The organism is Micromonospora sp. BRA006-A (genome assembly GCF_033433935.1).
Lineage (GTDB): Bacteria > Actinomycetota > Actinomycetes > Mycobacteriales > Micromonosporaceae > Micromonospora > Micromonospora aurantiaca.
Genome location: NZ_JANCLW010000001.1, coordinates 4,367,014 through 4,424,684 on the forward strand (window position 1 = coordinate 4,367,014; position 57,671 = coordinate 4,424,684).

General features: G+C 73.7%; 46 protein-coding genes, 1 tRNA gene and 1 pseudogene (1 of these 48 running past the window's edge). 25 read left to right on the plus strand and 23 right to left on the minus strand.

Translation table 11 applies throughout. The features are described from left to right. Positions 1-849: condensation domain-containing protein (locus NMK34_RS19715; protein WP_318334689.1), on the plus strand; the 849-nt coding region annotated here is incomplete at its 5' end. A 63-nt stretch (positions 850-912) separates the two neighbouring features. On the opposite strand, the gene NMK34_RS19720 is transcribed toward NMK34_RS19715, so the two are convergent. The 3 genes from NMK34_RS19720 to NMK34_RS19730 are packed head-to-tail and all read right to left on the minus strand — an operon-like array spanning position 913 to position 3,936. Next, positions 913-1,608: an HAD-IA family hydrolase gene (locus NMK34_RS19720; protein WP_013477291.1), complete on the minus strand. Its 696-nt coding sequence runs from the start codon at positions 1,606-1,608 to the stop codon at positions 913-915. A gap of 37 nt (positions 1,609-1,645) precedes the next feature. Continuing rightward, a complete protein-coding gene (locus NMK34_RS19725) occupies positions 1,646-2,776 on the minus strand; it encodes a Gfo/Idh/MocA family oxidoreductase (protein WP_318334690.1) in 1,131 nt (376 codons plus the stop codon). Next, positions 2,773-3,936 carry a DegT/DnrJ/EryC1/StrS family aminotransferase gene (locus NMK34_RS19730; protein ID WP_318334691.1) on the minus strand — a complete coding sequence of 388 codons (1,164 nt, stop codon included), beginning with the start codon at positions 3,934-3,936 and terminating at the stop codon, positions 2,773-2,775. Before NMK34_RS19730 ends, NMK34_RS19725 begins: the two co-directional genes overlap by 4 nt. A gap of 333 nt (positions 3,937-4,269) precedes the next feature. Between NMK34_RS19730 and NMK34_RS19735 the strand changes: the two genes are divergently transcribed. From NMK34_RS19735 to NMK34_RS19760, 6 genes are all read left to right on the plus strand, one after another. Further along, positions 4,270-4,701, plus strand: coding sequence for a type II 3-dehydroquinate dehydratase (locus NMK34_RS19735; RefSeq protein ID WP_318334692.1), 432 nt, complete (start codon positions 4,270-4,272; stop codon positions 4,699-4,701). Positions 4,702-4,792: 91 nt separating this feature from the next. Continuing rightward, the gene (locus NMK34_RS19740; protein WP_216935526.1) at positions 4,793-5,146 is read left to right on the plus strand and encodes a DoxX family protein; all 354 of its coding nucleotides are present in this window, start codon (positions 4,793-4,795) and stop codon (positions 5,144-5,146) included. An 8-nt stretch (positions 5,147-5,154) separates the two neighbouring features. Then, positions 5,155-6,093, plus strand: coding sequence for an ROK family protein (locus NMK34_RS19745; RefSeq protein WP_318334693.1), 939 nt, complete (start codon positions 5,155-5,157; stop codon positions 6,091-6,093). Positions 6,094-6,104: 11 nt separating this feature from the next. Then, positions 6,105-6,665 carry an NADPH-dependent FMN reductase gene (locus tag NMK34_RS19750; RefSeq protein ID WP_013285613.1) on the plus strand — a complete coding sequence of 187 codons (561 nt, stop codon included), beginning with the start codon at positions 6,105-6,107 and terminating at the stop codon, positions 6,663-6,665. A 308-nt stretch (positions 6,666-6,973) separates the two neighbouring features. Beyond that, a complete protein-coding gene (locus NMK34_RS19755; RefSeq protein ID WP_318334694.1) occupies positions 6,974-8,260 on the plus strand; it encodes a serine/threonine-protein kinase in 1,287 nt (428 codons plus the stop codon). A gap of 83 nt (positions 8,261-8,343) precedes the next feature. Further along, complete coding sequence (locus NMK34_RS19760; RefSeq protein WP_318334695.1) at positions 8,344-10,134, plus strand: substrate-binding and VWA domain-containing protein; 1,791 nt, start codon at positions 8,344-8,346, stop codon at positions 10,132-10,134. 255 nt (positions 10,135-10,389) lie between these two features. Here the strand turns inward: NMK34_RS19760 and NMK34_RS19765 are convergent, their stop codons facing one another. The 5 genes from NMK34_RS19765 to NMK34_RS19785 form a co-directional block, all read right to left on the minus strand. Next, complete coding sequence (locus tag NMK34_RS19765; protein WP_318334696.1) at positions 10,390-11,613, minus strand: glycosyltransferase; 1,224 nt, start codon at positions 11,611-11,613, stop codon at positions 10,390-10,392. A 90-nt stretch (positions 11,614-11,703) separates the two neighbouring features. Then, entirely contained in the window at positions 11,704-13,116 is a 1,413-nt protein-coding gene (locus NMK34_RS19770) for a glycosyltransferase family 2 protein (RefSeq protein ID WP_318334697.1), read from the minus strand. A gap of 544 nt (positions 13,117-13,660) precedes the next feature. Then, positions 13,661-14,542: an NAD(P)H-binding protein gene (locus NMK34_RS19775; protein ID WP_318334698.1), complete on the minus strand. Its 882-nt coding sequence runs from the start codon at positions 14,540-14,542 to the stop codon at positions 13,661-13,663. Between the two features lie 64 nt (positions 14,543-14,606). Continuing rightward, positions 14,607-15,209 carry a response regulator transcription factor gene (locus tag NMK34_RS19780; RefSeq protein ID WP_318334699.1) on the minus strand — a complete coding sequence of 201 codons (603 nt, stop codon included), beginning with the start codon at positions 15,207-15,209 and terminating at the stop codon, positions 14,607-14,609. Further along, on the minus strand, positions 15,206-16,360 hold the full coding sequence (locus tag NMK34_RS19785) for a sensor histidine kinase (protein ID WP_318334700.1): 1,155 nt from the start codon (positions 16,358-16,360) through the stop codon (positions 15,206-15,208). The genes NMK34_RS19780 and NMK34_RS19785 overlap by 4 nt, the downstream gene beginning before the upstream one ends. 107 nt (positions 16,361-16,467) lie before the next feature. Here NMK34_RS19785 and NMK34_RS19790 point away from each other — a divergent pair, with 107 nt between their 5' ends. Genes NMK34_RS19790 through NMK34_RS19805 form a run of 4 tightly spaced genes read left to right on the plus strand, consistent with a single transcriptional unit; the run spans position 16,468 to position 19,202 of the window. Continuing rightward, positions 16,468-17,349: an ABC transporter ATP-binding protein gene (locus NMK34_RS19790; RefSeq protein ID WP_318334701.1), complete on the plus strand. Its 882-nt coding sequence runs from the start codon at positions 16,468-16,470 to the stop codon at positions 17,347-17,349. Positions 17,350-17,375: 26 nt separating this feature from the next. Next, positions 17,376-18,095 (plus strand): ABC transporter permease, encoded by a 720-nt coding sequence (locus NMK34_RS19795; RefSeq protein WP_318334702.1) that lies wholly within the window; start codon positions 17,376-17,378, stop codon positions 18,093-18,095. A gap of 38 nt (positions 18,096-18,133) precedes the next feature. Then, on the plus strand, positions 18,134-18,775 hold the full coding sequence (locus NMK34_RS19800) for a GOLPH3/VPS74 family protein (protein ID WP_318334703.1): 642 nt from the start codon (positions 18,134-18,136) through the stop codon (positions 18,773-18,775). 19 nt (positions 18,776-18,794) lie between these two features. After that, on the plus strand, positions 18,795-19,202 hold the full coding sequence (locus NMK34_RS19805; RefSeq protein ID WP_318334704.1) for a RidA family protein: 408 nt from the start codon (positions 18,795-18,797) through the stop codon (positions 19,200-19,202). 248 nt (positions 19,203-19,450) lie between these two features. On the opposite strand, the gene NMK34_RS19810 is transcribed toward NMK34_RS19805, so the two are convergent. Further along, positions 19,451-20,290: a L,D-transpeptidase family protein gene (locus tag NMK34_RS19810; RefSeq protein WP_318334705.1), complete on the minus strand. Its 840-nt coding sequence runs from the start codon at positions 20,288-20,290 to the stop codon at positions 19,451-19,453. Between the two features lie 83 nt (positions 20,291-20,373). On the opposite strand from NMK34_RS19810, the gene NMK34_RS19815 reads away from it, so the two are divergent. Beyond that, positions 20,374-21,615, plus strand: coding sequence for a DUF2254 domain-containing protein (locus NMK34_RS19815; RefSeq protein ID WP_318334706.1), 1,242 nt, complete (start codon positions 20,374-20,376; stop codon positions 21,613-21,615). A 131-nt stretch (positions 21,616-21,746) separates the two neighbouring features. On the opposite strand, the gene NMK34_RS19820 is transcribed toward NMK34_RS19815, so the two are convergent. Both NMK34_RS19820 and NMK34_RS19825 read right to left on the minus strand, forming a co-directional pair. Next, positions 21,747-22,034, minus strand: a complete 288-nt coding sequence (locus tag NMK34_RS19820) for a hypothetical protein (RefSeq protein ID WP_318334707.1) — start codon at positions 22,032-22,034, stop codon at positions 21,747-21,749. 46 nt (positions 22,035-22,080) lie between these two features. Beyond that, a tRNA-Leu gene (locus NMK34_RS19825) sits at positions 22,081-22,164 on the minus strand. Positions 22,165-22,364: 200 nt separating this feature from the next. On the opposite strand from NMK34_RS19825, the pseudogene NMK34_RS19830 reads away from it, so the two are divergent. The 6 genes and pseudogenes from NMK34_RS19830 to NMK34_RS19855 all read left to right on the plus strand — a co-directional run. Then, positions 22,365-22,538 (plus strand): annotated as a pseudogene (locus NMK34_RS19830) (hypothetical protein); the annotation flags it as partial. 2,775 nt (positions 22,539-25,313) lie between these two features. Next, a complete protein-coding gene (locus NMK34_RS30930; protein WP_412098957.1) occupies positions 25,314-26,156 on the plus strand; it encodes a hypothetical protein in 843 nt (280 codons plus the stop codon). Between the two features lie 206 nt (positions 26,157-26,362). Further along, the gene (locus tag NMK34_RS19840; RefSeq protein ID WP_318336378.1) at positions 26,363-28,930 is read left to right on the plus strand and encodes a fibronectin type III domain-containing protein; all 2,568 of its coding nucleotides are present in this window, start codon (positions 26,363-26,365) and stop codon (positions 28,928-28,930) included. A 21-nt stretch (positions 28,931-28,951) separates the two neighbouring features. Further along, entirely contained in the window at positions 28,952-29,947 is a 996-nt protein-coding gene (locus tag NMK34_RS19845) for a MoxR family ATPase (protein WP_318334708.1), read from the plus strand. 2 nt (positions 29,948-29,949) lie between these two features. Next, a complete protein-coding gene (locus NMK34_RS19850; RefSeq protein WP_318334709.1) occupies positions 29,950-31,104 on the plus strand; it encodes a DUF58 domain-containing protein in 1,155 nt (384 codons plus the stop codon). Continuing rightward, a complete protein-coding gene (locus NMK34_RS19855; protein ID WP_412098901.1) occupies positions 31,080-33,437 on the plus strand; it encodes a transglutaminaseTgpA domain-containing protein in 2,358 nt (785 codons plus the stop codon). The genes NMK34_RS19850 and NMK34_RS19855 overlap by 25 nt, the downstream gene beginning before the upstream one ends. Positions 33,438-33,508: 71 nt before the next feature. Here NMK34_RS19855 and NMK34_RS19860 read toward each other — a convergent pair whose 3' ends face one another. Together NMK34_RS19860 and NMK34_RS19865 are read right to left on the minus strand one after the other, a co-directional pair. Continuing rightward, positions 33,509-34,309, minus strand: a complete 801-nt coding sequence (locus NMK34_RS19860) for an SDR family oxidoreductase (RefSeq protein ID WP_318334711.1) — start codon at positions 34,307-34,309, stop codon at positions 33,509-33,511. A gap of 1 nt (position 34,310) precedes the next feature. Continuing rightward, positions 34,311-35,285 carry an LLM class F420-dependent oxidoreductase gene (locus NMK34_RS19865; protein WP_318336379.1) on the minus strand — a complete coding sequence of 325 codons (975 nt, stop codon included), beginning with the start codon at positions 35,283-35,285 and terminating at the stop codon, positions 34,311-34,313. A gap of 144 nt (positions 35,286-35,429) precedes the next feature. Between NMK34_RS19865 and NMK34_RS19870 the strand changes: the two genes are divergently transcribed. Both NMK34_RS19870 and NMK34_RS19875 read left to right on the plus strand, forming a co-directional pair. Further along, positions 35,430-36,641 (plus strand): low temperature requirement protein A, encoded by a 1,212-nt coding sequence (locus NMK34_RS19870; protein WP_318334712.1) that lies wholly within the window; start codon positions 35,430-35,432, stop codon positions 36,639-36,641. Positions 36,642-36,686: 45 nt separating this feature from the next. Next, a complete protein-coding gene (locus NMK34_RS19875; RefSeq protein WP_318334713.1) occupies positions 36,687-37,526 on the plus strand; it encodes a DUF1028 domain-containing protein in 840 nt (279 codons plus the stop codon). A 2-nt stretch (positions 37,527-37,528) separates the two neighbouring features. Here the strand turns inward: NMK34_RS19875 and NMK34_RS19880 are convergent, their stop codons facing one another. Together NMK34_RS19880 and NMK34_RS19885 are read right to left on the minus strand one after the other, a co-directional pair. After that, entirely contained in the window at positions 37,529-38,200 is a 672-nt protein-coding gene (locus tag NMK34_RS19880) for a maleylpyruvate isomerase N-terminal domain-containing protein (protein WP_318334714.1), read from the minus strand. A 5-nt stretch (positions 38,201-38,205) separates the two neighbouring features. Then, entirely contained in the window at positions 38,206-39,087 is an 882-nt protein-coding gene (locus NMK34_RS19885) for a phosphatase PAP2 family protein (protein ID WP_318334715.1), read from the minus strand. Between the two features lie 93 nt (positions 39,088-39,180). On the opposite strand from NMK34_RS19885, the gene NMK34_RS19890 reads away from it, so the two are divergent. Further along, entirely contained in the window at positions 39,181-39,870 is a 690-nt protein-coding gene (locus NMK34_RS19890) for a DUF3159 domain-containing protein (RefSeq protein WP_318334716.1), read from the plus strand. A 288-nt stretch (positions 39,871-40,158) separates the two neighbouring features. Here the strand turns inward: NMK34_RS19890 and NMK34_RS19895 are convergent, their stop codons facing one another. Further along, positions 40,159-43,056: a glycoside hydrolase family 48 protein gene (locus tag NMK34_RS19895; RefSeq protein WP_318336380.1), complete on the minus strand. Its 2,898-nt coding sequence runs from the start codon at positions 43,054-43,056 to the stop codon at positions 40,159-40,161. A gap of 855 nt (positions 43,057-43,911) precedes the next feature. Here NMK34_RS19895 and NMK34_RS19900 point away from each other — a divergent pair. Beyond that, entirely contained in the window at positions 43,912-45,405 is a 1,494-nt protein-coding gene (locus tag NMK34_RS19900) for a GH1 family beta-glucosidase (RefSeq protein ID WP_318334717.1), read from the plus strand. 77 nt (positions 45,406-45,482) lie between these two features. On the opposite strand, the gene NMK34_RS19905 is transcribed toward NMK34_RS19900, so the two are convergent. The 3 genes from NMK34_RS19905 to NMK34_RS19915 all read right to left on the minus strand — a co-directional run bounded on the left by NMK34_RS19905 (position 45,483) and on the right by NMK34_RS19915 (position 49,964). After that, positions 45,483-45,896, minus strand: coding sequence for a roadblock/LC7 domain-containing protein (locus NMK34_RS19905; RefSeq protein WP_196806755.1), 414 nt, complete (start codon positions 45,894-45,896; stop codon positions 45,483-45,485). A 5-nt stretch (positions 45,897-45,901) separates the two neighbouring features. Continuing rightward, the gene (locus NMK34_RS19910) at positions 45,902-48,472 is read right to left on the minus strand and encodes a nitrate- and nitrite sensing domain-containing protein (protein WP_318334718.1); all 2,571 of its coding nucleotides are present in this window, start codon (positions 48,470-48,472) and stop codon (positions 45,902-45,904) included. A gap of 121 nt (positions 48,473-48,593) precedes the next feature. Next, positions 48,594-49,964: an FGGY family carbohydrate kinase gene (locus NMK34_RS19915; protein WP_318334719.1), complete on the minus strand. Its 1,371-nt coding sequence runs from the start codon at positions 49,962-49,964 to the stop codon at positions 48,594-48,596. Between the two features lie 259 nt (positions 49,965-50,223). Here NMK34_RS19915 and NMK34_RS19920 point away from each other — a divergent pair, with 259 nt between their 5' ends. Beyond that, a complete protein-coding gene (locus NMK34_RS19920) occupies positions 50,224-52,143 on the plus strand; it encodes a chorismate-binding protein (RefSeq protein ID WP_318334720.1) in 1,920 nt (639 codons plus the stop codon). A gap of 66 nt (positions 52,144-52,209) precedes the next feature. Here NMK34_RS19920 and wrbA read toward each other — a convergent pair whose 3' ends face one another. After that, the gene (gene wrbA, locus NMK34_RS19925; RefSeq protein ID WP_120569050.1) at positions 52,210-52,827 is read right to left on the minus strand and encodes an NAD(P)H:quinone oxidoreductase; all 618 of its coding nucleotides are present in this window, start codon (positions 52,825-52,827) and stop codon (positions 52,210-52,212) included. An 85-nt stretch (positions 52,828-52,912) separates the two neighbouring features. Between wrbA and NMK34_RS19930 the strand changes: the two genes are divergently transcribed. Together NMK34_RS19930 and NMK34_RS19935 are read left to right on the plus strand one after the other, a co-directional pair. Continuing rightward, the gene (locus tag NMK34_RS19930) at positions 52,913-53,404 is read left to right on the plus strand and encodes a GNAT family N-acetyltransferase (protein ID WP_318334721.1); all 492 of its coding nucleotides are present in this window, start codon (positions 52,913-52,915) and stop codon (positions 53,402-53,404) included. Positions 53,405-53,607: 203 nt separating this feature from the next. Then, positions 53,608-54,711 carry a winged helix DNA-binding domain-containing protein gene (locus NMK34_RS19935; RefSeq protein ID WP_318334722.1) on the plus strand — a complete coding sequence of 368 codons (1,104 nt, stop codon included), beginning with the start codon at positions 53,608-53,610 and terminating at the stop codon, positions 54,709-54,711. 84 nt (positions 54,712-54,795) lie between these two features. Here NMK34_RS19935 and NMK34_RS19940 read toward each other — a convergent pair whose 3' ends face one another. The 3 genes in view from NMK34_RS19940 to NMK34_RS19950 are tightly spaced (at most 9 nt apart) and all read right to left on the minus strand, a layout consistent with a single transcriptional unit that may run on beyond the window. Further along, positions 54,796-56,004 (minus strand): sn-glycerol-3-phosphate ABC transporter ATP-binding protein UgpC, encoded by a 1,209-nt coding sequence (locus tag NMK34_RS19940; protein ID WP_318334723.1) that lies wholly within the window; start codon positions 56,002-56,004, stop codon positions 54,796-54,798. A 9-nt stretch (positions 56,005-56,013) separates the two neighbouring features. Beyond that, entirely contained in the window at positions 56,014-56,850 is an 837-nt protein-coding gene (locus NMK34_RS19945) for a carbohydrate ABC transporter permease (RefSeq protein WP_318334724.1), read from the minus strand. A gap of 1 nt (position 56,851) precedes the next feature. Further along, positions 56,852-57,671, minus strand: the 3' portion of a protein-coding gene (locus tag NMK34_RS19950; RefSeq protein ID WP_318334725.1) for a sugar ABC transporter permease. It continues 182 nt past the right edge of the window; 820 of the gene's 1,002 nt are visible here — the last part of the coding sequence; its start codon lies off the right edge, out of view; its stop codon occupies positions 56,852-56,854.

Below are 57,671 nucleotides of genomic sequence, written 5' to 3' on the forward strand. Positions count from 1 at the left end.
CCGGTACGGCTGGTACTACGGCGGCTACCCGTTCAACAACCCACCTGGACCCACCCCGCACCCACACTGCACCAGTCCTACGACGAACACACCCGCCTCCGCAACGCCGCCGACCTGCAAACCCAACGAACCTACTGGCGCGAACAACTACGCGACCTACCCCGCCAAGGCGAAGGCCGGCCGCAGGAGATCCTGGAACAGACCCCGACCTGGGGCCCCAAGACCGGGCACATCGTCGCCGTCTCGCCCGAGCTGGTGCGGCGCTGGGACCGGGCCGCCGTCGAACACCGCTTCAGCCGGTCCACCTACTTCGCCGCCGCCTACGCCTCGGCGCTGCGCGCCATCCACGGGCAGGACGACATCGCCCTGCTGATGATCGTCGCCCAGCGCGGCAGCCGCGTCCTCGACTCCGCGTTCACGAGCAGGATCAGCAGCAACTGTCTCCGGGTCCGGTTCGGCGGCCCGGAGAAGGATCTGATGCGCGCCCTCCAGCAGACCGCGGACGAGCTGATGGCCGCCCAGGACGTCTCCTTCCTGGAGATGGTCACCGACGACCCGGTCCTCGACCTGCCCCGCGAGGTGATCAACAGCCTGCCCTCGTTCGCCTACCAGGACAACCTCGTCCTCCCGCTGGACCTGCCCGGCTGCCGGACCGAGGAGGTCGTCGAGCCGTACGCCCGGGAGTGGTCCGGTGCCTGCGTCGCCGAGGTGCTGCCCGGCGACGAGAGTGTCCTCCTGCGGGTCACCATCCGTACCGACCTGGTCCCGGCCCCCGCCGCCGAGATCCTGGCCACCGGCATGCTGCGCTTCCTGGAAGCCGGCCCCGAGGTGGTCAGCGACACGCGCTGACCACCGCTCGGCGGCAGCACGCCGGGCTGCTCGCGCGAGCAGCCCGGCGCGCTCCGGTCCGGGTCAGTGGACGAGGGCCGCCGGGCAGTGCGCCAGCAACTCCGCCGGGGCGTGCACGACCAGGTCGGGACCGGCCGCGAGCAGCGCCGCGATGTCCCCGCCGTGCCACGTCGTGGCGACGGCCGTCGCCCCGGCGTCCCGGCCGCTGAGCAGGTCGATCACCGCGTCGCCCACCATCATGGCCTCGTGCGGCGGCACGTCGAGGTTGCCCAGTGCCTGGAGCACGATGTCCGGGGCAGGCTTGGGACGGGCCACCTCGTCGGAGCCGATGACCTGGCCGAAGAGGCCCAGCACGCCGAGTTGGTCGAGCAGGGAGCGGGCCCTCGGGCCGGCCTTGCCGGTGGCGATCCCCATTCGGATGCCACGCGAGTGCAGGGTCTCCAGGGTCTCCCGGACGCCGGGGAAGAGCGGCACGAGGTGGGCCATCCGGTAACTCTCGCGGACGAACGGCTCCTCCATCTCCAGGGGCAGCCCCATCAGGCGCATGATGTCCGGGAAGTACCGGCCCATGTGCCGGTTGTACTCCTCGAACGGTGCCGGCCCGTCGCCCACCACCTCGGCGTACGCGATGCTGAACGCCTCACGCATGACTGCCGAACTGTCGACGATGACGCCGTCGAGGTCGAACACGACCGCGCGGATCGGGCCGCGCGCCGGCGACGGCGGGGTAACCTCGACTGTGGACGATGGACGGCTCATGGCTGCTCCCGGAAGGGGTTGGGGCCGGCGGTGGTTCTCACCCGGCGCGATGGCCCACCAGTGCGTGCTGGCGCTCCGGCCGGGTGGGCCGGGCGCACTGGTAGATCCGTTCGATGATGTCGATGGTCCGGCGGGCCTCGACGACGGCCGCGCCCCGGGCAGCCGGGTCGGCGAGCAGCCCGGGCAGGGCGTCGAGCTGGTGGTCGTACTCCGCGCCGATCGGCTCCCCGGGCAGCGGCAGCCGCACGGTCCGGCCGTCGCGGGTACGCGTCAGCACCGGCGTGGGCTCTCGGTTGGGACTGAAGCCGAAGGTGCAGCGCAGCGTCGCCGACCCGGCGGCGCCGTGCACGGTGACGGTGGTGCGGTCCAGCGACTCGTGCGAGGCCCAGCAGGCGTGCAGGGCGACGGAGGCGCCGGTGTCGGTGAGCAGGAACCCCCGGGCGGTGTCCTCGACGTCGCCGGGAACGTGGCCTGCGGTGTCGGCCCCGCCGCGCCAGGCGGCATGGGCGGCGCTGTCGTTGACGAAGTCGTCCGAGACGCTGCCGATCGCGTGAGTGACCCGGGCCGGGCCGAGCAGCGGCAGCACCGTGTCGAGCAGGTGCCAGCCGAGGTCCACCAGCGCGCCCCCGCCGGACTGGTCGCGGCGGGTGAACCAGCCGCCCGCGTCGGGCACCCCTCGGGCGCGAACCCAGGCCACATCGACGTGCCGGATCGGGCCCAGCCCGCCGGCCACGTCGGCCAGCGCCCGGATGTCGGCCCGGTAACGGGCGGCGCTGCCGGCCAGCAGCACCGCGCCGCCGTCGCGCTCCGCGTCGGCCAGGATGCCCGCCTCGGCGGAGGTCAGGCAGACCGGCTTCTCCAGGAACACCGGTACGCCCCGGCGCAGCAGCCGGACGGCGACGACCGCGTGCAGGTGGTTCGGTACGGCGACCACCGCCAGGTCGACCGTTCCGGCGGGCAGGTCCTCGACGTCGGCGTACGCGGACGCGACGGCGTGGGTGTCGTGGGCCTGATCGCGCACCACGGGCTGCGGGTCGACCACGGCGACCACCTCGAAGCCGGGGTGTGCGGCGAGCCGGGGCAGCCAGATCTCCCGCCCGGCCCAGCCGAGGCCGACCACCGCGACCCGCACCGGCCGGCCGGCCGCGGCCGGGGGCCGGGCCGTCATCCGGCGAGGACGTCGGCGAGCACGGCGGCGATCTCGTGCATCTGCTGCTCCGTGCCGAGCAGGGTGCGGTGGTGCAGCCAGACGCAGTCGGAGTGGATCTGCTCGGTGTTGGGGCAGCGGGCCGCGATCACCTCTGCCGACTCGTCGGGCGCGGCGGACATCCAGAAGCCCTCGCACCGGTAGATCGCCCGGAACGCCACGAACGCCGGGACGCCCCGGGCGATGAGCGCGTCCACCACGGCACGGCGGCGCTCGATGCCGATCCCGGGGATACGGAACATCGCCATGTAGTGCGGGTTGCGGTCGGTGCGGGGGTCGGTCGCCTGCGGGACGACGCCCGGGATCTCGGCGAGCAGGCTCGACAGCAGCGGCCAGCGCTGCTCGCGCAGCGCGATCTGCTCGTCGAGGCGGGTCAGCTGGGCGCGTAGCACAGCGGCGGTGAACTCGCTCATCCGGTAGTTCGAGCCGGTGGTGCTGTGCAGGTACTCGCGGTCGGTGCGGGGCCGGCCGCAGCTGTGCACGAGGAATGCCCGCTCGCGCAGTTCCTCGTCGGGGAAGACGACCGCTCCGCCCTCGCCGGCGGTCATGAGCTTGCCGTTCTGGAAGCTGAAGGCGGCCACCGAGCCGAGCGCACCGGCCCGCCGGCCGCGCCACTGCGCACCGTGGGCGTGTGCCGCGTCCTGCAGCAGTGCCACCCCGGCGTCGGCGGCGAGCTTGTCGAGCGCGTCCATGTCGGCGAACTGCCCGGCCATGTGCACCGGCATGATCACCTTGGTACGCGGGGTCATCGCGGCCTCGACGGCGGCGGGGTCGACGCAGTACGTGTCCAGGTCGACGTCGACCGGCACGGCGACCGCGCCGAGACGCTGCGCGGCCAGCGAGGACGAGATGAACGTGAACGCCGGGACGATCACCTCCGTACCGGGGCCGACGCCGAGCACCTCCAGCGCGACTTCCAGCGCGTGGGTGCCGTTGGTGACGGCAAGCGCGTGGGGGCTGCCGTGGTAGTCACCGAACTCCCGCTCGAAGGAGTCGACCTCACTGCCGCCCATCCGCCACCACTGACCCTGTTCGAGGGCGCGGATCAGTCCGGTTCGCTCTTCGTCGCCGTACTGCGGCCACTCGGGGAACTCGGACACCGTCGAGGGCTGACCACTCATGACTTCCCACTTCCCAACTCGGGCAGACCAGGGGCTTGGGCGGACCATCGGGCGGGACGACCCGAGACCGCCGGTGCGCGGTCCGGGCGCAGCGGCGCACCGGATGGCCGCGCGGTGCGTGACGCCTCCGTCTGGAGCCGGCGGCGTCGCTTCAGCAGGGAGGACGGTAACCGACGCGGATACGCGGTCACCGCCCCTAACAGCCCCTAGCCACCCCTTAGTCCGCCCGCACGTCGGGCGCCGCCGGTTCGCCGGGAGCCGTCGGCGTAGTAAGACTGCGGTGACCAGTCATCAGGCTCTGCGGGACCAGGGCCGGGCCCCACGAGGTGAAGCGTGTCGGACGTACTGCTGCTGAACGGCCCGAACCTGGGCATTCTCGGCCGGCGGGAACCGGAGATCTACGGCACCGACACCCTCGAGGACATCGAACGTGCCGTCGGCGAGGAGGTCGCCGCCCGGGGCTGGGGTGTGGTCGCCGAGCAGCACGACTGCGAGGGTGCGCTGATCCGTACGATCCAGAACAGCTACGACACGGTGGGCGCGATCGTCAACCCGGGTGCCCTGATGATCGCGGGCTGGAGCCTGCGCGACGCGCTGGCCAACTACCCCCGGCCCTTCGTCGAGGTGCATCTGTCCAACGTGTGGGCGCGGGAGAGCTTCCGGCACGACTCGGTGATCGCCCCGCTGGCCAGCGGGGTGATCGTCGGGCTCGGAGCGCTGGGCTACCGGCTGGCCGCGCGCGCCCTCACCGCGACCGTCCGATGACGACCGGGCACCCCGCCGTCCGGTGCCGTGGGCGCCGGCGTGCCGGCGGTACGGTCGTCCGCACGTCCCGACTCTTCCCGAAGGACCTCACGTGGAGATTCCCGTCCTCGTCCTGACCCTCGTCCTCGCGGCCGTGTTCGTGGGCACCGCCGTGCCGAAGCTCACCGGGCAGGCACAGATGCGCGAGCGGATGGACCACCTCGGCGTCTCGCCGGGGCTGACCCGCGTGCTGGGGGTGCTGGAACTCGCCGCGGTCGCCGGGCTGCTGCTCGGCCTGCTCTGGCCGCCCCTCGGCATCGCGGCGGCGATCGGTCTCGCCCTGCAGATGACGGGCGCGGTCGTCTACCACGCCCGGGCGAAGGACCCGGCCGCGACGATCCTGACGCCGGTGATCTTTGCCGTGGCCGCCCTGGCGCTCGTCTACCTGCACGTGCGGCTGGGCTGAGGCCGGCCGTGTCCGGTCCGCAGCGCCACGGCGGCGTCCTCGGCATCGACGTCGGCGGCACCAAGGTCGCGTTGCACGCGGAGGCACCCGGGCGGCCGGCGTACGACCGGACCTTCCGCTGGCCCCGTGGGGCCGCCGACCCGGCCGACGACCTGACGGTGCTGGCCGTCGAGGTGGACCGGCTGCTCGACCGGTGGGGACCGGTGGACGCGGTCGGGGTGGCCATGCCGGCGACCACTGACACCGGGGGCACCGTCACCACCTGGCCTGGGCGCCCCGGTTGGGCGGGCCTCGACCTCACCGGCGCGCTGCGCCGCCTCTTTCCCGACGCGGCGACCGCCGTCGCCGACGACGGTGATCTCGCCGCCCTGGCCGAGGCGCGCTGCGCCGGCGCGGACGACGTGGTCTACCTGGGCGTCGGCACCGGGATCGGCGGCGGCGTCGTGCTGGCCGGCCGGCCGGTGCCGGGCCGGTCCTCCGCCGAGATCGGCCACATGGTCGTCGCCCTCGACGGTGAGCGCTGCGACTGCGGCCGGCACGGCTGCCTCCAGTCCGTCGCGTCCGGCCCCGCCACCCTGCGCCGCGCCGCCGCCCGCCGGGGCGGCGAGGTGGGCTTCGATGACCTACGGGCCGGACTCGACGGGCGCGAGCCCTGGGCGGTGGCGGCGGTCGAGGAGAGCTGCCGGGCGCTGGCGGCGGCGGTGGTGAGCCTCGGCGAGATCCTCGATCCGGCGCTGGCAATCGTGGGCGGCGGGTTCGCCGCCGGACTGCCCGGCTTCGTGCCGCTCGTCGCGCAACGGGCACGCCGCGCCGGCCGGCCCGGGCGCCCGGCGCCACCGGTGCAGCCCGCCGCCCTCGGCGGGCTGTCGTCCCTGCACGGCGCGGTGGAGCTGGCTCGTGACCTGACCGGCACGCCGGCTCCCGCGCGCCCCGTCCCCATCGCGTAGAGGAGAGCAGCATGGTCAGGATCGGTGTCATCGTCGGCAGCACGCGACCCGGCCGCAAGGCCGACGCCGTGGCCCGCTGGGTGCGCGACGTCGCCGCCAAGCGGGGCGACGCCACTGTCGAGCTGGTCGACATCGCCGACTACGCCCTGCCACACTTCGACGAGGTGCTGCCGCCGTCGATGGCGCCGTCGCGACGCCCGGCCGTGCGCCGCTGGGCGACGACCGTGGCCGGGTTCGACGGCTTCGTCTTCGTCACGCCGGAGTACAACCACTCCATCCCGGGCGCGCTGAAGGATTCCCTCGACTTCCTCTACCAGGAGTGGCAGCACGCCGCCGCCGGCCTCGTCAGCTACGGCGTGCACGGCGGCACCCGGGCGGCGGAGCACCTGCGGCTGGTGCTCGGGCAGCTCGGCGTCGCCGACGTCCGCTCCCAGGTCGCGCTCTCGCTGACGACCGACTTCGTCAACTTCCGCGACTTCCGGCCGGCCGCGCACCACGAGCAGGCCCTCGGCACCATGCTCGACGAGGTGGTCGCCTGGGCCGGCACACTGCGGACGCTGCGCCGGGCCTGACGCCGCTGCGGCTGCGCGGGCCGGCGACCGGGCTCGGGCACCGGCGTCGACCCGCCCGGCCCCGGCACGGCACGGCACGGCGGGAAACGAGCCCGCATCGGCCACGGCGGAGGACGAAGGGACACCCTGGAGCGACGCCCGCCGTCGTAGGCCGGGCCGACCCCGCGTAGTGCGGCGACCGCCACCGCGAGACCACCGGCGGTGGTGGCCTCCACCCATGATCGGCTGTCCTCTGTCACCGCTGCGGCATGGCACGATGGCCGTGTCCTGCGCCGCCGGTGGCCGGGCACGACACTGATGGAGTCGGGATGTCAGAACCGGCCGGCACGCCGGTGCCAGGATTGGCGAAGCTGTGGACGTACGACCCGGTCACCGCCGGCCGGTATCGGCTGCTCGGCCGGCTGGGCGCGGGTGGGCAGGGGGTCGTCTACCTCGGTGAGGACGACGCTGGTGACCGCGTCGCGGTCAAGATGGTCAACGTCGATCTGACTGATGCACGGGCGCGGTCGCAGTTCGTGAAGGAGATCGCCGCCGCGCGCCGGGTCGCTCCGTTCTGCACCGCGCAGGTGCTCTTCGCCGAGGTCGACGGCGAGCGTCCCTACGTGGTCAGTGAGTTCATCGAAGGCCCGACCCTGCACCGGCACGTCCGCGAACACGGCCCGGTGACCGGCAACGCCCTGCACCGGCTCGCGGTCGGCACTGTCACCGCGCTCGCCGCGATCCACAGTGCCGGCGTGGTGCACTGCGATCTGAAGCCGGACAACGTGGTGCTGGGCAAGGACGGCCCCAGGGTGATCGACTTCGGCATCGCTCGCGCGCTGGGCGTGACCGAGACGGCGTCCAGCCGGGTCATGGGGACCACCGCGTACATGGCACCCGAGCGGTTCCGCAACGACGCGGTCGGTCCGCCCTGCGACGTCTTCGCCTGGGCGGCCACGATCGCGTTCGCTGCCGGTGGCCGGCCACCCTTCGGCAATGATTCGCTCTTCGCCGTGATGCACCGGGTGCTGCACGATCCGCCCGACCTGCCGGCGTTGCCTCCCGTGCTGGACGAGCTGATCCGGGAGTGCCTGGCGAAGGATCCGGCGGATCGGCCGGGTGCCGAGCAGGTGCTGGTGCGGCTGCTGCGGCAGGACGCCACGGCCACCGTGCCGCTACGTCGGGAGAGCCTGCTCGAGGTCGGCAACGAGACCGCGGGCACACCGACGCCGAACCATCCCCTTCCCCGGATCACGCCGACGGCACCGCAGCCGCGCCCGACGCAGCCACAGCCACAGCCGACGGTGCCGACCCAGGCCCGGCCGACGCAGCCGGCACACCCACAGATGACGACCCAGCCGGCGTACCTGCCGGCGACGGAGCCCGGCGTCGGCAACGGGTCCGGCGGCGCGTTGCGGCGACTGCGTCGTGAGGCCCTCGACGCTTGGGGCATCTCGACAGCGCTCTTCCTCGGCTCGGCCGGCGCCGCCGCCGGCTACGTCGCGTCGAGCGCGATCGGCCCGGCCGCCGCAGCCGGGGCGGTCGCCTTCGTCGTGGTCTACCTGGTCCGGCTGCTGGTCGCTACGGCGGTCGGGGGACGGTCCGACCGCCCGTGACGCCGCGGCAGGGGTCCGGGCCGCCGGCTGGCGCCGGATCGATAGGTTGACGGCCATCAGCCCCCGCCGAGGAGGACGCCCCGATGACCCCATCCGTTACCCGCACGCGGCAGTGGTTGCCCTACACCGCCGCCGTCACCGCCGGGCTGGTGGCCATCGCCGGGGCCTTCGTGTTCGTCCAGCAGCGCGATGCGGGCAGCGAGGTGCCCCGCACCGACTGCGCCACCACCCTCCAGGTCAACTCGTCGACGGAGAAGGCGGCGCTGCTGGTCGACCTGGCCGAGCGCTACAACCGCAGCAGCCGGTCGATCGACGGCGGTGGCTGCGCCCAGGTGCACGTCAGCGCGCTCAACTCGGGCCAGGCCACCGAGGCGCTGGCCACCGGCTGGACCCGCACCGGCCTGCCGCAACCACAGGTCTGGCTGCCGACGTCGAGCCTGTGGACCGGCCAGCTCCGGCTGCTCGACCAAGCCGCCGGGCGAGCACCGCAGACCCCGGACCGCTACCCGTCGATCGCCAACAGCCCACTGGTGATCGCGATGCCGCAGCCCAAGGCCGAACTGATACGCCGGCGCGGGCCGCTGGGCTGGGGCGAGATCCTGGGCCTGTCCGGGCGGGACGGGTGGGCGGGCTTCGGCAAGCCGGAGTGGGGCCGCTTCACCTTCGGCAAGGACAACCCCAACCTGTCCACCTCCGGGCTGGCGGCGACCATCGCCACCTACTACGCGGCGGTGCAACGGTCCAGCGACCTGACCCGGTCCGACCTTGCCGACCCCGCGGTCACCCAGTTCGTCCGCCGGATCGAGGCCAATGTGTCGCACTACAGCGACGATTCGGTGGACCTGCTGCGCAGCCTCGCCGAGGCGGACCTGGCGGGCGGCGCGGGCAGTACGGACGACATGAGCGCCATCGTCCTCCAGGAGGAACTCGTAGACCTCTACAACACGGGTGCGCTGAGCCCTCGGCAGGACGGGCAGGAGCGGGGCCGCAGGCCGAACGTCCCGCTGGTCGCCGTCCACCCCGAGGAGGGCACGTTCAACCTGGACCACCCGTTCGTGGTGCTGCCCTCCGCCGACGAGCGGCAGCGGGCGGCGGCGACCGACTTCCTGGCCTTCCTGACCGAGGACGCCCAGCAGGAGAGCTTCGCCCGCCTCGGCTTCCGGGACCACGAGCGCCGAGCCTCGGCGGAGCTGCTCGCCAACGTCGGCGCCGAGCCCACCGGCGGGCTGAGCTACTTCGAGCCCCCGGACCCGCAGGTGGTCGGCGCGATGCTGGACGGCTGGCGGACGCTCCGCAAGAAGGCCAACATCCTGATAGCCCTGGACACGTCCGGGTCCATGCAGGCGATGGTCGGCACCCGCACCCGCTTCCAGGTCGCCTCAGCAGCGGCGGGCAAGGGCCTCGCGCTGCTCAACACCGAGGACCGGGTGGGTCTCTGGTCGTTCTCCTCGGAGACCCCGAAGCGGCCGAAGAGCCCCTACCGAGAGGAGATCCCTCTCGGCGAGTTCGACCAGAAGCGGATCAACAGCAAGATCGCCGGCCTGCACGTCGACGGCGGCACCGCGCTCTACGCGACGGTCCGGGCCGCACACCGAGAGCTGCTCGACCGGTACGACCCACAGCGGATCAACGCGATCGTCGTGCTGACCGACGGCAAGAACGAGTACCGGCAGGACAACGACCTGGCCCGCCTGCTCACCGAGGTCGCCCTGGACCCGCGGCGTCCGGTGAAGGTGTTCTGCATCGCCTTCGACCGGGAGTCGGACTTCGCCACCCTGGACCGGATCGCCAAGGCATCATCGGGCAAGGCCTTCGACGCGACCGATCCCGCCAAGATCGACGAAGCGTTCGTGAAGCTGGTCAGCAGCTTCTGACGCCGTCGCGCCCCGCTCGCCACGAGCCCGCGGCGCGACCGACGGTCTCCGCAGCCGCGGCGGTAAGCAGCGCCGGTCGGAGTAGGGAGCACCCCGACACCGGACCGGTCCGCCGACGCCCTGACCTCGGCGTACAACGGGTGCCGGGCCTGGTGCCGGGAGTCGGGGCGTGCCCGGCCGCCGCGAGAGGCACCGGTCGCCTGGGGCGTGGCCGGGCCCCGCCCGGTCGTGAGCCAGCGGGGCGGGGCTGCCCGCTCAGGCTCCCGGTGCGACGACCAACCGCTCCGCGGCGACCTGCGCCGCGTCGGTGCGTACGACGCCGGCGAACTCGCGGGCGCGGGCGGCCACCTCCGGCCGCAGCGCGGCGCCCAGAGCCTCGGTCAGCGACTCGACGGTCGGCACGGAGCCGGGGTGTGCGGTGCCGATGCCGAGCGCGGACACCCGGCGCGCGAAGTAGTGCTGGTCGTACACCTGCGGTACGACGACCTGCGGCGTCCCGGCCCGCGCGGCCGTGGTCGTGGTGCCCGCGCCGCCATGGTGGACAACCACGGCCACCTCCCGGAACAGGTCCTGCTGGTTCACTTCGCCGACCACCAGGCAGTCGGGTGACCGGTCGACCGGCGAGAGCGGTGCCCAGCCCCGGGAGACGACCAGCCGGCAACCGACCGCGCGCACGGCCCGCACGGCCGTCTCCAGCAGACCCGGGGGTGCGGCGACGCTGCCGAATCCGACGTAGACGCACGGCCCGCCGGCGTCCAGGAAGGCCGTCAGCTCGGCGGGCAGGGCCCGCTTGTCGGGCAGGAGCCAGGCGCCCGGTTGGTAGACGGCCGGATCGGCGACGTCCGGCCAGGGTGCCAGGGTCGGGTCGGTGGCCAGCCACGGCCGGTCGGTGTGGATGTGGTCGCTGACGTCGTCGACCGTGCCCAACCCCACCGCCGACCGCAGCGCGTTGAGGGGCGCGGCGAAGGTGTCGTTGACGTGCCGCAGGTTGGCGGCCCACAGGTCGCTGTTGTCGGCCGACGCGGGCGCCGGGACCTCCCCGAGCACCGGCAGCGGCAGCGGGGGGTGGTGGGGTGAGGGAAGGGCCGCCGGGCAGAGCGCCGCGAAGACGTACGGGATGCCGCGCTTCTCCGCCACGGTGCGGGCGGCGATCTGGAGGCCCGTCGACGCGACGAGGACGTCACAGTCCCGGGCCGCGGCCGACAGCACCTCGAACTGGATGCCGATGGAGGACTCGGCGAGCTTGCGTACCTGCGCGGGCGAGGGTCTTGGCACGGCGGCCCGCGACCTGGGCGCCGCCGACCTGCGCCAGGGCGGGCCGACGGGCACGAAGGGAATCCTGAAGCTGGCCACCCAGCGGGCGAAGTCGGGCGGGGCGCAGAGGCGGACCTGATGGCCGAGGGCCGTCAACCGCGACGCGAGCGCCACCAGTGGTTGGACATCGCCGCGCGACCCGAGAGTCGACAGCAGTACGCGCATGATACTCGCCTTTCCGTCTGTTGCGCCGGATCCGGGCGTGGTTGGGCCAGGCCCGACAGCGTTGTCGGGCCTGGCCGCACCGTCGATCTGCTATCCCCGCGTCGTGGAGCGCCCCGGTACCAGGGCAGCGGGTCGCGCCCTGGCGGCGGTCTGAGCGGGTACCCGGCGCGCGGTGCCGGGCGCGGGTCGGAGGGGCCGCAGGATCAGTACGTGGCCGAGCCCCTCGACCGCGCGCAGCTCGGCCGTGCAGGCCGCGGCCTGCGCCTGGCGCAGGTAGTCCAGCGTCTGCGGGTCGGCGGCGCACATCCCCGGCGTCGAGTCGGCGGTGGCGACCAGGTGGACCTCGCCGGCCAGCAGCAGCGAGGCCGAGATGAACTGGCAGAGTTCCGGCCACAGCAGGTACCGCCAGAAGTCCACGCTGATCACCGCGTCCAGGCTGCCCGGCGGCATGGGCGGGGCGACGCCGAGCAGGTGGAAGTTGGTCCGCCCGATGGGTGCGGCGTAGTCGAAGGTCAACGCCGAGGTGGGCAACCCGGAATCGGCGCGGCCGGTGCCGATCCAGAGCGTGCGGTGCCCCCGCACCTGGCCGGCGAGGCGCGCGGCGGCGGGCCCGATGGCGCAGGCCGACCGCTCGACGCACTCGTCGATGAGCGCGCGATAGTGCAGGATGCGCCGGATCGCCTCGTACCCCATGACGGCGGTGAGGAACTCCCACTCCAGGCACGGATAGAGCCGGGCCGCCTGCTGGAAGTTGGCCTTCATCTCCATCCAGTTGCGGGTGATGTTCTTGTGGTGCGGCAGGTGGACGACCCGGGCGTCGTCGTCGTAGCCGAAGTTGACGCCGTCGGGGAGGCTGCGGTCGACGCGGTAGAACAACTCGACGTCCTCCACGCCGTAGCTCAGACCGAACGCCTCGCGGTAACCACCGACCCGCGCGAAGTGCGCGCTGGACAGCGAGATGTTGTGCGTGTAGGCGATGACCCAGCCGGCCCGGAGCCACTCGCCCCCGTCGTCGGGAAGCCCCGTGGCGAACCGCAGGTCGCCGCCGTGCGGGAAGGCGCGTGCGACCGCGTGCGGCTCCCCGGCCAGCACTGCCGGCAGGTCAGCGAGGCCGATCTCGTCCCGCCGGCCGATCAGCACCGCCGCGTTGCCGGGCACGCTGTGCCAGGCCAGGTGCCGCTCCAGCAGGTCGGGCACCGCCCACGAGTCGGCGTCGAGGAAGACCAGCAGAGGTGCACAGGCACGGCGCGCCCCCTCGTTGCGGGCGACGGAGCGGCCCTTGCGCTCGGCGAGTTCCAGCACGTGCAGGCGAAGACCGGCGCCCTCGGCGAGCGCCTCGGCGTACCCGTCGGACGAGCCACCGTCCCGGACCACGATCACCTCGAAGCGTTCCGGCGGCAGCGTCTGCCGGGTCAGCGCCCGGAGAGTCAGCGCGAGGCACTGCGGATCCTGGTAGGTCGGCATCACCACGCTCAGCGCCGGAGGGTTGGTGGGCAGCGACATGGCGATCCTCTCCGTCAGACGATCTTGCCGTCGGGGGCGGCGACATCGTCAGACGATAACGCTCCGCGACGGCATCATCACGCATCAATAGGGGTCTATAGGGGTGCACTGTCCCACCACGACAGTCGCCGCCTGACCGGAACCTACCCACGCGCAGGAGCAGCAGCCGCGACAGGAAGCAGAGGGTTGGATCAACCCGATTCGGCTGGCGCACTCAGGTACGCCGGGCAGGTTGCGGCTGTCGCGGCTGAGGAGTTCGGTGGTGAGTTGCTGCGCCCATGGCCGGCAGCGAACCTGCTGCGGGGCGTCTCGCTCGGCAGCAAGCAGCGCCTGGAATGTCGCCTGCGGACGTGTAGTGCCAGCGCTGCGTCTTCCCAGTAGCGGGCTCGGCGCTCCGGCATGACGATCCGGGCTGGGTCGACCTGCCGTGCGTAGCGCTGCGTGCAGTGCCACCGCGTCACCATCCGGTCGTGACATCTCGACGTACGGCGCCCGCACCTCGACGCCCCCGCCGGAGCCTGCCCCGCGGGTGCGAAGTACCGCGTCAGCGGCTCGTGCGTCGCAAGGCCGGTCCGCTGGCGGAGAGGAAGTCCTCCAGCGTCCTCGGCGCCGCGCCGGTGACGCGGGCGACGGTATCGGTCACCACCGCGAACCCGCCGGCGCGTACGCGCTCGAACGTCAGCCTGTTGAGGTCTCGTTCGAAGCCCTCGGTCCCGGCCACGGCCTCGTCAACGGTCAGGTCCCGGTGGACCACCGGGTGTCCCGCCGCGTCGGAGAGCAACTCCGCGGTACGCGGCAACGACAGGCTCACCGGACCGGAGAGCTCGTACGTCCGTCCGGCGTGTCCGTCCTCGATCAGTGCCCGCCCGGCGACCGCGGCGATGTCGCGGGCGTCGATCCAGGCCATCTCGGCGCCACCGCTGGGGAACGGCAACTCCCCCGAGTCGGCGATCTGGTGCCGGTAGAAGCGTGGGTCGGTGAAGACCTGCATGAACCAGCCCGGCCGCAGGATCGTCCAAGGGCGGCCACTACCGCGTACCGCGCGCTCGACGCTCGGCGCCCAGCCGGCCGGGTAGTCGGAGCCCGGGTGACCGCCGTCCTTGTCGGACAGCAGGACCACCCGCGTCGAGGGCGAGGTCTGCGCCACGAGCGCCCCGACGAGTTCGGGTGCGTCCGGGCGGTCCGGTCGGACCACGTACACGGCGTCGACGCCGTCGGTCGCCGTCGCCCACCCGGCGGGCTCGTCCCAGGAGAAGGCGACGGGGTGGACGCCGTCGATGCCGACGGTGGACGGATCACCACTGCCGCCGAGCACCTCGACGCCCTGCCGTGCCGCGAGCGACTCCGCCAGCGGAAGCCCCGTCTTGCCTCGGACCCCGGTCACCAGCACCCGGGTCACGTCGTTTCCGGTCGATTTCCGCTGCATCGTGAGCTCCTCTGGTTCGCTACCCGGGTGACACTGCGGACGGCCTCGACCGGTCGAGCGCCGGTCACAACCAGTCGTGTTCGCGGGCGTAACGCGCTGCTTCGTGGCGGGTCCGGGTCTGGGTCTTACGCATGGCGTTGGACAGGTAGTTGCGCACGGTGCCCGGCGCGAGGTGGAGCCGGGTGGCGATGTCGGCCACCGAGTAGCCCTCGCCGGTGACCCGCAGCACGTCGATCTCACGGTCGGTCAGCGGGCAGTCCTCGGTGACCGCGAGCGCTGACACATCCGGGTCGATCCAGCGTTTACCCGCGTGCAGGGTGGCGATGACCGAGGTGATGTGGGCCGGTTCGGCGGACTTGCTGACGAAGCCCTGGATGCCGAGGCGTAACGCCTTGCGCAGCACGCCGGGGCGGGCGTGCCGGGTCAGCATGAGGATCACCTGCTCCGGCCGCGCGCGACGGATCTCGGCGACCGCCTCGAGCCCGTCCATGCCCGGCATCTCCAGGTCGATGACAAGCACGTCGGGCCGTTGCCTCAGAGTGGCCTCGACGGCCGTCCGCCCGTCCTCGGCCTCGGCGAGGACGGTGATCTCGCCCTCCATCGGCAGCAGCGCGGCCAGGGCGGTGCGCAGCAGGACCTCGTCGTCGGCGAGCACGATGGTGGTCATCGGCTGTCCCCCTCCGATGCTGCCGGGGACGCATCGAGGAGAACCGGCGGGAAGACCGCGGCTGTCAGGAACCGCCCGTCGGCCAGTTCGACGGTCAGCTCGCCTCCGTCGTCCGCCACCCGTTGCCGCAGCGCGGAGAGCCCTCTGAGCTTCGGCGGGGAGTCGGCGTTCACCCCGTCGTTCACGATGGTGATGCCCGACTCGGCGAGGGTGATCTGCACCCGGGTGGCCTGCGCGTGCCGCAGGATGTTCGTGGTCGTCTCGCGCAGCACCTGCCCGAGCAGTTCGCTGACGCGGGCGTCGACCTCGGCCTCCCGGGTCACCCGGACGCGGATACCCGCCGCCTCGAACAGGTTCTTCGCGTTCTCGATCTCCGCGGTGAGGTTGAGCCGCCGTTGGCCGTTGGCGAGTTCCTTGGTCTGCGTGATGGTGTCGCTGACCAGCGCGTACGTCTCCCGCAGTTCCTTCTCCGCCCGATCGGTGTCCCGGAGCAGCAGCTTCTGGGCCAGCGCGATCTTCAGCTTGACCACGTGCAGGGTGTGGCCCTGGATGTCGTGCAGGTCGCTGGCGAACCGGACGCGTTCCCGGACCACGGCGAGTTCGGCCTCGCGCTCCCGGGTCTGTTCGAGTTCGCGGATGAGGTCGTAGAACCGCTCCCCCAGCACCGTGAGGAACGTCACCACCACGGTGAGGCCCGTCGGGACGAGGACGTAGGCGACCAGGACGCCCACGGTGTCGTCGCGCTGCACCAGCAGCCGCGCCGCCCCGACGGCGGCGACGTAGGCGAACAGCGCGGCCATCGCCCGGGACCGATGCCGCCCGACCTGGCGCATGGCGAGCGAGCCGACGGCGCAGATGCCCCAGTACGCGTTGGGACTGCCGGTCACCAGCACTCCCAGTGGCCACACCGCTCCGGCGACGACCACGCAGGGCAGGGCGAACCGGGCCAGGTCGTTGGCCGCCCACCGTTCGAAGGCCACCAGGGCCGCCACCGCCCCCGGCGCCAGGACGAGGACGTGCCACCAGGCACGCGCGTCCATGTAGAGCAGAATCACGGCGGCGAAGACCACCGGCGGCAGTGAGGTGACGAGGTTGAGCCGGCGCAGCCTTCTCTGCGTCGAGGCGGTGAAGCGCGGCGCCGGTGCGGTCACCCTCCCAGTATCCGGCGACCGCCGGCCTCGACCAGTGACATCACGTCACATCCGGTCGTGACACCACGCCACTGACCGTCCGGCCGGCTCCGCGCTGTCATAGGTGCATGTCCACCACACCCGTGATCGACGTCGACCGTCTGAACCTGACCTACGGTGACTTCCACGCCGTCAAGGACCTGTCCTTCCAGGTGCGCCCCGGTGAGCTCTACGCGCTCCTGGGCACCAACGGAGCCGGCAAGACCTCGACCCTGGAGGTCGTCGAGGGCCACCGGAGGCAGACCTCCGGCACCGTACGCGTCTTCGGGCACCGCCCCGGTGATCGGCGAGCGGTCCGGCCCCGGATGGGCGTCATGCTCCAGGAGAGCGGCTTCTCCCCGGACCTCACGGTTCGTGAGTCCGTCGGCCTGATCGGTCGGCTCAGCGGACGCACCGACGACGTCGACCGGGTACTCGACCTGGTCGACCTCACCGACCGGGCCGGCCGACGGGTGGCACAGCTGTCCGGCGGGGAGAAGCGGCGGCTGGACTTCGCCACCGCCGCCTACGGCACCCCGGAGCTGATCGTCCTGGACGAGCCGACCACCGGCCTGGACATCTCCTCCCGCGACGCCGTCTGGACGACTGTGGACCGGCTACGCGAGAACGGCGCCACCATCGTGCTCACCACGCACTACCTGGAGGAGGCACAGCAGCGCGCCGACCGCATCGGGCTCATGCACCAGGGCACCCTGCACCGCGAGGGCAGCGTCTCCGAGCTGACCCGAAGCCTGCCGGCCGTCATCAACTTCTCGCTGCCGGCGGCGGTGCCGACGCTGCCGCTGCCGGCCGCGGTCGACGGCGCCGGGAAGGTCCGGGTCGAGACCTTCGCCCTGCAGAAGGATCTGCACGTCCTGCTCCGGTGGGCCCAGGACCACGCCGTCGAGCTGCAGGGACTGGAGGCCGGGCCGACCCGCCTCGACGACGTCTTCCGCGCACTCAACAACTGACCCTCCGGCCCGACAGGAGCACCACCGTGTTGTCCATCGCCGCCAGCGAACTGATCCAGATCCTCCGCAACCGGCTGGTACTGGTCACCAGCCTCATCATCCCGTTCGCCGTCTCCGTCCTCTTCGTCCGCCGGCACGAGACGTTCGCCGCCATCGGCAGCCTCGGCTACATCGCGGCGATCGTCCTGTTCACCGTCGCCGCTTTCGGGCTCTACGCCACCGCCGTCACCACTCTGGCCTCCCGGCGCCAGAACCTGTTCCTCAAACGACTGCGCTCCACCGCGGTCGCCGACTCCACCATCCTGGCCGGCCTGCTGCTGCCGCCCACCACGATCGCGGTAGTGCAGGTGGCCGCGATCCTGACCGCGCTGGCCGTCGTCGCCGGCGGGCCGGCCAACGCCGCCCTGGTCGTGCTCGCGGTCCTCGCGACCCTGGCGATGATGATCGGCCTGGCCCTGGCCACCGCAGGCCTGACCAATTCCCCCGAACACGCCCAGGTCACCACCCTGCCCGTTACCCTCGGCGTGATCGCCGTGGCGACCTGGGTGGGCATCAGCGGCACCGCGGACCTCGCCTGGCTCAAACGGCTGCTGCCCGGCGGCGCAGCCACCGAACTGACCAGGAACGCCTGGAACGGCGGCGTCGCCGTGGCCGACTCCCTGCTCCTGCTCGCGCCCACCCTGGGCTGGGTCGCCGTCGCCGTCGTCCTCGCCACCCGACTCTTCCGCTGGGAGCCCCGCCGATGACCACCGCCCCCTCGGAGCGCCCGGACCCTCCGACCCTGGTGGAGGACCTCCTCCTGCTGCTGTTCCAGCCCGCGTCCGGGACCGTCGCGGGTGAGAACACGCTCTTCTACGTCCTCGGCGGCGCCGTCCTCGCCGACCTCACCCTCGGCGACCATCTGACCACGGCGCCCCGGAGCCGGATCAGCGTGGTCGGTAGTCCACCGAAGGACGGTCTCCTCCGTCCGGCGTGGGACTACCTCGCGGAGAAACCGAGGGGAGTGCAGACGGTTCTCGCGGCGATCGGCCCCACCCTGCGCGAGCCGGTGTTGCAGCGGCTCATCGCGCGAGGCGACATCGACCGGCAGCCGCACAAGGTGCTCGGCCTGTTCCGGTCCACGGCCCTGCGGGAAGGACGGACCGAACGCCGGGCGCGGCTCCTCGCCGACGTCCGGCAGGCGCTCGTCGACGGTGTGCAGCCGACGGCCCGGGTCGCCGCGCTCGCGGCCCTGCTCTCGGCGAGCGGAACCCTCCCGCAGTTCCACCGCGAGATCCCCTGGACCTCGTCGGTGATCACGCGGGCGAAGGAACTCAAACGCGGCGACTGGGGCGCCGACGCGACGGCGCAGGCCGTGACCCGCACCGTGACGGCCACTGTCGTCAACAGCGTCATCGTGGCCATCACCGTGCTTCCGCGAAGCTAGTTACGAGAGAGAGACCCAGATGACCGTGGAACTCATGCACCCGGACGGACTGCTCAGGCAGACCGACTACTCGCCGGTCGCCGTCGCGACCGGATCCCGGCTGGTTCTGCTGGCCGGGCAGGCCGGCGTAACCCCGGACTTCAAGCCCGCCGCACCGGATCTGGCCGGTCAGACCCACGCCGCGTTGCGCAACATCATCGTCGGTGTCAGAGGCGCGGGCGGGGACACCGGTGACCTTGCCCGACTGACCTTCTATGTCGTGGACTGGGCCCCGGAGAAGTGGGACGAGTTGCTCGCCGGCATCGCGCGGGCGCAACAGGACGAGGGTCTGCCCGCGCCGGCTCCGCCCATCACCGTCATCGGCGTGCAGGCTCTCTTCACGCCCGAGTTCGTCGTGGAGATCGAAGCGACAGCGGTCCTCGGCTGAGTGCCGCGTCCTCGTCAGGTGGTCCGGCTCGCGACGGACAGGGGCCGGACCACCCGGGTAGCTCCACGGAATGGTGTGGAAGAACCCCGCTGACCTGCTACGTCTGCTCGTCGTTGCGCTGCTCGTCTACCCGGCCCTGGTGGTGATCCTGCGGGTGCCCGGAAAGCGGACGCTGTCCAAGCTCAACGCTTTCAACGTCCCAGCCCGGGCCGACCGGGGCACCTCGCGACGGTTCACCGGGTGTGCGCTCAGTACACCCAGACCCGGGTCTTCTTCGGCAGCACGTCCTGCGCCCACAGCCAGTCCATCGCCGGCAGCGTCACCCGCACGCAACCGTGCGACGCCGGATACGGCGGGACGCTGGTGTATCCGTGGATCGCGATCCCCTGCTCCTGGAAGTACTTCGGCCGGTACAGGCGGCCGAGCGGGCCGTCGCGCCAGCCGTCGACCTGCCAGTCGATGGTCCACCTGCCGCGTGGGGTGTCCGCCAGGTAGGTCTCCCCCTGGTGGGTGTAACGCTCGAACGTGCCGGTCGAGGTGTTGAAGATCCGGCTAACCTCGCCGTCGTCGACGATCATCAGCAGTTGGCGGTCCAGGTCCACCTCGGCGAGGTGGCCGTCGGTGCTGCGGGCGTCCGGGCGTTTGCCGTCGTCGAGCGCGGCTCGGGTCTTCGCGCCGACGATCCCGTCGGGACGCAGGCCGGCGGCCTTCTGGAGCGCGTACACCGCCTGCTCGGTGAGCAGGCCGAAGGTGCCGTCGGTCTCGCCGACCCAGTATCCGAGCCGGTCCAGCCGCTCCTGCAGCGCCCGGACCCGGTCGCCGGTGTCACCGCGCCGCATGGCGTCCTGTACGTCGGCGTCGGTGGTGCTCGACGGCGACGGGGTCGCCGAGGGCGCCGCCGTGGCCGGCGCGGCGGTGGAGCCCTCGCCGGTCGCCGGAGCCGTCGGCGTTCCCGGTGGCGAGGCCGAGGGCACCGTGTGACTCGGGCCGGACGAGGTCGGCTCCGGTTCCCCGCCGTCGCCGCAGCCGGCCGCGAGCACCAGCAGGGCGGCGCAGGTGACGGATGCCGTGATGTGTCGGCTCTTCATGATCAGCGCGCCGGGGCCCCGGCCCACCTCCTTCGTGCGTCCGGTCGAGGTCTGCCTCCAGGTAAACAGACCCGTCGGCAGGCATGCAAAAGGCACGTACCGGGGACTACGGCGGGATGAGCCGCGCTCCGCGTACCCTCCGGTCCCGCCTGGCGGCGGCGTGGTCGGGATTCTGGCTGGTGCCGGCGGCGTTCGCCGCCGGGGCCGTAGTGCTGGCCCTCGGCCTGTCGGTGGCCGAGCTGCGACTGGGCCTGCCGACCGGCGGGTTCCTGCCCAGCAGCGTGGCGGGCGCCCGGTCGCTGCTGTCGTCGATCATCACCGCGATGATCTCGTTCACCGCACTGGTCTTCTCCATCACCGTGGTGGCCGTGCAGCTCGCCAGCAGCCAGTACTCCCCCCGCGTGCTGCGGACCTTCCTGCAGGACCGGATCACCCAGGTCGCACTGGGCACCTTCCTGGCGACCGCGCTGTTCGCCATGGTGGTGCTGGCGGCGCTGCCGGCCGGCGCCGACGCCCGGCTGCCCGACCTCTCGCTCGCCGTGACGATGACGCTCGTGCTCGCCAGCAGCGGGCTGTTCGTCTACTACCTGCACCACGTCACCACGGTCATGCGGGTCTCGCACATCATCGCGGCGGTCGGCGCCCAGTGCCGCCGGGTGATCGAGGAACAGTATCCGGCCGGCCCGGCTGCCAGGCCCGTCACGCCGCTGCCACCGCCGGTGCAGGTGATCGCCGCGGCCCAGCCCGGCATGGTCGAGCACGTCGAACTCGACCGGCTCGCCGCGCTGGCCCGCGAACACGACTGCACGCTGTCGGTCCTGCCCGCGCCGGGCGACTTCGTGGTCGCCGGGCAACCGTTGATCGCGGTCCACCCGCTGGCCGGCGGTCCCTTCCCGACGACCGTGCCGGAGGCGCGGGCGTGTGTCGCGGTGAACCTCGGCGTCGAACGGACCCTCGGCCAGGACGTCGGGTTCGGGTTCCGGCAGCTGACCGACATCGCCGAGCGGGCCCTGTCACCCGGGATCAACGACACCACCACCGCGGTCCGCAGCGTCCAGGAGATGCACGACCTGCTGCGCCGCCTGGCCGGCCGGCCCGGTCACCGAATGCTCGTCGACGATCCCGACGGCACCCCACGCGTACGGGCGCGGACGCAGGACTTCGACGGCTTCCTCGCGGTCGCGGTCGACGACGTCCGGCGGGCCGGACGCGACCAGCCGCGGATCACCCGACTCCTGGACGACGTACTGGCGGACCTGCGTGCCGTGGCGTTGCCGGAACATCTGCCCGGCATCGCCCGCAGGACCGTGCACCGGGAGGCATGAGCCGCCGGTCACCGCCATCCTCGCCCGGATCGGGCGTGGTGCTCGCCATCGTCGGCGTCGTCCTGGGCATCGTGGGACGCTCCAGCAGCAGGTCGACGACCTGCGTGACCGGCTCGACAGCTAGCCGGCGGTCAGTCCCACACGGTCACGTCCTCGGCTATGAGCGCGCGCCCGCCCTCGAAGTCGCGATACGCATCGGAGGGCCCGAGCTCGTAGCGGCCGGACAGGTCGCGGTACGAGAAGTCGACGACGGTGCCGACCACGGTCACCAGCTGCGGAGGTTCCGCGGTGGTCTTGGCGGCGGACAGCACCAGCAGCGTCCCGTCGGTGAAGTCGACGTCGCGCACCACGAAGGCGGTGCCGGTGACGATGCGGTCGACAGTGGCGGTAACAGAGAGTGAAAAAAGGTGGTCAAGCATGCTTGACCACCTTTACGTCCAACGTCGCACGGATGCTACGCGGGAGTGTCCGAGGGGGGACTTGAACCCCCACGCCCTATACGGGCACTAGCACCTCAAGCTAGCGCGTCTGCCATTCCGCCACCCGGACCTGCACGTGCCAGCCTACCCGGTCGACCAATGTGAGCTACTCACCGCATCGGTCGGCCTGGCGGGCCGCACGGGGCATTACTGTACACGGCCCAGAACGATCATGCACATCAGCTCCCACGAGGCACGTTTGCGCAGGTCAGCGGCCACATAGATCGGGTGGGTAGCGCGCAACAGGCGATTCCGGGCAGCATTGCTCCCGTGTCCCACCCCTCCCCGTTGATCGCCACTCAACACCAGGCCCTCGCGCTACGCGCCGCGGGTGATCTGACAAGCGCCCGCCGCCTGCTCCATGACGCGATCGTCGCGGCCCGCCCGGCGTACGGCGAGGACCACCAGGACATCCTGGCCACCGGGCACCTGCTGGCTCGGCTGCACCGCGAGGCCGACGACCCGGCCGCCGCCCGGCGCGTACTCGAAGAGGCCTATGCGGCCGGCGAGCGCCGCCGCGGCGAGGCCGACCCGCTGATGCTCGCGCTCAGCTTCGACCTCGCCGGGGTGTCCGAGGAGCTGGGCAACCGGCACGAGGCCCGCCGCAACTACAGCCGCGTGGCGACCGCCGGGTCCGCCGTGCTCGGTCCGGACCACCCCGCGGTACGCGCAGCCCGCCAGTACCTCGGCGGCTCCGCCGCCGCTCCCGCGGGCCATGGCCCCTCCCCCGGCGGCTCCGCCGCCGCTGCCGGTCCGCACCCCGCTCCACTCCTGCCCGGCTACCCGAATCCGGGCCGCCCCGGGCACCCCCATCCGTCAGTGCCCGGACATGTCGATCCGGCATCGCCGGGGAACCTCGGCCCGGTCCGGCCCGGCCAACCCGGTCCCGCCTCCGCCGGGTACCCCGGGCACGGACTGTCCGAGCCCACCGTCTCGCTGCGGCCTGTCCCACCGCCGCACCCGCACGCCCCGGCACCGCCCCGGCCCGTCGCCCCGGGTGCGCCCGCAGCGAATCCGCCGGTACCCGGCTCACAGTGGGCTCCCCACCCGGGCCCGGCACCGCACGCGCCCCACTCCGGGCAGCCACCTCAGTCCGCGCCGATCACTCCGCCGCCCCCGGTGGCGCCTGCCTCGCCGCACCAGCCTCCCGGCGCCGGACCGAGCGGACCCGCGAGTCCGTGGGCGCCGCCCTCGCCGGCTGCCTCGGAGGCGACGACCCGGTTCGCGCCGATCACGGAGGAGGCCACCTCCCGGTTCCCGGTAGTGCCCGTCGAACCCACCGCACCAGCGACACCGCCGTCTGCCGGGGCCGCCTCGCAGACTCCCGGCGTCCGCCCGATGCCCCCGGCCCACGGTGTCACCCCGGTTCCGCCGGCTCAGGGCGTGACCGCGGTTCCACCGGCTCCAGGTGCCACCCCGCTTCCGCCGGGAACCTACGGTCGACCGGCCGTCGCTCCCGGCGTGACGCCGGTGCCGCCCCGCGTCGCGGCTGGCGGACCCCCGCACCCGGCGACCTCCGGCACGTCCGTGCCCTCGCCGCCCCCCGGAGCCCCGACGGCGACGCCGGGAGCACCGCGAACGCCGGGAACGCCGGGAACGCCGGGAACGCCGACGACGGCACCCACGGCCGGCGCGCCGGTGCCCGCGAGGCCGGCGGTGCCTCCGATGCCGGGCCCGGCGTCCTCGGCCGCCGGAGCGCATGTCGCGCCCGTCTCAGCGCCGTCCGCCCCCGCACGTCCGGTCCCGCCGCCGCCGAGCGTGGCCGGCACGCCTCCAGTCCCGCCACCGCAGGTGCCGGGCACCGCCGGGAGACCGCTACCGTCCCCGCAGACACCCGGCACTGCCGGCACCCCGCCGCAGACACCCGGCACTGTCGGCGTCCCGCCGCACACGCCGGGCAAGGCGAGTAGGCCGCTGCCGCCCTCACAGATGCCCGGGACAGTCGGCGCGTCCCCGCTACCGCCTCCGCCGGTCATCCCGCCCCCGCCCGCGACGCCGGTCGTCGAGACGCCGCCCTCCACCGGAGGCATCCCGCCGGCGTCACGGATGCCGGCGGCGGGAGTCCTACCACCACCGCCTCCTCCGGCCGTCCTCCCGCCGGCGCGCGTCCCGTCGCCGGAGCGCGATGTCCTGCCACCGCCGCCGGCCGCTCCGGTCGTCCCGCCGGTCACCGCACCGGGGTCGACCCCGGCCACCCCGCCACCGGCCACCACTGCGGGCTCGACGGTGCTCCCAACGCCGGCTTCCCGGCCGGTGGCGGAATCCGCAGCGGCCACTGCCACCCCAGCGGCACCCACCTCGGCCCCCATGATGCCCGGATCGGCGCCGACCCAGCGGGCGACGCCGACGACCGAGGCCGTCCCTGCTCCACCACCACGCCCCGATACGAACCGGGCGGCGGATACGGACCGGGCCGCCGATACGGACCCGGCCGATACCGAAACGGGCGGGCCCAGCGCCCCTACCGTGCCGCCCGTCCCCGGTGGACCGGGCTGGGACAAGCCGACGATCCAGGTGCAGCAGATCGGCCCGCTGCTGGAAGAGGAGGCGGAACGCACCGCCGCAAAGGCAGCGCGCGACGCTTCGGCGAAGTCCGCAGCGACCACCACCGCCGGCGAACCCCCGGTCAGCGCACCACCGGCCAGCGCACCTCCGGCCAGCGAATCCCCTGCCGACAGGCCCTCGGCCGGCCCGTCCCCGGCCGGCTCATCGGGGATGATCGCGCCCGCAGCGAGCGCACCGCCGGTGAGCACGTCCCCGGTCAGCGGACCGCCGGCGAGCACGTCGGGTACGAGTGGAGGCGGCTCGGGTGGTGCACCGGCCACCGACGCCACCGCAAGTGTGAAGCAGCCGGGCACCACGTCGGCAGGTGCGTCGGGCACCCTCGGCACGCCCGGCGCCGGTGCGCCTCCGGCAGGCGGAACACCGCTGCCCGCCGCACCCCACATCAGCCCACCGCCCACCAGCCCCGCTCCCGTCTACCCAGCACCCGTCAGCGCACCGCCGGTCAGCGCACCGCCCGTCGGATCGCCCTCGACGTCGCCGGTCGGCACGCCGCCCACGCACCCGGTCGGTGGCCCTCCCGGACAGCCGGTCAGCGGACCGGCCGGCTACCCGGTCAGCGGGGTTCCGGTAAGCGGTTACCCGCCACCGGTCAGCGCACCGCCCGGCCCCGGCTACCCACCGCCGATCAGCGCGCCGCCCGCCGGACACCCACCGGTGAGCGCGCCCCCCGGCACCTATCCACCGCCGGTCAGCGGACCACCCGCGGCACCGGTCAGCGCGGCACCCGTCAGCGGTTCCTCCGTACCGCCGTGGGGCATGGTCGCGCCGCCGTGGAGCAGCGCCGCCCCGTCCCAGCCGGTCGACCGGCCCAGCCGGCCCGAGCCGGACGAGGACGAGCCGGCGCCCGTCGACGCGGCAGGCGAACCGGAGCAGGACGCGCCGGAGCCGAACCGGCAGATGACGATCTATGAGGATCTGCTGGACTTCCCCGAGTCCACGCGACCGGAGCCGCCGGCCCAGCCGGAGCAGAGCGCCTGGCCGGCGACCCCGCCGATGTTCCACCAGCCGCCGCCGGTCCAGCCGCAGGACGCGTACCCGATGGAGCCGGAGCGGCCGGGCCGCAACCGGACGGTGCTGGCCCTTGTGGTCGGGGGTGCGGTGCTCGCGGTGGTGGCGGCGGTCGGCGCCGGCGTGGTGTTGCTGAACCGGGAGGCGGCGCCGCCGCCGGCTCCCGTGCCCGCGTCCGGCGCCGCATCGCCGAAGGTGGCCGGGCCGCCGCCGGGGGACCTGAAGCTGCGCGACGACACGACCACAGTGACGGTGACCTGGACCGATCCGACGAACGGCGGGGTGCCGTTCGTGGTGGCGGGTGGCCGGGCCGGGCAGAAGCTCGGGGTGTTGGCGACTGTGGACGCCGGGCAGACCCGCTACACGGTGAACGGGCTGAGCGCGAAGCTGGACTACTGCTTCACGGTGCTGGCGGTCTACTCGACCGATTCGTACGCCACCTCGGGGCAGGTCTGCACGGACCGGGAGGGCGGCCCCACGCCGAACTGAGCGTCCACGGACGACACGCTCGGTGTCCACAGGAGGACGGTGCGGGTTTCACCGACTCCGGGCGGCACCTATGATGGCTCCCGGCTCTGGGGAGGGTCGGCCGTGCTCGGCGTCTCTCCCCCACCGACACGGGGAGGCAGCCGGCAGTGACCACCATCGAGGACGTCACGGGCACCGGGCCGGAGCAGGCTCGTCCACGGTCGCGGATGCGGGGCGGGCTGGTCACCATCGGCACGGTGGCCGCGCTGCTGGCCGCGATGGGCCTGACGGTGCTCGGGCTGGGCGCGGCCGACAACGCGGTGGCGAGCATCGACGCGTCGTCCTGGTTGTGGAGCACCACCCGCAGCGAGCTGGCCCGGGTCAACGGCGTCACCGCGCGGGTGGACACCCGGATGGAGGTGCCGGGTGGGCGGCGGCACCAGATGCAGGTGGCGCAGACCGACCGGCTGCTGATCCTGCGCGACCTCAACACCGGGCAGGTCAGCTCGCTGGACCTGGCGACGTTGCAGATCACCGCGACCACGCCGACCGCGCCGGGGTTCGGGGTGAGCGTGGCGCTGCACGAGGACGCGGCGTTCGTGGTGGACGCGGTACAGGGCATCGTCCGGCAGCTCGACCCGCGGGCGCTGACGCCGGTGGGTGAGCCGGTGCGCTACCCGCCGGGCATCACCGGTGGCACGTTCGACGGCGCCGGCAAGCTGTGGGTCGCGGTGCCGAGCGAGGGCACCGTCTCGGCGGTGACCGCCGCCGAGCTGCCGGAGACGCCGGGTGACGCGCCGTCCGCGGGGCTCAGCCCGAAGCGGGTCGAGACGTACGACGTGGCCGAGCCGGCGCACGAGCTGGTCGTGTCCACGCTGGACGAGGGTGTCGCGGTGCTGGACCGGACCTCGGCGTCGCTGGTCACAGTGGTCGGCGGGCAGACGCAGCGGGCGGAGCTGAGCATGAGCGCGCCGGGGAACCTGCCGACGCGTACCAGCGGGCCGCAGGTGCCGGTCACGGTCCCCGGTGACCGGTCGGTGCACGTGGTGCGGGACAGCCGCGAGGTGAAGCGGTTCACGGTGCCCGGCACCGGCGCCCGGCTGAGCCCGGCGGTGGCGTGGGCGGGCCGGTTCTACTGCGCCGACGAGACCACCGGCACGGTGTACGCCTTCGACGGCGAGGGGCAGCTCGTGCAGACCGTCAAGGGCTCCGGCCGGCCCGGCCCGGTCGAGCTGGAGGTACGCGAGAACCACCTGTTCATCAACCCGCCGGACTCGTCCACCGCACAGGTGGTCGACGACCGCAACCAGGTGCGTGAGGTCGACAAGTACGCGAACGACGTGCTGGGCGGCGACCCGCCGCCGGTGGCTCCGCCGCCGCCCCCGCCGAAGAAGCCGAAGGTGTCCAAGCCGGGTGCGCCGAAGTCGGTCACCGCCGCCGTCGGTGACGCCTCGGCGCGGGTGAGCTGGCAGGCCGCCGCGTCGAACGGCGCCGAGATCACCCGGTACGTGGTGGAGGGCGCCGGTCAGACCCACCAGGTCGGCGCGAACCAGCGCGCCCTGGAGATCACCGGTCTGACAAACGGTGAGACGTACACGTTCTCGGTGCACGCGGTGAACGCCAAGGGTGAGGGGCCGGCGCGGCGCAGCAACCCGGTGGTGCCGACCGCGGAGGTGCCGGACCCGCCTGCGTCGGTGACCGCCGAGGCGCGGCCGGACGGCACGGTGCGGGTGAGCTGGCCCGAGGCCGACGGTCAGGGCAACACGATCGCGAGGTACGCGGTGACGGCGACCTCGGCGGGTGCGAGTGCCCCGGCCGGTGAGTCGGCGAAGACGGAGCTGGTGGTGCCGGCCGGGCAACTGGAGTACGGCACCCAGTACGCGTTCACGGTGACCGCGGTGAGCGAGAAGGGCGCCGGGTCGAAGGCGTCGCCGGTGAGCAACACGGTGGTGCCGTTCACCGTGCCGAAGGCGCCGACGGAGCTGCGCGCCTCGACTGTCGCCGACCAGCCGGGCACGATCGCGGTGCAGTGGTCCCCGGCGGTGGACAACGGCCGGCCGGTGACGAAGTACGTGGTGGAGGCGGCTGGGAAGTCGGTCGAGGTGACCGACGTGCAGGCTACCGTGGGCGGCCTGGGCAACGGGCAGAACGTGACGGTGAAGGTCAAGGCGGTCAACGAGGCCGGGCCGGGACCGGAGGCGAGCACCACCGCGCGGACGGTCGCCGAGCCCCGGATCACGGTGACCGGCTCGTCGGCGGACGCCACGTCGGTGACTGTGACGTTCACTGTGGACGCGGGCGGCGGACGGGCCACGTGCACGGCGGCGACCGGCGGGAAGACGGCGAGCGGAAGCTGTTCCAGCCTGCGGGTGACCGGGCTGACGCCGGGTACCGCGTACACGGTGACGCTGACCGCGTCCAACGCCGCCGGCAAGGGCACCGCTTCGCGCGCGCAGACCACCGACCCGGTGTACGGCGTCGCCACCTGCAAGAACGGTCCGGACGGCGACCAGCGGACGTACTGCGATCGGGAGATCCCCGGCGAGCGCAACGGCAACGAGATCTTCGAGGTGCCGAGGCAGGACAACGACCGGCAGGCGGGCTGGGTGCGCGACGGCACGCGGCTACGCACGTACTGCAAGGTGAAGGGCGAGGACGTGGACGCCTGGATCTACAACAACAACAAGCAGAGCACCTGGTGGGTCCAGGTGGACTACAAGGGCAAGACGTACATCCCGTGGGCCTGGCTCAACCTGGAGGGCGGCGACGACCTCGGCGTCCTGCCCACCTGCTGACCGCACCCGAGAGGCGCATCCGTGAACACGCACGAACCGCTGAGCCAGCCGGAGGTGCAGGGCTTCGCCGCCCTGGCCGCCCGGCTGGCCGACAACGTCAACGCGGTCGTGCTGGGCAAGCCGCAGGTGGTGCGGCTGGCGCTGACCGCCCTGTTCGCGCAGGGGCACGTGCTGCTGGAGGACGTACCGGGCGTCGGCAAGACGACGCTGGCGCGGGCGATCGCGGCGACGGTGAAGGGGCAGTGGCGGCGCATCCAGTTCACGCCGGACCTGCTCCCCTCCGACGTGTCAGGGGTGACCATCTTCAACCAGGCCAGCCGGGGCTTCGAGTTCCACCCGGGGCCGGTGTTCGCCAACATCGTCATCGCCGACGAGATCAACCGGGCGTCGCCGAAGACCCAGTCGGCGCTGCTGGAGGTGATGGAGGAGCGGACCGTCACCGTGGACGGCGTACGGCATCCGGTGCCGCAGCCGTTCCTGGTGGTGGCGACGCAGAACCCGGTGGAGATGGACGGCACGTACCGGCTCCCAGAGGCCCAGCTCGACCGGTTCCTGGTGAAGCTGTCGGTCGGCTACCCGGACGAGGCGGTCGAGGTGGAGGTGCTGCGCGGCGCCACGGTCCGCTCCCCCGACTCGCTGACCGCCGTCACCGACACCGCCACCGTGGGCGAGATGGTGAAGATGGCCCGGCGGGTGCACATCGCCGAGCCGCTCTACGCGTACGCGGTGCGGCTCGCAGCGGCGACGCGTACGCATCCGCAGGTGCGGGTCGGGGTGAGCCCGCGTGGGGTGATCGCGCTGACCCGGGCGGCGTGCGCGTACGCGCTCATCGACGGCCGGGGCTGGATCATGCCGGAGGACCTGAAGGCGCTCGTCGAGCCGGTGTTCGCGCACCGGCTGCTGCTCACCCCTGATGCGCAGGTGCGGGGTGTCACGCCCGCCGAGGTGCTGCGCCAGGCGGTCGCGTCGGTGCCGGTGCCGCTGCCGTCGGGCCAGGCCACGCCGGTGCACGGCTGAGCGTGGGGATCACCGCCCGTGGCATCGGGCTGCTCGTCGCCGCCCTGGTGCTGCTCGGCGTGGGGTTCCGGTACGCGTACCCGGAACTTGCGGTGCTCGGCGCGGCGGCGGCGGTGGCGGTCGGCTACGCGGTGGTGAACGCGGCCTGGCGGCCCCGGCTGAGCGTGGCGCGGCGGGCCGACCCGGACCGGGTGGCCCGGGGTGAGCTGGCGGCGATGGAGCTGACGGTGCGCAACACCGGCCGGTTGCGGGCGGCGAACCTGGTGGCCGAGGACCGCTGCGCGGGCGCGTTGGTGCCGGTGCCGCTGCTGCGGTTGCGTCCGGGCCGGGACACTGTGGTGCGGTACGACGTGCCGACGCACCGGCGTGGGGTGGTGCCGGTGGGGCCGCTGCGGGTGGTGCGCCGGGATCCGCTGGGGCTGGTGGCGTTGGCGCGCGGCTACGGCGGCACGGTGCCGGTGTGGGTGCATCCGCGCATCCACCCGCTCTCCGCGGTGCCCACCGGTGCCGGGCGCAGCCTGGACGGGCGTACCGACAGCGTGCCGCACGGGTCGATCACGTTCGACTCGTTGCGGGAGTACGTGGTGGGTGACGAGTTGCGCCGCGTGCACTGGCGCACGAGCGCCCGGGTGGGTGAGCTGATGGTGCGGGAGAACGTGGACACCAGCCTGCCGCGCCTGGTGGTGGTGCTGGACAACCGGGCGTCGGCGTATCCGGGCCGGGTGGGCGGTGTCGCGGAGTCGTTCGAGTCGGCGTGCGAGGCGGCGGCGTCGGTGGTGGCAGCCGCGGTGCGGGAGGACCTGCCGGTGCACCTGCTGCTCGTCGTACCGGCCGAGGTGGAGCCGGCGGGCGCGGCCGGGCCGCTGGACTGGCTCGCCGCGGTGGAGCTGGCGGATGCCGGGCCGGACGTGCTGCCCGCCGCGACCGGGCGGCTGCGCCGGGACCGGCTCGGCGACACGCTCGTCTTCCTGACCGGGCCGGGTGGCCGCGACGAGCTGGGGCACGTCGGCGCGCTGCGCGGCGCGTACCCGTCGGTGGTGGTCGGGATGTTCGGCGCGGACGGGCCGACGGCGGCCGGCGCGGCGGGCCTCACGGTCCTGGACGCCGCGGACGGCGCGGCGTTCGCCGCCGAGTGGGACGGGGTCCGCCGGTGGTGACGCAGGCGGCGGAGCGGGCAGTCCGGGTGTTGCGGGCCGTGCCGGTGCCGGCTTCGCTGATCGTGCTGGTCGCGCTGTCCGGCGTGGTGCTGGGCCGAATGTACGCGGACCCGTTGCTCACCCGGCTCATGGCCGGTGCGGCCGTCGGCTCGGTGCTGGTCAGCGTGGCCGCGCGGCGGCTGCCGTCCTGGCTGGTGGCGCCGCTGTCGGTGGCCGCGCTGACCGGGTGGACGCTGCTGTCGCTGCGGCTGGCCGCCGCGCACGCGGCGCTGCCGGGCGGGCTCGGCGAGGTGGCCGCCGACGCGGCCCGCAACGCGATTCCCCGGCTGCTCACCGCGATGATCCCGGTCGAGCCGGCCCCGGACACGGTGCTGGTCCCGGTGGTCGCGGCGTGGCTGGCCGGGCTGACCGCCGCCGAGGTGGCGCTGCGCGCCGGGCGGGTGCTGCTGGGCTACCTGCCGCCCGCGCTGCTCTACGCCGGCGCGCTCTACGTGGTCGGGCCGAACGCGGATCCGGCGATCGGCCCGACGGTGCTGTTCGCCGCGGTCGCGGCGGCCGGCCTGGCGACGCCCGGGCGCCGCGACGGCCCGGCGCCCGATCCGGTCGCCGGTCTGACCCCAGCGGTACGCGCGGCGGTACGGCTGCGCCTGGTGGCGGCGAGCGCGGCCGGGCTCGCCGTGGTGGTGGCGCTGGCGGCGCTGCTCGCCCCGGTGGTGGCCGCCCAGGTCGACGAGCGGCCCGTCGACCCGCGCCGCTACGTGGAGCCGCCCCGGGTGGAGTCGCTGGACGAGAACCCGCTGATCCGGATCTCCGGGTGGGCGCTGAACCCGGACCAGCGGCTGCTCGACGTGCGCACCACGGGGGGCGCGGCCGGGGACGGGTCGCCGCGGATCCGGCTGGCGGTGCTCAGCGACTACGACGGGGTGACCTGGCGGGTCGGTGCCACGTACCGCAACGCGGGGCGGATCCTGCCCGCCGCCGAGCCGGCCCCGGACGCGGCCACCGACGAGGTGCGCCAGGAGATCACCGTCGGCGACCTGACCGGGCGGCTGCTGCCGGCGGTGCCCACGCCGCGCGAGGTGACCGGCGCGCGGGTGGCGTACGACCCGGCGACCGGGACGCTGATCCGCCCGGAAGGGCTCGCGCCGGGGCTGCGGTACGAGGTGTCGTCGGTGCGGGAGCGCCCGGATGCGAACCTGCTGCCCACGGCGAACGTGCCCGCCGGGGACGAGGTGGCCCGGGTGCTGCGGGTGGCCGACGGTGCACCGGAGCCGGTGCGCCGGCTCGCCACGCAGCTCGCCGAGTCGAACGGCGCCCCGTACGCGCGCGCCGACGCGATCGCCACGTTCCTGGCCGAGCACTACCGGGTGACGGCTGACGCGCCCAGCGGGCACGCGTACCCGAACCTGGCGTTCTTCCTGTTCGGGCCGCGTAACGGCGGAGGGCAGCGGGGCACCTCGGAGCAGTTCGCCGCCGCGTTCGCGGTGCTCGGCCGCCTCGCCGGCCTGCCGACCCGGGTGGTGGTCGGTTTCGAGCCGAAGGGCGACGGTCCGGTGCGGGCGGCCGACGCGTACGCCTGGCCGGAGGTGCTGTTCGACGGCGTCGGCTGGGTGCCGTTCGACCCGATGCCGCGTCCTGATGAGGAGCCCCGCCCGGTGGAGGAGGACTTCCGGCCGCAGCCGGAGGATCCGCCGCCGTCGGAGGTGCCGGCGCCCACCGAGGAGCCGAGCGCGACGCCCCCGGCCGCCGCGCCCGCACCCGGCCGGGAGCAGGGCGGGCTCGGGACGCCGGTGCTGGTCGGTGGCGGCGTCGGCGGGCTGGCGTTGCTGGTCGGCGCGGTGCTGGCCGCCCTTTACGCCGCGCGCCGCCGGCTGACCCGCTCCCGTCTGGACGCCGCCGACCCGGGCGAGCGGGTCGCGGGCGCATGGCGGGAGCTGACCGACGCGCTGCGGCTGGCCGGGCATCCGGCCGGGCCGGACCTGGCGGCGGCGGAGGTGGCCGAGCGGGCCCGCCGGACGCTCGCCGAGGCCCGCGCGGCGCGGTCCGGAGCGGGCGCGGCCGGACCCACGGACCGGACCGGGGACGGCGCGGCCGGGCTCACGGACCGGACCGGGGACGGCGCGGGGGCCGGCGGACCGGATGAGGCGGTGGTCGACGAGCTGGCCGCCCTGCTCAACCAGGCGGGCTTCGCGCCGGGCAGTGTCACGCCGGAACAGGCGGAGCGGGCCGCGCGGCTGAGTCAGGGCTTCGGCGACGCGTTGCGCGCGGCCCGCTCCCGGTGGGGCCGGCTGCTGTGGACGGTCCACCCGGGGCCGCTGCGGTGGCGCCGCTGACCGGACCGGCCGGGCCTCGTCGCCGGTCCGCTGCCGGCCAGGTTCGGAGGACGCTGCCGGACGCGCCGCGCTCAGCGGTCGGCGGCGCGCAGCTTCCGGACGAGCTTGCGCAGCCCGGCCTGCCAGCCGTCCGGGTCCTCGGCGCGGCGGCGGGCGTAGTCGGCCACCTCCGGGTGCGGCAGGATCAGGAACCGCTCCTCGGCCAGACCGGCGACCACAGCGTCGGCGACCTGGTCCGGCGTGAGGATCGTCCCGGAGGCGGCGATCACCCGGGCGCCCAGGTGCCCCTCGGCGAGGCCGTCGGCGAGCATCGGGGTGTCCACGCCCTGCGGGCACAGCGCGCTGACCCGGATGCCGGCGTCCCGGTAGGTGATCGCCAGCCACTCGGCGAGACCCACCGCGGCGTGCTTGGTGGCGGTGTACGGGGCGTCGCCGACCGCCGTGAGCACACCCGCGGCCGAGCAGGTGAGCAGCAGGTGCCCCTGGCCCCGGCGGAGCATTCCCGGCAGCGCCGCGCGGGCGCTGTGCAGGTGCCCGAGCACGTTCACCCGCCAGGCCCGGTCCCAGTCCGCGTCGGGTGCGTCGATGCCGCCGCCGGTGGCCACGCCGGCGTTGGCGCAGAACAGGTCGATCCGGCCGTGGCGGTGCTCGGTCTCCTCGACGAGCGCGCGTACCGCCGCCTCGTCGGTGACGTCGAGCCCGACGCCGCTCGCGACCGGGCCGATCGCCCCGGCTGCGGTACGGGCCGCGTCAGCGGCCAGGTCGGCCAGAACGATCGCGGCGGCGCCCTCGGCGGCGAACCGGCGGCCCAGCGCCGCCCCGATCCCGCCGGCCCCGCCGGTGATCACCACCACCCGGTCGGTCAGGTTCATCTCAGGCCGCCTTTCCGGGGGCGAGCCGGGGCAGCAGGTCCATCCAGGCCGCCGCGCCGCCCTCGGTGATCTCCGGCGTGGGCAGCACCGCGATGACCGGCACGTCGACGCCGTTGTCGGCGTACCGGCGGACGGCCGCCACGCACTGCTCGGGCGAGCCGTGCAGCACCAGCGCGTCGACCACCTCGTCCGGTACGGCGGCGGAGGCGCCCCCCCGGTCCCCCGCGGCCCACGCCTCCCACATCGGGCCGAGCGAGTCCTGGCGGCCCAGCCACCTGTGGAAGGCGGCGTACGCGGGCACCGTCAGGTAGCCGGTGATCATGCGGCGGCCCAGCGCGCGGGCGTAGGCGGTGTCGTCGGTGGGGCAGACGAAGATGCGGGCGGCCACGTCGAAGCCGGGCCGGCGCTCGCCCACCTCGGCCAGCGCGGTCGGCACGTCGTCGGCGGCCAGCCAGTTGAGGATCACCCCGTCGGCCTCGGCGGCGGCCAGGCGCAGCATGCCGGGGCGCAGCGCGGCCAGCAGGACCGGCGGCGGCACGCTGGGCGGGCGCTCCAGGGTGAACCGTCGTACGGCGAACGTGTCGAACGCGCCGTCGACTGTCTCGCCGCGCAACGCGGCCCGCAGGAAGCGGAGCACGTCCCGGGTCCGCTTGAACGGCTCGTCGAATCCGATCGCGTTCCAGTCCCGCACCAGCACCGGCGACGAGGCGCCGACGCCGAGCGCGAACCGGCCCGGCGCGGCCTCGGCCAGCGCGGCGGCGCTCATCGCGAGCAGTCCCGGCCCTCTGGTGAACACCGGCGTGATCGCGGTGCCCAGCCGCAGCCGCGGCGACCAGGCGGCGGCCAGGGCCAGCGGGGTGAACGCGTCGGCGCCGGCCACCTCCGACGACCACACGTCGGTGAACCCGGCGTCGTCCAGGGCCGCGTAGACCGCGGCGTGGTCGGCGAGCGGGATACCGCCCAGCGGCACGGTCATGCCCCATCGGTTCGTCACCCGTCGATGGTGCCCGTCCGGCACCGCCCGGAGCAAGATCCAGGCGGATATGGGTGATCCGCGCGGGAGCGCCGGGAAAGAGTGTTACGACTGCCGCATGAGTCGGACCGGGGACGGGGCCCGGCGGTGAGGACCGCCGAGCCGACCGCGCTGCGCTCGTCCGGTGGCGGGCCCGACCGGGCCACGTTCCTGGAGCTCTTCTTCGACCTGGTGTACGTGTTCGCGCTGACCCGGATCTCGGCGCGCGCCTTCGAGGACCTGGTGCTGGAGGGCGGGCAGACCGGCTGGTCGGCGGTGACCGGCGGCGGCAAGACACTGCTGTTGCTGCTCGCACTCTGGGCCGTCTGGCAGGGCACGGCGTGGACGACAAGCCGCTACGACCCGCACCATCTGTGGTTGCAGGTCATCGTGATCACCGCGCTGATCTCGGCGATGGTGATGGGGGTGGCGATCCCGCGCGCGTTCAGCCACGGCGGCCTCGTGTTCGCCGCCGCGTACGTGGTGGCCCAGGTGAGCCGACCGGCGATCCTCGTGCTGGTGCTGCACAAGCAGCAGTACCGGCGGCTCAAGCTGCGCATGCTGATCACGTTCTGCGCGACGGGTGTGCTCTGGCTGACCGGCGCGCTGCTGCCGGTCAACGCCCGGGTGGTGCTCTGGAGCGCGGCGCTGCTGCTGGAGTACCTCGCCGCCCGCTTCGGCTGGCCGCTGCCCGGCCTGGGCCGCTCCACGGTGTCCCGGTGGGACATCCACGGCGAGCACCTGGCCGAGCGCTACCAGCAGATCTTCCTGGTCGCGCTCGGCGAGACGATCCTGCTCGCCGGCCTGTCGTTCACCCGCTCCCCCACCAGCCCCGGCATGGTCACCGCGTTCGCCGTCGCGCTGGCCACCTCGGTGCTGCTGTGGCGGATCTACGTGCAGCGGGCCGGGCAGATCCTGGGCGAGGCGGTGACCCGGGCCGCGCACCCGGCCACCATCGGCCGGTCCGCCGCCGACACCCACCTGGTCATGGTGATCGGGGTGGTCGCCACCGCGATCGGCTACGAGCTGGTCATCGAGCATCCGGCCGGGCACAACGAGTTGCCCTGGCTGGCTGTGGTCCTCGGCGGGCCGGCCCTGTTCCTGGCCGGCCGGGCCCGCTTCGAGTACGAGGTGTTCGGCCGCGTCTCCCCGTCGAGGCTGGTGGGGATCGCCGCGCTGCTGCTGCCCGTACCGCTGCTGGTGCGCCTCGCGCCGCTGGTCGCGGCGATCCTGGCCGCGGTGGTCCTGGCGGCGGTGGCGGTGGCCGACGCGCGCCGCGCCTGGGGCCGCCCGCCGGAGGAGGCGGCGACGCCGTTCTGACCGGCGACGCCGGTGCCGGACGCCGCACCCGGCTACGATCCGCGCGTGACCTTCTCGCTCGTCGCCCGCTCCGCCGACGGGCGCCTGTACGGCGTGGTCGTGGCCAGCCGGTTCCTCGCCGCCGGGGCGCTGGTGCCGGCGGCCGAGGCGCTGGTGGGCGCGGTCGCCACCCAGGCGCACGCGAACCTCGCCTACCGGGCGCAGGCGCTCGCGCTGCTGCGTACCGGCGTCACCGCCGGCGACGCGGTGGCCGGGCTGGTCGCCGCCGATCCCGGCCGCGACGACAGGCAGCTCGCGGTGGTCGGCGCGACCGGCGACGGGGCCACCTGGACCGGGCCGCGCTGCCACCCGTGGGCCGGCGGGCAGGCCGGCGACGGCTGGGCGGCGCAGGGCAACATCCTGACCGGCCCGCAGGTGATCGACGCGCTGCGCGACGCCTGGCTGGCGGGCGACGAGTTGCCGTTCCCGCAACGGCTGCTGGCCGCGCTCACCGCCGGTGACGCGGCCGGCGGTGACCGGCGCGGCCGGCAGAGCGCCGCGATACTCGTGGTGCAGCGCCACGGCGGCTACGCCGGCACCGGCGACGAGCTGGTGGACCTGCGCGTGGACGACCACGCCGACCCGGTCGCCGAGCTGCGCCGCCTGCTCGGCATCCACCACATGCTGTTCGGCCGCCCCGACCCGGCCACGCTGCGGGATCTCGCCGGCCCGCTCGCGGCCGAGGTGGCCGAGTTGCTCGCCGCCACCGGCCACCCGGTCGGTCCGGCCGGCCTGGACGACGCGCTGGCGGCCTGGACCGGCCTGGAGAACCTGGAGGAACGCTTCGTGCCCGGCCGGATCGACCCGATCGTGCTGGAGCACCTGCGGCGGTGCGCCGGGCGCTGAGGTCAGCCGCCGAAGGCCAGCCGGCCGATACCGGCCCGCGTCAGTTCGGCGTGCTCGTCGCCGGTCAGCGGCAGCCGCCCGGTGGCCTTGCGCAGCACGGTGAACGCGTCCCAGCCCAGTCCGGCCGGCACCGGCACGCCGCCGGTGAGCACGCCGGCCACCACGTCCGCCGCGGCCGGGGTCAGCCACGGCGGCCGGTCCAGCGCGTCGGCCAGGTCCAGGCCGTGCACCGCGACCTCCACCACGCGGGTACGGAGGAACTCCGGCAGCGCCATCGCGTCACCGTGGCGGGTGCGTACGACCCGGCCGGGCGGCGCGGCGGCGACCGCCTCGTCGGTGGCACGCCAGGCCCGGGCGAACTCGTCGGCCACCTCGGCCGCGCCCGGGTGCTCCCGCGCCGCCCGCCGGGCCGAGTCGATGCGGTCCCGGTCGACCGGCGGGCTGAACTTGGCCGCGCCGAAGTAGGCGGCGGCGTCGACCTCGGCGCGGGGCGGCGCGGGTTCGGCGAGCATCAGAGCCAGGCGACCGGCTCCGGTGCTCACGTGGGCGACCAGGTCGCGTACCCGCCAGGGCGGGCACGGGGTGGGCCGGTCCAGCGCCGCGTCGTCCAGGTCGCGCAGCAGACGCTCCAGCCGCTCGGACTCGGCCCGGAACGCCTCCCGTACGGCCCGCACCGGCGTCAGCCCTTCCAGCGGGGCACCAGCCGGTGCACCACGACCAGCACCAGTGCCGCCACCACCGCCATCGTGCCGGCGATGCCGGCCGCGCTGCCCGCGTACCCGATGAACAGCGGACGGCGGCCGAGGCTCTCGACGGGGATGGTGGAGCGGTCCACCAGCCAGGACAGCGCCACCGCGGAGGCCAGCAGGGCCACCACGCCGATGCCGCCGAGCACGGCGCCGGCCACCCGGTGCGCGTCGCCCGGCTCGACCACCGCCTGCTCCCGCTGGAAGAACAGCAGCACCAGTCCGGCGGCGGCGGCCCAGGCGCCGACCACCAGGTACGCGGCGACCGCGTCGCTGGGCCGGTGCCAGCCGGCGGAGAGCGTGGCGACGCCGGCGGCGGCGGCGTACCCGGCGCCGAGGAACGCCCCGGCGACCCGCAGCTTGCGCGGCAGCACCAGGATCAGCGCGATCGCGACCGAGGCGGCCACCGTGGTGTGCCCGCTGGGCAGGCTGTTTCCGGCGGCGGCCCGTTCCGGGTCGATGCCGAAGTCGGGCCGGAGCAGGTAGTGCTTGAGCAGCTGGGTGGTCACGTTCGCGCCGGCGATGAGCAGCGTCGCGGTGACGGCGAGCGCCTTGCGCCCCCGGATCAGCGCGATGAAGCCGATCACCGCGGTCGCGGCCAGCAGCGACACCACCGACATGGCGTTGAGGAGTGTGTTCACCGGATCGTCGATGCGGTCCTGGCCGATCCGGTTGCCGGTGAGCGCCACCGTGTCCAGCCACTGACCCAGGTCGGTGTGTACGGCGAAGCGCCACACCAGCCCGAACGCGGCTGTCTGGATCAGGGCCAGTACGACCAACCAGACTGCCGTCCAACCCCTCGCCGTCTCCCGCACCCGGACAACTTAACGGTAGGCACGCTCCGGCGCGCGGCGGAGCGCCAGCGGCGGCGGCGTACGGTGAGGCGGGCGATCTCGAGGAGGTGGCGCGTGACCGGCAGGCCACAGCGGCAACCGGACGGCGGGCCGCGGCCGGAGTCGCTGGCCGACCTGCTCGGCGGCCGGCGCGGGGCGGTGGACGCGACGCTTCCACCACTGGCGTTCGGGCTCGGCTGGGTGCTCGGCGGTCTCGGCGGCGGCGTGCTCGCGGCGGTGCTGACCGGCACGGCGGTGGCCGGCTGGCGGTGGCGGCGCGGCGACCGTCCCCGCTCGGTGCTGGTCGGTCTGCTCGCGGTCTGCGTGGCGGCGCTCATCGCGTTGCGCACCGGCCGGGCCGCCGACTTCTTCCTGCTCCAGATCGCCGCCAACACGGCCAGCGCGCTGGCCTGGGCGGTGAGCATCGTGGTGCGGTGGCCGCTGCTGGGTGTGGTGGTCGGCACGGCGCTGGGCCAGCGGACCCGGTGGCGGCGCGACCCGGCGCTGCTGCGGGCGTACGGCCGGGCCAGCTGGGTGTGGACGGCCACCTACGTGCTGCGGGTCGCGGTGTTCGTGCCCCTGTGGTTGTACGGGCACGTGGTCGCGCTCACCGTGGCGCGGGCGGCGCTGACCTGGCCGCTGATCGCGGCGGCGCTGGCGGCTAGCTGGGTGGTGATCCGGCGCTCGCTGCCGGCCGGGCATCCGGGGCTGCGGCACCCCGTGGATCCGGCGGGCACCGACGGTGTGGCGGCGCGCACAGAGTAATGGAGAGGCCGCCACGGGGGGAGCGGCCTCTCCGTCAAATACGTTACTCCGTCCACGGCCCGGATGTGATCCCGTGGACCGCTGATTTTTCCGTGCCTTTTCGCGCCATGGGTCGTCGCCGGGCGGAGTGGTGGGCCGGCCGGTCCGCTGCGTCGGCCGGACGGCCGGCCCACCCGGCCTGACCGTGGGCGTCAGGCCGTTCGCCGACCCGGCCGCTCCGTTCCCCCATCGGCCGGGTCGGCCTCCTCCGCGGGCGGGTTCGCACCCGCCCGCGGAGGAGGGGTCACCTCACCCTTGCGGGAAGTAGGTGCCGTAGTCGGCGTACGCCATGGCGATGTCCGCCTGCGCCCAGAACCGGTGGTAGTTGAAGACCGGCTCGGGACCGCCGTCCAGGTACGCCTGCACCTTCGGCCAGTCCGGGTCGTTCTTGTAGAACGAGCGGATGTCCAGGAAGCTCTTGCCCGGGGCGATCGCGTCGCCGTTGGGCATCTTCCCGGTCCAGCCGTTGGGGACGTAGAGACCCTGGCCGTCGGCGGCGTTGTAGACGTCGTCGAAGCGCTTGTAGTCGCCGCGCTTCTCCGGCGTCGAGACGCCCTTGCTGTCGGCGGACGCCGAGAGCGCGTCCAGCAGGCCCTTGGCGGTGTTCTTCGCCGCGGTGTTGCCGGACTTGGCCGCGTACGCGATGAGCGTGCGGGCGTAGGCGCCGGCGACGCCGACGTCCTGACCCTTGACCGTCACCTCGACGTGCAGGTTGGTGTTCGGCTGCGGGCTGCTCGGGTTCCAGTTCGCCGGCTGGCCGGTCCACTTCATGTCCGACGGGATCGACCAGTTGGTGCCGACAGTGGTGTTGGCGATCGCCCACGGCACCCACTTGTCCAGCAGCGCCTTGGCCTTCGCGTTGCCGGTCTCCAGGTACAGCTCGGCGATGCGCTGCATCGACCAGGCCTGCATGCCGAACCACTGGTTCGACGGCGGGTCGTTGTAGACCGGGTCGACGTCGTAGTACATGCCGTAGAAGGTGGCGGTGCCGGCCGGCGGCTGGGCGTAGCTGCCGTCCCAGCTGTTGGTGGCACCACCGGCGATGCCGCCCTCGGCGGACTGGAGCCAGGTGTAGAACTCCAGCTGCCGGTCGAGGCTCTTCTGCCAGTCGGAGACCGCGGTCGGCGACTTCGGCTTCAGCTCCGCGACGTTGGTCATGGCCCAGGCCGCGAACGGGTTCTGGTAGCCGAAGTGGCTGTGGCTGGAGCCGATCCGCCACGACCAGTTCTGCGAGGCGTCGTACGCGCCACCCCAGGCGTAGTACCAGGAGAGCAGGTAGTGCGCCGAGTCACGGCCGCTGCCGGCCGGGCAGGTGGACGCCCCGACGCAGTTGCCGATCTTCTTGAAGTACTTGTCGAACAACGCGTAGCGCAGGTAGTCGCCCATCTTGGCGGCCTTCGCCACGGTGGCCGCCACGTCGGCCTGCTTGCCCTGCGCCTTGGCCCAGGTCAGCGCCCAGTAGGCGGCCTGGACGGCACGCGCGTCGGCGTCCGGCGCGTTTGTGTACTTCCACTGCTTGGCCGGGGCGCTGGACTCCTTGACGAACAGGTCCAGGTAGCCGTTCGGGCCGCCGTGCTTGAACGTGTCGCAGGACGGCTGCGGCACGGTCTCCCACACCGACTCCTGGGTGCCCCGCTGGAAGGTGTTGATGTACGCGGGCCGGGTGGTGCCGTCGCCGCAGCGGCCGAAGCCGTAGGTGTTGTCCACGTCGAGCAGCCAGTGCATGCCGTAGATGTCACCGGTGCCGTAGGTGGACTGCAGCTCCGAGCGCAGCGGGTCCTGGCCGACCGGGACGCTGGCCTCCAGCGCCGACGGGTACTGGCTGGGCAGGTTGTGCTCGGCGGCGTACTGCGGGGTGCCGGGCGAGCCGGCGGTGGCCTGGTCGGCGTGCGACGGGATGATGTACTTCTCCATCACCGTCCAGGCGTTGTTGAACGGGGCCCAGTTCTGGGTGACCCGGCCGTACTGCGCCTCCAGCCAGAGCCAGAAGCTGAACGCCTCCGAGGTGGTCTCGTGGCCGTGGTCGGGCGCCTCGACGATCAGCGTCTCGATCGAGTGGTACGGCACGCCCTCGGGGCTGAAGTATCCCGAGTTCTTGATCTTGCCGTACTGGTCGAGGAACTTCTTGATGTAGGCGTTGTCGCCGCCCGGGGTGTCGTTGTCCGCCTCGGTGGCCACGACGGAGATCGGGGCGTAGCCGGTGGCCGACGCGGTGATCGTCGCGGTGCCGCCGACCGTGTCGGAGTCCTCCGCGGCGGAGACCGTGGCGGTGACGCCGGTGCTCCAGTTGCTCGAGGTGAGCGTCAGCGTGGACGGCGAGACCGTGATGTCGCTGTCACCGGTGACGGCGAGGGTCACCGGCACGTTGGCCGTGGGCGCCGCGCTGAGCGTGTACCGGACCGTGGCGCTGCCACCCTCGGCCACGGTGACCGCCGACGGGCTGGCGACCAGCTTCGGGCCACTCGCCGCGGTGACGGTGAACGACTTCTCCGAGACGGCGCTGCCGCCCGCGTTGTCGTACGCCTTGGCCTGCACGGTGTAGCTGCCGGCCGGCAGGTCGAGCAGGTCGTAACCGTACGGCGCGGTGGTGTCGGTGTTGACGAGCAGGCCGTTGCGGTAGAACTCGACCTTGCTGATGGTGCCGTCGCTGTCGCTCGCGGTCGCGGTCAGCGGAACGTCGGCCGGCGCCTCGAACGGGCCGGACGGCACGCTCAGGGAGACCGTCGGCGGCTGGTTGGTCTGCGCGCCGTTGCACGCGACCCCGTTGAGGGTGAACGCGGTGGGCTTCGGGTTGCTGCCGCTGTAGCTGCCGTTGAAGCCGATGCTGGTGGACGCGCCGGTGGGCAGGCTGCCGTTCCACGACTCGTTCGTCGCGGTGACCTCGCTGCCGGACTGGCTCCACTTGGCCGACCAGCCCTGGGTCACGCGCTGGCTGCTGTTCGGGAAGGCGAACTTCAGCGACCAGTTGTTCAGCGCGTCGCCCAGGTTCTTGATGGTGACGGTGGCGGTGAACCCGTTGTTCCAGTCGCTCGTCGCATAGGTCACGTCGCAGGCGGGCGCGGCCTGGGCGGCGCCCGCGGGCAGGGCCACCCCGCCTATGACGAGGGCGGCGGCGGCGACCATCGCCGTACGGCGACGTCTGGCCAGAAGTCTCATGTGGGCGGTGTCTCCTCGGACCGGGCCGGGACCGTGGGCCCCGGCAGGGCGCCTCCACGCGTCGACGGGGCGTACGCGGGGGGACGGAGGCGTCCGGAAAGGTGGTCGTCCCGGCCGTGCCGGGGATGGGGGCGCCGCACCGGTTCGTCACCGGGTGCCCTCGGCGGCCCGCGCTCGCGTTCACTGGCTCCGCGTGGCGTGACGAGAGTGTGACATGGAAGCGCTCCCACCACAACGGCCAGCGCAGATACGCGCTTCCATGTTTCGATCTCGTTTAGGGGCTTTTCCAAACCCGTGACGGGCGTTACAGTCGCAGCATCGCCGATGGGAGCGCTTCCATCGACGGTGATACAAGTACTGGATCGCCGGGTGCACCCGTGCCCGGCGCGTCGGCCCAGAGGCCGACGGCGGACCAGCCCGGACGCCGCCGCCGGCCGCCACCCGCCAGACGGAGGGAGGTGGAACCAGAGCCACTCGCGTGGCCCGGCTCCCGCGCGACGCGCACGACGGACGCCAATTCCACTTCGTGCGTGTGTGCACCATCGGTGGGGACGGGGGTTGCCCTCCCCCGTCCCCACACTAAACCCCCGTTGTCGACGGCAAAAGAGGCCGACGGGACAGGCGTGACACGCCACCCGGACGGCCTTTCTCGCTATCCACCCCACCCCTCGCCGCTCACGCCGCCGCGAGCGACGTTCCCGAGCGACGCCCCCGCCCACCCACTTTCCGGCCGCCCGCCGGCCGCGCCGCACCTCGCCGCGTCCGCCGGATCGGGGCCGGCCGCTCCCCGGCTATGACGGGAGCGCTCCCGGCCCAGGGCGGCCCGTCACTCCGAGGAGAAACCTCATGTCGTTACTCACCCGACGGCGCCTGCTCCGCCGCGCCGCCCTGTCCGCGACCGCGGCCGGCGCGGCCCGGACCGGGCTCGCCGGCGCCACCGCGGCGGGCATCGCCGCGTCGACAGTCGCGCTCGGCGGCTGCGACAGCCCGCCCGAGCGCACCACCGACCCGGAGCCGGACCGCGGGCTGCGCTTCCCCGACGGCTTCGCCTGGGGTGCGGCGACCTCGGCGTACCAGATCGAGGGGGCCACCAAGGAGGACGGGCGGGGTGAGTCCGTCTGGGACACCTTCAGCCACACGCCGGGCCGGATCCGCAACGGCGACACCGGCGACGTCGCGGCCGACCACTACCACCGGTACGCGCAGGATCTGGACCTGATGCGCGACCTGGGACTGCGCAGCTACCGGTTCTCCATCTCCTGGCCGCGCATCCAGGCCGACGGTTCCGGCCGTCCCAACCAGCGCGGCCTCGACTTCTACCGCCGGCTGGTGGACGGGCTGCACGAGCGCGACATCGCGCCGATGGCCACACTGTTCCACTGGGACCTCCCCCAGGCGCTGCAGGACGCCGGCGGCTGGGAGAACCGGGACACCGCCGAGCGCTTCGCCGAGTACGCCGACGTGGTGTTCCGCGCCCTCGGCGACCGGGTGCCGGTCTGGCTGACCGTCAACGAGCCGAAGACGGTGGTGCAGAACGGCTACATCTGGGGCCACCACGCGCCGGGCATCCGCGACGAGGACGCGGCGTACCTGGTCGCCCACCACCTCCAGCTCGCCCACGGCCTCGCCGTGCAGGCGCTGCGCGCCTCCGGTCTCACCGGCCGGATCGGCCCGGCGCTCAACCTGCACCCCTGCTACCCGGCCGACGACTCCGCCGAGTCGGCCGCCGCGACCCGGCTCCACGACGGCTACGAGAACCGCCTCTACCTCGACTCGATCTTCAAGGGGGCGTACCCGCAGGACGTCCTGGACGACCTCGGCCCGGACAGCCGGATGGTCCGCGGCGTCCGCGACGGCGACCTGAAGATCATCTCCAGCCCGGTCGACCTGCTCGCCGTGCAGTACTACACGCCGCTCTACGTCACCGGCGCCCGCGACACGGTCCGCAAGTGGCCCACCTCCGAGGCGGAGTGGCAGCAGATCTACCCGGAGGGCATGTACGACATCCTGACCCGGGTCACCCGCGACTACGGCCGGGTGCCGATCACCATCACCGAGAACGGCCTGCCCTGCCCCGACGTGCCCGGCCCGGACGGCACCGTCGACGACGCCGGGCGGGTCGCCTTCCTGCGCGACCACTTCGCCGCCGCCCACCGGGCCGTCGGCGACGGGGTGCCGCTGGAGAGCTACCACGTCTGGTCGCTGCTGGACAACTTCGAGTGGGCCGAGGGGTACGAGCAGCGCTGGGGCCTGGTCTACGTGGACTACGCGAGCCAGCGGCGGGTGCTCAAGCGCAGCGCCCACTGGTACCGCGACGTGATCCGCCGCAACGGCCTGTGACCGGCGCGCGTCCGGCCGGCGGTGTGCCGGCCGGACGCACGCGCCGGCTCGATCAGCCCGGTAGCGCCGGCTGCGGATCAGCGCGGCAGCGCCTGCTGGAGTTCGGCGCGCAGCGCCGGGGTGAGCATCTCGCCCGCCTGCTTGGCCAGCCGCGCCATCTCGTAGCCGACCACGCCGATGTCCGCGTCCGCCCCGGCCAGCGTGGCCAGGATCGAGCCGTCCCGGATCTGCATCACCAGGAAGTAGCCGCGCCCCATCTCGACCACCGTCTGCTTGACGACGTCACCGTCGAACATCTGGGCCGCACCGGCGGTGATGCTCATCAGGCCGGAGGTCACCGCGGCGAGCTTGTCCGCGTGGTCGCGCGGCAGGTGCGCCGAGATCGCCACCAGGAGCCCGTCGGAGGACACCACCACCGCGTGCGCCACCCCGGGAACGCGCTCCGCGAACGCGTTCACCAGCCAGCTCAGGTCGCGTGCCTCCTGGCTCAACGTCGTCACTGTCGTCGTCCTCCTTCATCGCGCGGCAGGTACATCTCGGTGGTCTCCTCGGCCTCGGCCCGCCGTACCCCGCTGTAGAGGCGCGACAGCATGCCGCCGACCGCCTCCGGGTCCGGCTCGTGCCGCACCACCTGACGGTCGGCCGGGGCGGCCGAGGTGAGCTGGGCCATCGGCACGCGTACCGGCAGGCCCCGCTCGTTCGTCCCTCCGGTCACCGGCGTCGCCGCCGGCGCCGGTGTCACACCCAGCGTGGACGAGGCCGGGCCCTGCCGGCTGAACCACCCGCCGCCCGCCGCGCCGGCGTCCGGGGTCAGCACGTCCTCGGCCCGTCCCGGGCGGGGACGCGGCCCGGGCACCGGCGCGGCGGCCGGCGGCGGGGTGGCGGCCCCGGCGTCCGGGCCGTCGCCCAGCGGCCGGCCGGTCAGCGGGGACACCGGCAGCGCGGCGGGCCGGCCCGGCGCCGGACGCCAGCCGGCCACCGGCAGTTCGGCGGTGGCCGCGGCGAGCGCGCCGGACGCGGCGACCGGGCCGGTGAGCATCTGCGGCTCCGGCCCGCGCACGAGCCGGCCCGGCGCCGGCCGGTCCGCCTCCGGCGCGGGCGCCTCGGCCAGCAGCTCGACCGGAATCCGCACCCGCGCCACCAGGCCCTCCCGGCCGGCGCTCAACCGCACCCGGACGCCGTGCCGGGCGCTGAGGTGGCTCACCACGAACAGGCCCATCCGTTCCGAGGCCGACACGTCGGCGGCCGGTGGCTCGGCGAGCACCGCGTTCGCCTCGGCCAGCGCCGACGGGCTCATGCCCAGCCCTTCGTCGACGATCTGCACGAGCGCGCCCCGGCCGTCCGGCTCGACCACCACCCGCACCGCGGTGTCCGGGCGGGAGAAGGCGGTGGCGTTCTCGAGCAGCTCCGCGAACAGGTGCACCAGGTCGCCGACCGCGTGCCCGACGACGTGCAGATCGGTCCGGTTCTCGTGGCGTACCCGCTGGTACTGCTCGATCTCCGCGCTGGCGGCCAGCAGCACCGCGCCCAGGCCCACCGGACGGTTCCACCGCCGGGTCGACTCGGTGCCGGCGAGCACCAGCAGGCTCTCGTCGTTACGGCGCATACGGGCGGCGAGGTGGTCGAGCTTGAACAGGTTCTCCAGCTGGTCCGGGTCGCTCTCCTCGCGTTCGAGGTCGTCGAGCAGCTCCAGCTGCCGCTCGACGAGGACCTGGCTGCGCCGGGCCAGGTTGACGAACATGGCGTTGACGTTGCGCCGCATCATCGCCTGCTCGACGGCGACGTCGACGGCGCTGCGGTGCACCGCCACGAACGCCTCCGCCAGCTCGCCGATCTCGTCCTGCGAGTCGACCACCGCGGGCGGTACGTCGATCGTGCCGATCGGCCGGTCCACGGTGCGCAGCCGTTGCAGTGTCAGCGGCAGGTCCACCTGCGCGATCCGCAGCGCCTGGCCGCGCAGCTGCCGCATGCCGCGGGCCACCGACCGGCCGACCAGCAGCGAGATCAGCACCGCGGACAGGAGCACCGTGGCGATCGCGCCGGCCACCAGCAGCGTGTCGCGCAGCTGGCGGGCGCTGGCGTCGTCGGCCTGGCGTACCGCGTCGGCGACGATGTCGCTCTCCAACTGGCGGAACAGCTCCTGCCGCTGCTCGCTGGCCGCCCACCACTGGGTCGCGTCGAGCAGGGCCGGCTTCGCGTCGCCGCCGCCGGGCAGCGTGCGCTCCTCCATCCGGATGGCCGCGACGAACGCCGGGTCGACCGAGGTGCGGTCGTAGCGGCGGATCTGGTCGGCGGTCGCCGCGACCCGGAACGCGCCCAGCGCGGTGAGCTGCTGGGCCCGCAGGTCGCTGAGCGTCACCTGGTCGTCGGCCTCGTACCGGCCGGCCCGGGCGGCGGCGTAGAGCTCCGCGCGGATGCGTGAGGACAGCTCCTTGACCCGGGAGATCTGCACGTACCGCAGCACCGCCTCGGTCAGCTCCTGCCGGCCGCCGCCGGGCGTCGGCTCGGCCAGCAGGTTCAGCAGCGCCGCGACGGACCTGTGGTAGTTGCTCAGCACGGTGTCGCTGGACAGCACGGCCGGCGCCACCGCCGCCCGGATGTTCACCACCTGGTCGTACGCCTCCAGCGCCTCGGAGTAGGAGACCCGCCAGGCGGCGTCGGCGTCGGCCAGCGGCGCGGCCGCGTCCCGCAGCTCGGCCACCGCGCGGTCGGTGGCCTCCTGAAGGGGCCGGAGCGCGGCCACGGCGGCGTCCCGGTCGGCGCCGGTGCCGGCGCGGCGCAACGCGGCCAGTTCACCGGCGGTGCGGTCCCGCTCGTGCTGGAGCCGGTCCACCGCGGTGGAGATCTGCCGGCCGATCCCGACCTGCTCGGCGAAGGCGCTCAGCGTGGTGGTCTGCCCGACCAGGCCCCGGGTCTGGATGCCGGCCAGGACCAGGAACGCCAGCGAGGGGATCACCAGCACCGTGGCGAGCTTGGTGCCCATCCGCCAGTCCCGCAGCCGGAACCCGGAGCGCCGCCGGTGCGGCTGAGGGGCCGCGCCGCGAACCGGGTCGGGACCTGCGCCCACGGTTGCCTCCTCGTCCCGCCCCACCACGTCGGGGAGCGGAGTCCATCCAATCAGGCCGTCGGTCCGTGTCAACGGCCGCCCGGACGGTGTGACCAGGACGGTCAGCGCCTCGGGTGGACGGTCACGCGTGCGAGGCGGCCTCGTCCGTCCGGCCGACCCCGGCGATCTCGTCCGCCTCCGCGACCCGGCCCAGCGCGATGAGCGCGGCGCCGGTCGCGCCGATCTCCGGGTTGCGTTGCCAGCAGACCCGGCGGGGCGCGAGCACGTCGAGGAACGCCCCGCGCCACCACGGCGAGGCGGTCAGCGCCCCACCGCCGAGGACCACCTCCATCGGCTCGCCGATACCGGCCTCCAGCAGCGTCAGGTCGTCGGCGACCAGCCGGCACAGGCCGCTCATCAGCCCGGCGAGGATGTCGACCGCTGTGGTGCCGAAGCTCAGCCCGTGCAGCTCCCCCGAGCCCGCCGGGGCGGTGCCCGGTGGCCGGTCGCCGCCGAAGCGGGGATTGGCGCGCACCGAGCCGGCGGAACGGTCGAGCGCCATCTCCAGCTCCCGGCCCTCCGGCAGCCGCAGCTCGCGCGCCGCCCAGGCGAACAGGTTGCCGCCACTGGAGTACGCCGCGCCGGTGACCACGTGGTCGTGGTCGACCCGGTACCGCCAGAGCTGATCCGGTAGTGGCGGCGGCGCCGCGCCGGCGGGCAACGCCTGGATCATGCGGACCGCCGCCGAGGTGCCGACCGTCACCGCCGCGCGGGTCGGGTCGACGCAGCCCGAGCCGACGTTCGCGGCCGCGCCGTCGCCGACCGGCGGCGCCCACCGCGCGCCGGCCAGCTGCGGCCAGCGCCGCGCGTACGCCGCGTTCAGCCGGCCGTGCCAGCCGTCCGGGGCCAGCGGCGGCAATCGGTCCGGGCGGACGCCGGCCAGCTCGCACGCCTCCGGATCCCAGTCCAGGCGCCGCAGGTCGAGCAGCCCGGTGCCGGAGGCCAGCGAGATGGACATCGGCGCCTCGTCGAGCAGCGTGCCGAGCGCGTACTCGGCGAGCCCGGTGAAGCGGGCGGCCCCGCCGGCGCGCTCGCGCAGCCAGGGCAGCCGCACCGACCAGTAGCAGCGGTGCCACCACGTGCCGGTACGCCTGTGGAAGTCCGCCGGATCGGCCGGCCCGGCCACCCCGGCGAGCGGCTCCGGCCGGGTGTCCAGCCAGGTCAGCACCGGCCCCGACGGTGTGCCGTCGGGCGCCACCGGCAGCACCGAGTGCCACTGCGCGGAGGTGGCAACCAGGCCGATGTCGGACAGATGTCCGCCGGCGGCCAGCTCGTCCAGGCACTCCACCAGGCACGCCAGGTAGGCCGGGCCGTCGAGCGTCCCGCTGCCGTCGTCCCCGGTGACCAGGTGCACCCGGCGCCGGGCCAGCGCGCCGGGGCGCGGTGCGGCGTCCGCGTCGAGCACCAGGGCGCGCACCGAGGAGGTGCCCAGATCCAGAGCGAGAATGTCCATCGCCGGTCAACCTACCCGCCGTGACCGGCGGCCACGCCAAGATCCGTACCCGGTGCCGCGCGATCGGGTTCCACGGCTCCCGCCGATCGCGTACAGTGACCGTCATGCCCGCGCACCTGTCCTGCTGGTGGCCCGCCGACCCGGCGGCCCATCCCCGCGCGTAGCTTTCCCACGCGGCCGCCCGACGAGGCGGCCGCCGGTCTCTCCCGGCATCCCGGGTCGCCTTCACCGGCGGCCACCGGCCCACCGAGGAGACCCGATGACCCGCCCGTCCGACCCGCTCGCCGCCGTCGCCGCCGGCCGCGACCCCGGCCCGTTCGCGCTCGTCCGCCGCGAGGGCGCCGACCACGTCGACCTGTTCACCGGCCCGGTACGCACCGCCGGCCTGCTCGCCGACCTGCCGCTGCCCGAGCACGGCGCGGGTCCGCACACGCTGGCCCTGGTGCCGTACCGGCAGGTCACCGAACGCGGATTCGAGTGCGTCGACGACGGGCTGCCGCTGGAGTTCCTCACGGTCGAGGAGCACCGGCGGATACCGCTGGCCGACCTGCTCGACGACCTGCCCGACGCCGAGGTACGCACCCGCGACGCCGGCTTCGACATCGCCGACGACGAGTACGCGGCGATCGTGGAACGGGTGCTGACAGACGAGATCGGCCGCGGCGAGGGCGCGAACTTCGTCATCCACCGCACCATGCGCGCCACCGTGCAGGGCGACCCGCTGGCGGCGGCCCTGGCCGCGCTGCGCCGGCTGCTGCTGCGCGAGCGGGGCGCGTACTGGACGTTCCTGGTGCACACCGGCACCCGGATCCTGGTCGGCGCCAGCCCCGAGCGGCACGTCAGCGTCGCCGACGGGCTGGTCGAGATGAACCCGATCAGCGGCACGTTCCGGCACCGGGGCGGGAACGTCGACCGGGCTGAGCTGCTGCGCTTCCTGCACGACGAGAAGGAGGTGGAGGAGCTGTACATGGTGCTCGACGAGGAGCTGAAGATGATGGCGGTGGTCGCCGAGCGCGGCGGCCAGGTGGTCGGGCCGTACCTGAAGGAGATGGCGCACCTGACGCACACCGAGTACCTGTTGGCCGGCCGCTGCTCCCGGGACGTGCGCGACGTGCTGCGGGAGACCATGTTCGCGCCGACGGTCACCGGCAGCCCGATGGAGAACGCCTGCCGGGTCATCGCCCGGCACGAGCGCGCCGGGCGGCGCTACTACGCCGGGGTGCTCGCGCTGCTGGGCCGCGACGAGCAGGGCCGGCAGACGCTGGACGCGCCGATCCTGATCCGTACCGCCGAGATCTCGCCCACCGGCGCGCTGCGCGTGCCGGTCGGCGCCACGCTGGTCCGGCACTCCACCACCGCCGGGGAGGTGGCCGAGACGCACGCCAAGGCCGCCGGGGTACTGGCCGCGCTCGGCCTCGGCCCGGACGCGCCGCGCTCGGCGACCGAACCGGCCGTCCGGTACGCCGACGACCCCGAGGTACGCGCCGCGCTGGCCGCCCGCAACGCCCCGCTGGCCCGGTTCTGGCTGGAGCAGCGGGAACCGGGGGCGCTCGCGCTGCGCGGGCTGGCCGGGCGCCGGGCGCTGATCGTCGACGGCGAGGACACGTTCACCGGCATGCTCGCCCACCAGCTCGGCGCGCTGGGCCTGGCGGTGACCCGGCGGGACTGGCCGGACCCGGGGCCGCTGGACGGCTACGACCTGGTGGTGGTCGGCCCCGGCCCGGGTGACCCGCGGGACGCGACCGCGCCGAAGATGGTGGCGCTGCGGGCGCTGCTGACCGAGCTGCTCGCGTCCGGCCGGCCGACGCTCGCGGTGTGCCTGGGCCACCAGCTGCTCGCCGGGTTGCTGGGCCTGCCGCTGCACCGCCGGGACGCGCCGTACCAGGGGTTGCCGCGGGACGTGCCGGTGTTCGGGATTACGCGGCGGGTCGGGTTCTACGCCAGCTTCACCGCCCGCGCCGACGCCGACCGGATCGCCGGACCGTACGGCCCGGTGGAGGTGTCCCGGGATCCGGCCGACGGCGCGGTGCACGCGCTGCGCGGCGCGGGCTTCGCCGGGGTGCAGTTCCACCCGGAGTCGGTGCTGAGCCAGGACGGTACGAGGGTCCTGGCGGACCTGCTCGGGCATCTGCTCGACCGGCCGGCGCTGAGCGCGCATGGAGCGGCCGATCGCGGGTAGGGCTCTGGCGACCGGTGGTCCGGACGGGTTCGAGAGCCCCCGTCCGGCCACCGGTCGCCAGTCGGGTCAGCCGGCCATGCCCCGCTTCAGCGCGGCGCCCATGAGCACGGCCCGCTTGGCGGTCAGCGCGGTGGCGGCCAGTGCCACGTGATCCGGGGCGACCTCGCCGTTGTTGCTGGTGTGCGAGGCGCCGTACGGGTTGCCGGCGACGAACTGGCTCGGGTCGGTGTAGCCGGGGGTCACCACGATGCCGCCCCAGTGGTAGAAGACCGTGTACAGCGACAGCAGCGTCGCCTCCTGGCCGCCGTGCGACGTGGCGGTCGAGGTGAACCCGCTGTAGACCTTGTCGGCGAGCGCCCCGGCCGCCCAGAGTGGACCGGTGGTGTCGATGAACTGCTTGAGCTGGGCGGCGATCATGCCGTACCGGGTCGGTGAACCCATGATGATCACGTCGGCCCAGGACAGGTCGTCCGGCTGCGCCTCCATCACGTCCTGGGTCTCCAGCCGGTGCGCCTGCCAGCCGGAGTTGGAGCGGATCGCCTCGTCGGGCGCCAGCTCACGTACCTTGCGCAGACGCACCTCGGCGCCGGCCTCCCCCGCCGCCTCGACCGCCGCCTGCGCCATCTGGTAGGTGATGCCGGTCGCGCTGTAGTAGATCACCGCGACCTTGACCTGGCCATCCATCAGACGTTCCCTCCTCGTTTCGGGTCAGCTCCGGCGACTACCCGTTACTTGTCCCGTCAAACTCCGGGCGTGGCATGCTCTCCGGGTGGAGATCCGCACCGCCACGCCCGTCGACTGGCCGCTCATCTGGCCGTTCCTCCGCGAGATCGTCGCGGCCGGCGAGACGTACACCTGGCCCCGCGACGTCACGGAGGAGCAGGCCCGCCGGCTCTGGATGCCGCCGGCGCCGGCGCGGACGGTGGTCGCGGTGGCGCCGGACGGCGCGGTGCTCGGCTCGGCCAAGCTGGCGCCGAACCAGGGCGGTCCCGGCGACCACGTGGCGAACGCCTCGTTCATGGTGGCCCCGGCCGCCGCCGGGCGCGGCGTCGGCCGGGCGCTGGCGGCGTACGTGCTCGACGCGGCCCGGGCCGACGGCTACCGGGCCATGCAGTTCAACGCCGTGGTGGCGACGAACACCCGGGCCGTCGAGCTGTGGCGGTCGCTGGGCTTCGAGGTGATCGGCCGGGTGCCGGAGGGCTTCCGGCACCCCACCCGGGGGTACGTCGATCTGCTGGTCATGCACCGGCGCCTGGATTGAGCGTGGCTCAAGATTTGCGCAAGTTCCGCCGGCAATCGCTGTCCCGGTCCAGCTCACACGGGATGCTGATCGGACCGGCGCCGGCCGCAGCGGCCGCCCCCGCGCCGGGAACCTGAACGGGGGATCGCGCTGATGTCGGCAGCGCCGCCGGCGCAGCGCGATCAGGGGCCGCGCTGTCGTACCCCGGGCCTACGCTGACGCCCGTGACCGTACGCCTCAACCGCGCCGAGGCGCTCGCGCTGCGCATGACCGGCCTGCTGTTGCGCCCGCACCCCGCCGCCCGCCCGCGGGGCGTCGCCGACGTGGTCGAGTGGTTCGGCGCCATGCAGGCGCAGGACGCGGCGAGCGGGCTGTGGTCGCTCGGCGTACGCCTTCCCGGCGCCACCCAGGACGACGTCCGCGCGGCGCTGGAACGGCGCGAGGCGCTGCGCACCTGGCCGATGCGCGGCACCGTGCACCTGGTCCCGGCGCGCGACGCGCGGTGGATGCTGGAGCTGACCGGGGTGCGGACGCTGGCCGGCATCGCCGGGCGGTGGCGGCAGCTCGGGCTGTCCGTCGCCGACGGCGAGCGGGCCGGTGAGGTGCTGGGTGCGGCGCTGGCCGGGGGTGGCCGGCTCTCCCGCGCCGAGTGCGTGGCGGCGCTGCGCGCCGCCGGGCTGGCCACCGACGGTCAGCGTGGCTACCACCTGCTCTTGTTCACCAGCCTGCGCGGCGTCACCTGCGTCGCGCCGCACGTCGGCACCGAGCAGACGTTCGCGCTGCTCGACGAGTGGGCGCCCGACCCGCACCGCCCGGAGCGCGACGAGGCGCTGGCGATGCTGGCGCACCGCTACGTGCGCGGCCACGGCCCGGTGAGCCGGCACGAGCTGGCCCGGTGGACCGGCCTGACCGTCACCGACGCGACCCGGGCGATCACGCTGGCCGGTGACCTGCTCGCCCCGGTCGAGGTCGACGGCGAGCCCGCGGTGGTCGACGCCGCGCTGCTCGACGCGCCCCGCGCGCCGGTCGACGACCTGCACACGCTGCCCGGCTTCGACGAATACCTGCTCGGCTTCAAGGACCGCTCGCTGATGCTGGACCCGGCGCACGCCGCCGCTGTGGTCCCCGGCAACAACGGGGTGTTCCGGTCGACTGTGGTGCGGGGCGGGCGCGTGGCCGGCACCTGGACGCGGACGATCGGCGCGAAGGCGGTCACGGTGACGGTGCAGCAGCTCGTGCCGTTCGACGCCACGCTGCGCGCCCGGGTCGACGCCGCCGTGACCGCGTACGCCCGCTTCCTGGGCTTGGAGCTGCGCCACTCCTGGTGACGGCGCGGGTCCGGCCGTTGCCCTCCGGCGGGCATGCCGAGGGCCGGCGGCGCACATGCCACCGGCCCTCGGGCGCGTCCGGGATCAGTCGGCGAGCGCCCCGGCCGACCGGCCCTCGTGCAGCGTCAGGTTGCGTCCGCTGCCCGGGTCGAACAGGTGGATCTTCTCCAGGTTGAACCACACCCGGCGGGACTCGCCCTCGCGTACCGGCGACTCCGCCGACAGCCGGGTGACCAGGTTCGACCCGCCGCCGGCGAAGTCCGCCGCACCCGTGTCGGCGGCCAGCTCCTCCAGCTCGGCGGCGGTGGCCCGCTCCCCCTCGACGGTGAAGTAGACGTACTTGTCCGAGCCCATCGACTCGACGATGTCGACAGGCGCCTCGAACTCCATGCCCCGGCGGCGGGTCTCGTCGTCGATCAGAGCCGCGTCCTCGAAGTGCTCCGGGCGGATGCCGAGGATCAGCTCCTTGGGCGCGTCACCGGCCTCCAGCTCGCGGCGGATCCGGTCGCCGACCGGCACGTCACCGAGCGCGGTCCGCAGCCGGCCGTCCTCCACGACGGCGTGCACGAAGTTCATCGAGGGCGAGCCGATGAACCCGGCGACGAACAGGTTGCGCGGGTGGTCGTACAGCTCCTGCGGCGGCCCGACCTGCTGCACCGCCCCGCCCCGCATGATGACCACCCGGTCGCCGAGCGTCATCGCCTCGGTCTGGTCGTGGGTGACGTAGACGGTGGTGGTGCCGAGCTGCTTCTGCAGCCGCGACACCACGGTGCGCATCTGCACCCGCAGCTTGGCGTCCAGGTTCGACAGCGGCTCGTCCATCAGGAACGCCTTGGGCTGGCGGACGATCGCCCGGCCCATCGCCACCCGCTGCCGCTGGCCGCCGGACAGGTTGGCCGGCTTGCGGTCCAGCAGCGCGGTCAGCTCCAGCACCTTCGCCGCCTCGTCGACCTTCTGGTTGATGGTCTCCTTGTCCACCTTCGCCAGCCGCAGCGGGAACGCCATGTTCTCCCGCACCGTCATGTTCGGGTAGAGCGCGTACGACTGGAAGACCATCGCGATGTCGCGGTCCCGGGGCGCCTTGTCGTTGACCCGCTCGCCGCCGATGCGCAGCTCACCGGAGCTGATGTCCTCCAGCCCGGCGATCATGTTGAGCGTGGTGGACTTCCCGCAGCCGGACGGGCCGACCAGGATGACGAACTCGCCGTCGGCGATCTCCAGGTCGACGTCCTGTACGGCGGTGGTCCCGTCCGGGAACCGCTTGCTCACCTTGTCCAGCACGATGTCGGCCATTGCTACCACCTATCCCTTGACTGCGCCGGAGGTCAGACCGGAGACGATGCGGCGCTGGAAGAAGAGCACGAACAGGATGATCGGCACGGTGATCACCACGGCGGCGGCGCAGATCGCCCCGGTGGGGTCCTCGAACTGCGACTCGCCGGTGAAGAACTGCAGCGCCACCGGGACCGTGCGGGACCGCTCGGTCGAGGTGAGCGTGATCGCGAACAGGAAGTCGTTCCAGCAGAAGATGAAGACCAGGATGGCCGTGGTGAACACGCCGGGCGCGGCCAGCGGCGCGATCACCCGCCGGAACGCCTGTCCCTGGGTGGCGCCGTCCATCTTCGCCGCCTTCTCCAGGTCCCACGGGATCTGCTTGAAGAACGCCGACAGCGTGTAGATCGCCAGCGGCAACGCGAACGTGATGTACGGCAGGATCAGTCCGGGCCAGGTGTCGAACAGCCCGAGCTGCCGCTCGATCTCGAACAGCGGCGACACCAGCGACACCTGCGGGAACATCGCGATCAGCAGCGAGACGCCGACCAGCAGCTTCTTGCCCGGGAAGTCGAGCCGGGAGATCGCGTACGCGGCCATCGTCCCGAGCACCACGGCGATCGCGGTGGCGATCAGCGCGATGCCGATGGAGTTGACCAGGGCCCGGACGAACTGGTCGGTGTCGAAGATGGTCCGGTAGTTGTCCAGCGTCCACTCGCGCGGCCAGAACTTGCCGTCGGTGAGCGTGGCCGGGGTCTTGAACGACAGCGAGGCGATCCAGAGCACGGGGACCAGCGCGAAGATGACGACCACGACGTCCAGCAGGCCCCAGCGCACCTTCGCCCGCGTGGTGGTTTCCACTGCCATGTCAGCGCCTCTCCCCATCGTCGCTGCCCGGGGCAGCGGTGCCGAACAGCTTCACGAACACGAAGGCGATGATCGCCACGGTGATGAAGATCAGCACCGACATCGTGGAGCCGATGCCGAGGTTCAGGCCCCGGATCAGGTTGTTGTAGGCGAGCATCGACACCGACGACGTCTCGTTGCCGCCGTTGGTGAGCACGAAGATGTTGTCGAAGACCCGGAACGCGTCGAGCGTGCGGAACAGCAGCGCGACCAGGATGGCCGGCTTCATCACCGGCAGCATCACCTTGGTGAACCGCTGCCACGCCGTCGCGCCGTCGGTGGAGGCCGCCTTGAGCAGGTCCTCCGGCACCAGCGCCAGCCCGGCCATGAGCAGCAGCGCCATGAACGGGGTGGTCTTCCAGATCTCCGCCAGCATGATGATCGCCAGCGAGCTGGCCCGCTCGGTCAGCGGGGCGCTGCCGTCGAACAGGTTCGCCAGGTAGCCGGTGCCGGGCGTCCAGGCGTACCGCCAGGAGAACGCTGCGACCACCGTGACGATGCCGTACGGGATCAGCGCGGCGGTGCGGACGATGCCGCGGCCGACGAGCGTCCGGTGCATGATCAGCGCCAGGCCCATGCCGAGCACCAGCTCGACCGCGACGGTGACCACGGTGATCAGCGCGGTCACCCCGAACGCGGTCCACCAGAAGTCGTTCGTCAGCACGGTGACGTAGTTCTCCAGCCCGACGAACTGCCGCTCGTCGGGGAAGCGCAGGTCGAAGCGCTGCAGTGACAGCCAGACCGAGTACAGGATCGGGTACGCGGTGACCAGCACCATGACC

What these genes read in the sequence shown, in the direction of transcription:
- NMK34_RS19720 (WP_013477291.1), bottom strand. Translation starts at nt 1,608, where the DNA reads ATGAGCCGTCCATCGTCCACAGTCGAGGTTACCCCGCCGTCGCCGGCG.
- NMK34_RS19725 (WP_318334690.1), bottom strand. Translation starts at nt 2,776, where the DNA reads ATGACGGCCCGGCCCCCGGCCGCGGCCGGCCGGCCGGTGCGGGTCGCG.
- NMK34_RS19730 (WP_318334691.1), bottom strand. Translation starts at nt 3,936, where the DNA reads ATGAGTGGTCAGCCCTCGACGGTGTCCGAGTTCCCCGAGTGGCCGCAG.
- NMK34_RS19750 (WP_013285613.1), top strand. Translation starts at nt 6,105, where the DNA reads ATGGTCAGGATCGGTGTCATCGTCGGCAGCACGCGACCCGGCCGCAAG.
- NMK34_RS19755 (WP_318334694.1), top strand. Translation starts at nt 6,974, where the DNA reads ATGTCAGAACCGGCCGGCACGCCGGTGCCAGGATTGGCGAAGCTGTGG.
- NMK34_RS19760 (WP_318334695.1), top strand. Translation starts at nt 8,344, where the DNA reads ATGACCCCATCCGTTACCCGCACGCGGCAGTGGTTGCCCTACACCGCC.
- NMK34_RS19765 (WP_318334696.1), bottom strand. Translation starts at nt 11,613, where the DNA reads ATGCGCGTACTGCTGTCGACTCTCGGGTCGCGCGGCGATGTCCAACCA.
- NMK34_RS19770 (WP_318334697.1), bottom strand. Translation starts at nt 13,116, where the DNA reads ATGTCGCTGCCCACCAACCCTCCGGCGCTGAGCGTGGTGATGCCGACC.
- NMK34_RS19775 (WP_318334698.1), bottom strand. Translation starts at nt 14,542, where the DNA reads ATGCAGCGGAAATCGACCGGAAACGACGTGACCCGGGTGCTGGTGACC.
- NMK34_RS19780 (WP_318334699.1), bottom strand. Translation starts at nt 15,209, where the DNA reads ATGACCACCATCGTGCTCGCCGACGACGAGGTCCTGCTGCGCACCGCC.
- NMK34_RS19790 (WP_318334701.1), top strand. Translation starts at nt 16,468, where the DNA reads ATGTCCACCACACCCGTGATCGACGTCGACCGTCTGAACCTGACCTAC.
- NMK34_RS19805 (WP_318334704.1), top strand. Translation starts at nt 18,795, where the DNA reads ATGACCGTGGAACTCATGCACCCGGACGGACTGCTCAGGCAGACCGAC.
- NMK34_RS19810 (WP_318334705.1), bottom strand. Translation starts at nt 20,290, where the DNA reads ATGAAGAGCCGACACATCACGGCATCCGTCACCTGCGCCGCCCTGCTG.
- NMK34_RS19815 (WP_318334706.1), top strand. Translation starts at nt 20,374, where the DNA reads ATGCAAAAGGCACGTACCGGGGACTACGGCGGGATGAGCCGCGCTCCG.
- NMK34_RS19820 (WP_318334707.1), bottom strand. Translation starts at nt 22,034, where the DNA reads ATGCTTGACCACCTTTTTTCACTCTCTGTTACCGCCACTGTCGACCGC.
- NMK34_RS19840 (WP_318336378.1), top strand. Translation starts at nt 26,363, where the DNA reads ATGCGGGGCGGGCTGGTCACCATCGGCACGGTGGCCGCGCTGCTGGCC.
- NMK34_RS19860 (WP_318334711.1), bottom strand. Translation starts at nt 34,309, where the DNA reads ATGAACCTGACCGACCGGGTGGTGGTGATCACCGGCGGGGCCGGCGGG.
- NMK34_RS19865 (WP_318336379.1), bottom strand. Translation starts at nt 35,285, where the DNA reads ATGACCGTGCCGCTGGGCGGTATCCCGCTCGCCGACCACGCCGCGGTC.
- NMK34_RS19900 (WP_318334717.1), top strand. Translation starts at nt 43,912, where the DNA reads ATGTCGTTACTCACCCGACGGCGCCTGCTCCGCCGCGCCGCCCTGTCC.
- NMK34_RS19915 (WP_318334719.1), bottom strand. Translation starts at nt 49,964, where the DNA reads ATGGACATTCTCGCTCTGGATCTGGGCACCTCCTCGGTGCGCGCCCTG.
- NMK34_RS19920 (WP_318334720.1), top strand. Translation starts at nt 50,224, where the DNA reads ATGACCCGCCCGTCCGACCCGCTCGCCGCCGTCGCCGCCGGCCGCGAC.
- wrbA (WP_120569050.1), bottom strand. Translation starts at nt 52,827, where the DNA reads ATGGATGGCCAGGTCAAGGTCGCGGTGATCTACTACAGCGCGACCGGC.
- NMK34_RS19940 (WP_318334723.1), bottom strand. Translation starts at nt 56,004, where the DNA reads ATGGCCGACATCGTGCTGGACAAGGTGAGCAAGCGGTTCCCGGACGGG.
- NMK34_RS19945 (WP_318334724.1), bottom strand. Translation starts at nt 56,850, where the DNA reads ATGGCAGTGGAAACCACCACGCGGGCGAAGGTGCGCTGGGGCCTGCTG.